The following is a 56580-nucleotide window of genomic DNA, read 5'->3' as shown; positions in this document are numbered from 1 at the left end:
ATGTTTTACAACTTAGTGAAGCAAGTGAAGTTGCATTGATTCCGCCGGTCAGTGGCGGTTAGGAGGAGACCATGAAAAAGTTATATGACCAATATGAACGTTTGCACGACTACGTGCGGATTTCCATTACCGACCGTTGCAACCTGCGTTGTGTCTACTGCATGCCAAAAGAGGGGCTCCCCTTTTTTCCCACCGACCGGGTTTTATCCCAGGATGAAATCGTTCAGTTAATTACTAATTTTGCCCAGTTGGGTGTTCATAAGGTGCGGATTACCGGGGGCGAACCCCTCTTACGGACGGACGTGGTTGACATCGTGCGGCGCATTAAGGAAATTGACGGGATCGAAGACGTTTCCATCACCACGAACGGCCTATTCTTAGCAAAGAAGGCCAAGGCCTTAAAGGAAGCGGGGCTTGACCGGTTAAACATTTCCTTGGATACCTTCAAACCGGAGGTCTATAAGGAAATTACCCGGGGAGGAAACATTAACCAGGTTTTAGACGGGATTGCGACCGCTTCGGCACTACACTTTAAAAAGATTAAGCTTAACATTGTCTTAATTCGCGGCCAAAACGATGATGAGCTGCTTGACTTCATTAACTACACTAAGGACCACGATGTCAACGTCCGCTTTATCGAATTTATGCCAATTGGTAATTCCTTAGAGGACTGGAAGCAAGAATACGTTGCCCTGGATAGTGTTTTTGACCTGTGTAAGCAAGCGGGGCTGGATTACCACCCGATTGACTTAGCGGGCAACGGACCATCGGACAACTACCAAGTTGAGGGTTATACGGGAAGCTTTGGCTTAATTCACCCTATTTCTTCCAAATTTTGCGAGAATTGTAACCGATTGCGAATCACCGCCGATGGCTACATTAAGGCATGCCTCTACTGGAATGAAGAGATCAACGTTCGTAAACTGATCTACGATTTTGATGCCTTCAAGGCCGGCGTACAGCGGGCACTTGATAACAAGCCGCTCAACCACGAGATGGCCATGAAGACCACCGATCGGATCATTGATAAGGCGCCAACTTGGCGTCACATGAGTCAAATTGGAGGATAATGATAATGGAAACTACACAACAGGACGTGGCTCACGGGAGCCGTCTGAACGCTTATACTGCGTTAATTTTAGCCACCCTGGCCATGATCGTCTGCTTTATGTCCTGGTCAAACTTTGCCCCCTTAGCCGCCCAGGTTGGGACCATGTTCCACCTGAGTGTGGCTTCCAGAACCTTGCTGTTGGCGACGCCGGTGCTGTTAGGGTCGATCGCCCGGATTCCGGTGGGGATCTTATCGGATAAGTATGGTGGTAAGAAGGTTTACATCATCTTGATGATCTTCATCTTAATCCCGCTGTTCATGATTCCGCGGGTGCACTCCTTTGGGATGCTCCTTTTTGCGGCCCTCTTAGTCGGGATGGCCGGAACTTCCTTTGCCGTGGGGGTTTCCTACGCCTCAGTTTGGTTCCCCAAGGAACAACAGGGGCTAGCACTGGGGATCGTTTCGATGGGGAACATGGGGAACGCCGTGGCGGCCCTGACCCTGCCGTACATTTCCAAGTCCCACGGCTTTACCGCCGTTTACAATTTTTTGATGATCCTGACCGTTGTGATCGGGGTGATCTTCGCCATCTTCTGTAAGGAAATGCCAACTAACCCGAACAAGACGATGGGTGAGGCCCTGTCAGTGGCTAAGGAAAGTTCCACTTGGTATCTATCCTTGTTCTACTTCCTCACCTTCGGGCTCTTCGTGGCCTTTACTAACCTGACGCCGCTCTTTTTAACCGGGATGTTTAATTACTCTCAGGTGACGGCCGGCCTTTACGCCGCCCTCTTTGCCGGGGTCTGCACCATTATTCGTCCGGTCGGTGGTTTCATGGCCGACAAGATGCGGCCGATGATGCTTTTGCAATGGGTCTTTGTGGCCATTATTGCCTTTGCAATCCTAATTATGGTAAGCTTTAAGTCACAACCACTCTTTATCGCCGGGATTGTCCTAGTTGGGCTCGCCGCTGGGGTTGGTAACGGGGTTGTCTTTAAGATGGTTCCGTACGTTTCCCAGGGTAACACCGGGGCCGTAACGGGCTTCGTTGGTGCAATGGGGGGCCTTGGTGGTTTCTTCCCACCACTGGTCATCGGTTGGATCAAGGAATGGACGGGCTCTTACGAACTCGGGATCGGCTTGTTAGTCTTGACCGGTGTAATTTGTCTGTTCGCATTATGGCACCACTTCATTCGCGGTGATGCACGTATCGTTAAGTAATCTGGAGGGATCATATGTCTGCTGATCAAAATGAGGGCGCCCCATTTTCACCGATCGAAAACAAGGTGATGGCCGCCTTAGAAAACGTAATTGACCCGGAACTCGGGATTGATCTGGTCAACCTAGGGTTAATTTATGACGTTCAAGTCTACGAAGAGGGTAAGTGTCTGATTACGATGACCCTGACGACGATGGGCTGCCCGCTCGGCGACCTGTTAAACAGCGAAATTAACAAGGCCGTTAAGTCAGTGGACGGGATTACTGAATGTGACATTAACCTGGTTTGGGAGCCGGCTTGGGACATGTCCAAGATGAGTCGGTTTGCTAAGATTGCTTTGGGGATTCACGGCTAGAAAGGAGGGCCACCATGGACGTAGAATTATTTATCAAACGGCGTAAACAGCTTGGTTATTCCCAGGTGGCCCTTAGTAAGGGGATCTGTACCCAGTCGACTTTGAGTAAGTTCGAAAAGGACAGCCAGGTACCGTCGCTAGCGATCTTAACCCGGTTATGTAATCGGCTGGGGCTAACGATCGATGACCTGACCAGAAAAGACGCCTCTTCTGCCCGCTACATCCGCGACACTTTGGACCAAGTGGAGGAGGGGTTAATGATCGAGAACTTCCCTCAGGTGTCAGCGGGGCTTAACAAGCTTAAGATTGATCAGATCATGGCTAACAAAGAAAAGATGCGTTACTTCTACTTGGAGGGCTTTAACTACGTTTTAACTAACCAGGAGAGTAGCGAGATCCTATTCTCCTTCACCCAGATTCTCGATGAACTGGACGAACGACACCAAACGATTTATTCGTACTTGGCTTACCTCGGGTTGGGGATTTACTACACCCGTCACGACTCAATGGAACGGGCCAGCTTCTTCTTCACTAAGGTCACCAACTACTTGAAGACCCTAGTGAACCAAATGGAAGATACTGGCCCCCACGAAGATGACTTACGGGTACTGGCGATTACCTACTACCTAGCTGAATATCAAGCCCTGATTGGTAAGCTCAAGGAAAGTAACCACTTGATTCACCAAGGGGTTAGCATCTGCGCACGTAAGCACGTTACGTACTTCTTGCCACGGCTAAAGGTGTTAGAGACTCAAAACGCCCTAGACCAAGGGGGCGACCCCAAAGAGATAGCGAACCTCTTGAATGATGCACTGGCCTTTGCCCGCCTGAACCGGAACAACGTGGTTCAGGTTCAAGTGGCTGCCCTAAAGAAAAACTACCGTAAAGTGTTAGCCAACTAACCAAACAAAGATAGTAAGAGGCTGGGAAAAACAAGATTTTTCCCAGCCTCATTAGCGTATGATGTGATTTACACGGAAAGGATTTACTATGCCACTCACTAATCAGCACCCTGAAGAAGAGGTCAATCAATTATTCTCCCGGGTGGCCGGGAAGTATGATTTAATGAATAACGTTATCAGCTTGGGAACCCAGCGGGCCTGGCGCAAGGTCTTTTTCACCCAGCTTGACGTTGCTGGTGGGGCCGATTGTCTTGACCTGTGCTGTGGAACCGGAGATCTGACGATCGAATTAGCTAAGCGGGCCGGTCGGACGGGGCGCGTAATCGGCCTAGATTTTAATCAAGCGATGTTGGACCTGGCGGAAAAGAAGGTGCGCGACCTGGACCTCCAAAAAGACATTGAACTGGTTCAGGCCGACGCCATGCACCTCCCCTTTGCCGATAATTCCTTTGATGTGGTCACGATCGGCTTTGGCCTTCGCAACGTTCCAGACGCCAATCAGGTATTGGCCGAGGTTACTCGGGTGCTCAAACCGGGTGGCGTCTTTGGCTGTTTGGAAATGTCACAACCCAATAACCCGCTCGTCCGGGTCGGTTGGAAGGGCTACTTCAAGCTGTTCCCACTGATGGCCAAGGCCTTTGGGGGCAACTACCGAGACTACCGTTACCTTCAGCAGACTTCCCGGGCCTTTGTTTCGGCTGAGAAGCTCAAACAAATGATGGAAGAAGCAGGAATGAGTTCTGTCACGGTCACTAAACTCAACTTCGGGGCCGGTGCTATTCACATTGGTCAAAAGAAGCGTTAACTGAGCGGGGAAGAACCTTCTTGACGGGTCGTACGACTAAGCTAGGACGAACGGTTGGTGCGATCCGCACCGTTCTTCGGCCTGCTTAGCCACTAGACTTGCGGTGATTCCCGCGTTTTTGCTCTAACATTTGGAAATATAGGAAGAGCCTGGGAGAAAACACGGTTTTCTCTCAGGCTCTTTGTCGTTTAAAATGATTGCCCGTTAAAAGGGTACTTTTAGTGGGCGTAAACCGGGTGGTAATAAACCGGGACTCCGTCACCATTGACTTGGTGGAGGATCAAAAATTCTTCGAGGGTGTGCTCTTTCATCCAGGAGCGGATGTCTTTTTCGGAAGCGGCGAAGGCCTGCTGGGCACAGTAATCACAAAGGCACCCTAGCTTAATGAGGAAGCCAAAGCGAAACTTTGAGTGGGGGCAGCGGTGGTGACAAAGTGCGCAACAGTGATTCATGGTTAAGACCTCCCGTCAAAAAGTTAGCATTATCACTAAGTTCATTATAACGAGTTTTTACCGCAAAATCAGCATATTTTTATTCCAAATCCCCAATTATCTAATATTCCGATTTTATATCATTGGTCACTTGGGTAATGAACTGACTGAGCCCATCCTTAGCCGGACCCACTGGTAAGACTTGGACGTCGAGCTGGGTTTGGCTGAGTAATTCGCCGGCCATCTCCAGGGCGGGACCACGTCCGTTGTCAATCGTTAGCTGAGCGGCCCGGGCGAAGTCTGCTTCGCTGGGCCGGTGGGGTTGGGCGAAGAACTGATCGAGCCACGTGGCTTCCCTTTCCCGGGTGAACAAGAGGGCTAGCGGGTAGGTCCCGGTCACGATCCGCTCTGTGAAGTAAGTAGGGGTAGTCAACTGATCACACTCATCAATGATGTGGGCGGCCACCGCTAAGGACTGACCAATTTGCCCCGCTAAGCCGATGACCTCTGCTGATTTAGTAACGCTGGTCATGGCGTGGCGGGCAGTTAAGGAAGCTAGTAGCCCAGTCCGCGCCTTCAGATCGGCTAGGTAGTTGGCAACCTTGAAGTGGGCGTTGTAGTTGTACTGTAACCGTTGAAGTTGGGCGATTGCTAGGTCCCCGGCGTCGACTTCAAACTCACTTAGCAGGGCGGCGGGGGTATTAATCAAACGCAATCCCGCTAGGTAGCGATTCATCAGGTAGGGGAAGAGGTAGGTCCGCGCCTTTTGCTGGGCCAAGTCACCGGGGGTGGTTTGGCTTGGGTTAAAGGAGGCGGGATTCATACTCATCCCGAGGGCCAAAAATTCGGGTAAGCAAGCGGCTTGGACCTGGTCCATTGTCAGCTCCCGACCGGTTGTTAAAAGGGCGAAGAGGTGCAGGCGCAAGTCGCGGTCGGTGGCGTCGACACTTGGGTCGAGCAACTCTTTAATCAGCGGCGGTAGTTGGCCAACTAGGGTTCCCAACCCCTCGGTTAGCTCTTCGTGGTGCGGAAATTTCATTTGGTGCCCCCGTTAAACTTGTCCACCTCGGCGGCCAGTTGTTCGGCGACCGGGATGTAAACGTCGGTGAAGTACTTTTCAAAATCGGTGGTTGCATCAACGGCGCTGAGCTCTTTTTGGGCCCGTTCGAAGGCGTCGTTGCGCATGTTGGAAATGAGGGTCGCCTTTTGGTGGCGTAGGTGCTTAGCCAACTTGGCGTTTTCCTGGCCGTAGTGAGTCAAGAAGTAGTAAAGGACCTCGTAAAAGGTGTTATCGAGAACCCAAAAGAAGGTGGAACGGCGGATGTTGTCGTTCATGACTTCTTGGAAGGTATTTTCGCCAACTAACTCCTTTTTAACGAAACCGGCCGCCGAGAAGATCACTGCTTGGACCTCGTGCATGTCGGCCATAAAGCGGGCAAAGTGATCGAGTTCTTCGTCTTTGAGTTCAAAACCAAGCGCCTTTTGTCGTTCACTGGCACTCATCTGGGTAAAGTTAGCTTGGTACTCCCGGTAAACGTCGGCAAAGTCGGCGACCAGGTCCGCTTCAATGGCGTTTAGCAGGGCTTGGTTATCCCGCAAGTAATCGTTAACGGCCGCCCAGATCTTTGGGAAGGCGGTGTTAAAGTCGGCGAAGAGCTCTTGGGTAGTGGTGACGACCGTTTGCTTAACCTCTTCGTCTTTAACGTGGGGGATGTATTTGACCACCAGGGGGATTTCGTCACCGGCCTGAAAGAGCCCCTTAGCCCGGCGTTGTTCTTGTTCGTAATTCTTGAGTTCTTCTAGGTCCAACAACCCCAGGGGCATGACGTTGATTTCGCTGTTGGTCGACATCACTTGCAAGCAAAAGGGCGAGTCCTCGTGTTGGTTCATGGTAAAGGACTTGAGCCCCTCAAAGAGTTTGGCGCGGTTGTCTAAGGCGTCATCGGGGTCGGCGTAAAAGGCCGAGGTGTAAATCGATGAGTTGGTGTACTTACGGTTGAGCTGTTCTTGGGCGTCCATGGGTTCCTCCTATTGGTCCAGTTGGTTGAGTTCCGCCAGCTTATCGACCCCGGCGGCCGTTAAGGTGGCCTCGGTTAGGTCGAGGGTGGCTAGGGATTGGCTTTCACTTTCGTCTAAAGTGGCGTGGGTGACGTAGCCCTCCTCAACGGCGTACTTAGCGGTTAAAAAGAGGTTGGACTGGGGGTTGAGTTGGCGCCGTGATGAGAAACGGTGACGGGTAATGTCACTTAAGATTCCCCGCAGTTCATCATCTCTTGATAAATTAGTGGCCATAATAAATTCCTCCCGAATAAGGTTCTTTATGCTAATTTTAGGCAGTAGTTAGTCCAAAAACCATTGGGGGCTTGCCTAAAAAACGGAAAATTAAAAGGGACGGGGAGAAAACCTACTTTCTCCTAGCCCCTTGACTAGCCTAGATATCAATTAGGTGGTGGTGAATGGCGTAGCGAACTAGGTCAGCTCGGTTTTCGAGCTTAAGCTTACGGACGATATTGGCCTTGTGGGCCTCAACGGTCTTGGTGGAAATGAAGAGCTTAGCGGCAATCTCTTTATTGGTGTAGCCCAGCGCCACTAACGGGAAGACCTCTCGTTCACGTTTGGAAAGGGAATTATAACCGGTCAAATTGACGTCAACACCATCGAAATTAATTTGGGAAAGGTCCTTTTTGGTCAGGGTGATGTTTTCATCAATGTAGTTTTCCCCGTTAGAGACCTGGGTTAGGGCGCGCAAGATTTCGGAATCCGGCGAGCTCTTTAAAACGTATGACATGGCGCCGTTATGAATGGCCTTGTTAATGTACTCTTGTTCCTCGTGCATCGAGAGGATGATCATCCGGACCAGGGGGTAGTGTTCGTGAATCCGTTGGGCGGTGATCAGGCCGCTTTCACCCGGTGGCATGGAGAGGTCCATGATCAAGATGTCGATGTCGCCTTGTTCAACCCGCATGTAGGTGTCAGTCCCGTTAGCGGTTTGGCCAACCACTTGGAAAGTTGGTTGCTTATCGATTAGGTAGGCGATACCAGAGCGCACGATGGCGTGGTCATCAGCGATTAATACATTGTACATACTACGATTCCCCGTTTACTTGGTGGTTGATTTCAATGACCGGGAACTTGACGGTCACCGTTGTCCCCTGGCCGGGTGCCGAGTCAATCATAAAGGACCCGTTTAAAGCCTTGACCCGTTCGCTCATGTTCATTAGGCCCAGGGAGTGACCGTTAAAGCCACGGTGGGCTTGAAAATCAAAGCCACAGCCGTTATCAATCACTTCCAAGCTGATATAGTGGGCGTGGGCGACGAGCATGACCGTAATTTCGGTTGGGTTAGCGTGCTTGAGGGCGTTATTGATCGCCTCTTGAGTGATCCGGTAGAGGACGCTTTGGACGTCGGTAGTCAGGCCACTGGTGTCAGCCTTGCCGATTACGTCGATGATGACCCCCGAGTTCTCGGTCAAGCGCTTGGCTAAGGCGCGGATAGCCGCTACCAAGCCAAAGGAGTCCAGAACGGACGGCCGGATGTCTAGGGCCATTTCTTTAACTTCACGTAGGGTGTCGTCAAGTTGGGTCTCGATCATGGTGCTAACCTGTTGGCGTTCGGGTTCATCAAGTTGCTCGCTTTTTAAACGACGCACCCCCATAATCGCCGAATAGACCCCCTGGGCAATGCTGTCGTGGAGGTCCTGGGAAATTCGTTTACGCTCATCTTCATAGGCCCGGTTGACGTATTGGTTTAACATCCGCTGTTGAGCGACTTGGGTCGCCCGGTCGAGGGTTGCCCGGCTCTTTAATTCCAGAGCGTAGACCTGGTCCGTGGGGGAGAGAACCCGGTAAACCATGGTGTAGCGCAACGGATTAGTGTGATCCGGTGGTAGGTCAACGGGCACGGTCAATTCGGGGAGCTGGTTCATAATTTCACAATCATAGCACCCGTCCGCCTTTGACTGTTGCTGAGCAATAGCGGTGTGGGCGAGTTCTTGTAAGTAGTCGAGGTCCAGGTCAAAGGCGTCGATCAAGTCTTGGCCGGCCTGGTTAGCGACTACCAGTTGATCGGCCTGGAAAATGAAGGTTGCGTCCGATGATAAGTCAAAAAAGGTTTGGATCCAGTTTGCTGTTTCTAACAAAAAAGTCGCCTCCATCCTTGGGTTAGGCCAGGGATTGAGACAACTTGTCGGCATCGGCCTCACAAACCCGGTGGTGGCCGCTACGGTACCCCGCGAGTAGGACCCCACTAACCGTGTGCAACGGCCCGTCATTAATCGGGACCGCCACGACGGCTTGAAGGTTTTCAGCTCGGGCAATGGGGGAATAGAGGCGGTCGCTCAGATCAAGGGCTAAAATATCGTTGTGCCAAAAGGGGGCGCCAGTTCGTAATACGAGGCCGGCAATCCCAATCCCGCGTCGCAAAACAATTCGCCGGAACCGTTCGTTTTGGTTGCCCGCCACAAATAGCCACCGGGTGAGGTGGGGACTAACGGGAGCTTGTAGCGCTACGCCAACAAAGTCATAGTTACTTTGTTGGTACAAGCGGTTAACTAACTCCTGGTATGTTTGCAGTGGTTGCGGTTGTCCTGCGGTCATAATCTTTCCTCCATATTATACCCTGAGGTTTAGAATATGCAAATATTCCAAAAAGAATAATGTTATTTATTTCATTCCCCGGTAGTATTGATCTAGGTCAATTTTAAAGTTGGGATCAACGAAGTCCCGGTAGTGGTGATAGTCGGCCTGGATGGCTTGAATTTGGTTATCCAGGTCCTCTAGTTCGGCGTCCTTTTCTAGGGACCGCATTTCCTGGTTCACTTCTTGTTCCCGGTTTTCTAACAAGGTCCGCCGAATGGTTAAGTCGGCTAAGACTAGGGCAATCAGCTTTTGGAAATCGGCAGGCGCCATTTCTTGCATAGTTTTCATTATACGGAACTCCTTTGGTTATAGTTAGTAAATTCTTTGGGATCGGCATTAATTACCAGTGGTTGACAGTGTAACGCCCCTTTTAAGAAGTCTTGCAAGCGCCGCTGACCGCCAGATAACCAAGCTTGTACCGTTTCTTGATCGGTTTGAAAGTGGGCCAAGGTGTAGTGGTTCTTGCCGGCTACTTGTAAATAGCGCATTGGTTGCCCAGCTAACACCCGCATTGATTGGGTGGTCAGGTTTGGGTAGTCGCAAGGGGAGAGCAAAAGCTCCTTGGCCCCGCTTTGGCAGGCGGCCAGGATCCCGGCCACTGGTCCTTCACCAAGAAACGGTTCCGGGTCCAAAATTACGGTGGCCCGGTCACCCACCAAGGCTTGGATCTGCCTCTGGTTGGCGGGGTTGGCCACCACGATTACTTGTTCACACAGGGGCAAAAGTCGTTTGACGGCGCTCACCACGTTGGCGGGGTGACCGGGCAAGGCGTAGGTCGCCTTGTCAACCCCGAAGCGACGCGATTGACCACCGGCTAAGACCAGGCCGATCATGCTTGGCTCTCCGGGGCTTCCCCAAATTGGAAGTGCCCCGACTTACCGCCGTCTTTTTCGACCAGGTGAACGTTGTCGATGACCATCCCGCGGTCGATCGCCTTACACATGTCGTAGATCGTCAAGAGGGTGGTCTGAACGGCCAAGAGGGCCTCAATTTCGACTCCGGTAACATGCTTGGTTTTGACGGTAGCCGTGGCCGTAATCGTGTCTTGGTTGTTGTCTGTAAAGTGGATATCGACTCCGGTTAAGGGGATCAGGTGACACATCGGGATTAGATTGCTGGTTTGCTTAGCGGCCATGATCCCGGCCACTTGGGACACGGCGAGTACGTCCCCTTTTTTCATCGTCCCGGCGTGAATCCGGTCGAGGGTGGCGGGTTGCATCCGAATCGTGCCGGTGGCCGTGGCGGTGCGGGCGGTCACTTGTTTAGCGGTGACGTCGACCATCTTGGCCCGGTTTTGGTCGTTGAAGTGGGTTAATGGATCAGACATCTGAGTTTCCTCTTTTTGGTAATGGGTAATGACGTAGTTAAAGAGCCAGTCGGTGATGGTTGGGGCCCCAATTAAATCGGCGTCGGCTTGTTGAGCTAAGGCGCCAAAGGCTAAGGCGTTAAAACCCGCCCAATCGCTTCGGCTTTCCCCCGGCGCCAGTAAAATCAACCTGGGGTAATGCGCCGCTTTATGGCCTTCAATTACCACTACGTCGGCCGTTTGCTGGAACTGGTCCACGAGGTCGGCGAGTGGCTGGGGAGTGCGGGAGCGTTGAAAACTCCCTTGGCGTGACTGGAAGACCACCTGGTTGGCCCCGGCTTGGTAAAGGCGATCGCTGTCGGTGCCGGGTTGGTCAATGTTGCCGTCGTGGGCGTCGTGCTTGATGGCTGCAACGGATAAACCGGCCCTGGTCAGACGCTTAATTAAGCCGGCGGTGACCAAGGTCTTACCGGTCTTTTTGTGGCCGACTACTTGAATGGTAAGAGCCATGTTTCAACCTCACTGTGTAAAGCGATTGGTTCCGTTGAGTGCGGGATCGTGCAGAAGCAAGTGGTGGTTTGCAGGTTGGCCAAGGATCCGGAGCGGTCAGTTCCGTTCGGGTAGATGTAGTAGGTGCCGTCTTTTTGTTCGTAGGTCGAACGCAGGATCCGGTCAAAGCCGTTGGTCTTGGTGTAAGGGGCGTTTAAGATCCCAGTAACCTTTTTGACCCGGCTGTCCATTCCTTGGTAGCGGCGAATCAGCGGCTCCATGTAGAGGTAAAAGCCGGTGAAGCAAGCGCCCGGGTTGCCGGAGAGGGCCATCACCAGGGTGCCGTCTTGAACGAAGGCGGTCGTGACGCTACCGGGGCGTTGCTTGACCTTGTTAAAGAGCATTTCATCGGCATTGCGAGCGGCGTCGCCAATGAAGTCGTAGTCACCGACCGAGACCCCGCCGTCGGTGATCACGATTTCGTGGCTAGCGATCGCTTCTTCAAGGGCCACTTGAATTTGGTCATCGTCGTCGGGTAATTGAACCTCTTCGTCAACGACCCCACCGGTTTCTTCGACCAGGCGCTTGAGCATTGGCCCGTTGGAGTTGTAAATCTTTCCCTTTTCAATCGGGGCGTTGGGGGCCAGCAGTTCAGTCCCGGTGGCGATGATGGCGATCCGTGGCTGCTTGTAGACGGTCACCGTTTGGATACCAAAGGCGGTGAGGACGGCAATTCCACCCGGGTTAATTTCTTGGGGAGCCGCCATTACTTCTTGGCCCTTCGCAAAGTCGGTCCCCACTTCGGTGATGTTGCTGTGCTTTTCGGTCGCCATCATGGTAACTTGGTCGTCACCCTTATCACGGGTCTTTTCGATCATAATCACCTTGCTGGCTTCGTCGGGAACGCAGGCCCCGGTCATGATCCGGACAGTTTGGCCCGGTTGAAGTTGCTTGTCAAAGACGGCCCCGGCGGGCACTTCGGCCACCACCTCAAAGTCGCGCGGAAAGTCGTGGTCGTCTTCCGCTAAGATGGCGTACCCATCGACCCCCGAGCGACGGAAGTGGGGGTAGTCATAGGCCGCTTGGGCCGGCTTAGCCAGGATCCGGTGGTTAGCCTCGGTGACCGGAATTTCTTCGGTGGTTAATTTCAGGGGGACGGCGGCTATCTTGGCTTGGGCTTGGGCAATGGAAATGGGGGTTCGTCTAGTGAGCATGGTGGTGAAGATCCCTTCTTTGGTTGCTGCGTTCAAAAATTAAGTGCTGGAGTTCGGGCAAAATCAGCTGATCGAGGGCCGTTTGGCAGGCATTTTTGGAGCCCGGTAGGCAGTAAGTCAACTGGTTGTACAGGTTGAAACCGGCGATGGCGTGGGAGGCCAGGGCCCGGGTGCCAATCTCTTTGAAGGAAAGCGCCCGGAAGGCCTCGCCAAAGCCCGGAATTTGCTGGGTTAAGAGTGGGGTGATGGCGGGGATGGTAACGTCGCGTTGGGCAACCCCGGTTCCGCCGTTGATGATTAACAGGTCGGCGCCCATCAATTCTTGGCTTAAGTAGGCTGCTTGGATTTGAACTTGGTCATCGACAACGATCCGGTGGTCAATAACCGTAACGTCATTTTCTAGCAAGCGGGCCTTGATTAAGGCGCCGCTCCCGTCTTCTGCCAGGTGCCGGCTGTCAGAGACGGTTAAAATGGTGGCTGTTAACATGGTACTACTATCTGCTCCTTTCTACTGGGTCATTAAGTGGTTGGTGACGGCTAAAAAGCGGTCGAATTGATTTTCGGCGTCCGCCAGGTCGGGGGCCCCGTAGAGGATCAAACGGCCGTTTTTAAAGGCGGATAGTTCGTTTTGGTTAAAGGTAAAGTGGATGAACTTGGGGCTTTGTTCGACTTCGATTTGGCGATCCGTTAACCAGTCGGCGAGGTCATTTAAATCAAGACGTTCGGTTAGGTCCATTAGGTAGGTTTGGCTACCGCACAGGACACGGACTTGCGGGCTGACGTCTGGTTCAACCGTTAGCTTGTGATTGGCGCAAACTGGGCAATCCGGTCGCTTTTGGACGCGGAAGTAGTTGAAGTCGCCGTTCCAAGCGTCAATTGTTAACAGGCGGTCATAGTTAACCGTCGCCGGGTCGACTAGGTAGTGGAGGGCCAGGCTGACCTGGTTGGCCGCCACCAGCGGTACCAACGGGGTGGTGACCCCAATTAAGTCGCAATCGGTGGCCTTGAGCGCCTCTAAATCCGGGAAAACGTCGTTTAAACAAGGCCCCTTGCTCGGGTCAATTAACATAACGTTACCGAAGTTGCCGGCGCAGGAGCCAAAGACATAAGAAAACTGATGGACCCAGGCCGCTTGGTTGATCAGGTCGCGGGCCTGGTAGTTATCCAAACAGTCAATGACGAGGTCAAAATCTAACTCGTTGAGTAAGTCGATCGAGAGTGGGGCCGGCAGCGGCGTAATTTCGACCTCGTGGTTAATTTGGTTAAGGTGGTTTTTAGCGGCCATCACTTTGAGACGGTGTTGCTTAACGTCGTCTTCATCAAAGAGGGCCTGGCGTTGTAAGTTGGTTAATGACACCTGATCGGGATCAACTAAAATCAGGTGGGCGACGCCGGCCCGGGTGAGTTGCTCGGCAACGTAAGAACCCAAGGCGCCGCAACCAGCCACTAAGACGGTGGCTTGGCTAATTTTTTCTTGACCGGCTGCTCCGATGGAAGTCACCCGGCGTTGGCGGTCGTAACGGTCGATGGTTTCCGCCTCCTTTATTAAAAATATAGGACTTTCCCTAGTCGTAGTATAGCAATTTGGGTGCTAGTGTTGGTATTAGGGAAATGGCTTACTTTATTAAGCACTAGTGGGCCAAGTACATTTTTAGGAGGGATAACAGTGATTAAGTCACGTTTTTTTCACAAGGTTGAAAAGTTCAACGGTACCTTCACCCAGCTAGAAGAAAACTCACGGCGCTGGGAAAAGCTTTACCGGCAGCGCTGGGCCCACGACAAGGTTGTTCGGACGACCCACGGGGTTAACTGTACCGGTTCTTGTAGCTGGAACGTTTACGTCAAGCAAGGGGTCATTACCTGGGAACACCAGGCCACCGACTACCCATCGTGTGGGCCAAACATCCCGGGTTACGAGCCGCGGGGTTGTCCGCGGGGGGCCAGCTTCTCATGGTATGAGTACAGCCCGGTGCGGATCAAATACCCATACATTCGGGGCCGGCTGTGGAAGATGTGGCAAGACGCCAAGCAAAACCACGAAAGCCCGATTGACGCGTGGGCCTCAATTGTCGAAGATCCACAAAAGGCCAAGGAATACAAGTCGGCCCGGGGGCACGGGGGAATGGTCCGTGTTCACCGTGCCGAGGCCCTCGAATTGATTTCGGCTTCCTTGATCTACACGATTAAAAATTATGGACCCGACCGGATCGCCGGCTTTACCCCGATCCCGGCCATGTCAATGATCTCGTTTGGGGCCGGGGTGCGCTTCTTATCCCTGCTGGGGGGCGAAGTGATGTCCTTTTACGATTGGTATGCCGACCTACCGCCTGCTTCCCCGCAGGTTTGGGGGGAACAAACCGACGTGCCAGAATCAGCCGACTGGTACAACTCTTCTTACATCATTATGTGGGGTTCCAACATTCCGTTAACCCGGACCCCGGATGCCCACTTTATGACCGAAGTTCGCTACAAGGGGACCAAGATCGTCGCCGTCAGCCCGGATTACGCCGAAAACGTTAAGTTTGCCGACGACTGGTTGGCACCGGAACCGGGGAGCGACTCGGCCGTCGCTCAGGGGATGACCTACGTGATCCTAAACGAGTTCTACCAAAAGCGCCACGAGCAGGCCTTCATTAACTACTCCAAGCAGTACTCCGACCTGCCGTTTATGGTTGAATTAATTCCTTCGGCGGCCGGCAATGACCACCTAACTTCGGGACGCTACGTGCGAATCAACGATTTGACAAACGACGCCGTGACCAACGCCGATTGGAAGACGGTGGTTTACGACACCAAATCCAACCGCTACGTTGTGCCGAACGGGACCCTGGGACAGGATTATGATCAAGGCACCCAGTGGAACCTAGAATTAAAGGACGCCGCTGGCAACGCCATTGATCCGGCGTTGTCCGTTGAAGACCAGGTAACGCCAACTAAGGAAGTTGTAATTGACTTCCCGTCCTTTTCTAACGAAGGTAATTCGGTCGTGGCACGTCACATCCCGGTCCAAGAGGTAACCTTTGCCGATGGTTCAACCCACTACCTGACCACGGTTTACGACCTGATGCTCGCCCAATACGGGGTTAAGCGTCGGGCGGGCGACGAACTGGCCGCCCAAGACGAAAACGACGCCAACTCCTTCTTCACGCCGGCCTGGCAAGAACAATATACCGGCGTCAAGCCGGAACTAGTTACCCAGATCGCCCGTGAATTTGCCCAAAACGCCCTTGATACCGGCGGAAAGTCAATGGTTATCATGGGTGGTGGGGTTAACCACTGGTTTAACGCCGACATGAACTACCGGGCGATCATCAACATGCTGATGTTGTGTGGTTGCATCGGGGTGCAAGGTGGCGGCTGGGCGCACTACGTCGGCCAAGAAAAGCTCCGGCCCCAAGAAGGGTGGGCCAACATCACCTTTGCCAACGACTGGCACAAGGGTGGTGCCCGCCAACAACAGGGGACGACTTGGTACTACTTTGCCACCGACCAATGGCGTTACGAGGAAATGGAAAACCAGCAACAGTACTCGCCGGTTTATCAGGGTGACCACCGTTACCTAAACAACGCCGATTACGTTCAAATGGCAATCCGCCTCGGTTGGCTGCCGTCTTACCCGCAATTTGACCGCAACTCCCTGTCCTTTGTCGATGATTACCAAACCAAAGACATTAAGGAAATTCAAAAGCGGGTGGTGGAAGAGCTCAAGGCCGGCACCCTGCACTTCGCCGCCGAGGACCCAGACGCCAAGCAAAACCAGCCGAAAAACTTCTTCTTGTGGCGTTCCAACCTGTTTGCCTCCTCTGGGAAGGGGGCCGAGTACTTCATGAAGCACCTCCTGGGTGCCGAAAATGGGCTCTTGGCCAAGGCCAACACCCGCTTGAAGCCCGAGACAATGGTCTGGCACGACGAGGACACGACTGGGAAGCTTGACCTGGTTGTCGACATGGACTTCCGGATGGTTTCGACGGCTATGTACTCCGACGTGGTCTTACCGGCGGCAACCTGGTACGAAAAAGAGGACCTGTCGTCAACCGACATGCACCCTTACATTCACCCGTTCAACAAGGCGATCAGTCCGATGTGGGAATCACGCTCCGATTGGCAACAGTTTAAGCTCTTGGCTAAGACCTTTACCCAAATGGCCAAAAAGTACCTACCGGAAACTGGTTACGACTTAAAGACCCAGCCACTGGGCCACGGGACGCCGGGTGAAATCAGCCAGCCACTGGGCCAAATCAAGGACTGGAAGAAGGGCGAATGCGAGCCAGTTCCGGGCAAGACAATGCCGTCAATGTCTTTAGTGGAACGTAACTACCACCACATCTACGACCAGTACGTTTCCCTGGGCCCAAGCATGGCCGCTAACTACGGCTATGACGTCACCCCAGAAATTGAAGAGCTTAAGGATGAGCTAGGGACCTACACCGATGGCTACAACGCTGGCTTACCAATGCTAGACGAAGACACCAAGGTCTGTGACGCCGTCTTGCGGATGTCGACGGCCTCCAACGGGCGCTTGGCTGACCTGGGGTGGAAAAAGCGGGAACAGGCCTCTGGTGAAAAGTTAACCGACATTGGCCGTGGCCGCGCCGAAGCCAAGATGACCTTTAAAAACATCACCGCCCAGCCGCGAGAGGCTTATCCAACCCCAATCGGGACCTCTGCTAAGCACAACGGTGACCGTTACTCGGCCTTCTCCTTGAACGTTGAACGCCTCCAACCGTGGGAAACCCTGACTGGGCGTCAACAATTCTACTTGGATCACGAAATCTTCCTCGACTTCGGGGAAGGGTTGGCGACCTTTAAGCCGTCCTTGCCACCACAAGTGATGGGACCTGGTGACGTTGAGGTCACCCCTGCCGACAAGGAAGTCACCCTTCGTTACATGACCCCGCACGGGAAGTGGAACATCCACACCATGTACTACGATAACCTGGAAATGCTGACCCTCTTCCGGGGTGGCCCAACCGTTTGGATGAGCCCGCAAGACGCCGAGGCAATTGACGTCAAGGACAACGACTGGATTGAACTTTATAACCGGAACGGGGTCGTTACCGCCCGGGCGGTGGTTTCCCACCGGATGCCTAAGGGTTCCTTATACATGTACCACGCCCAGGACAATGAAATCTACGAACCGCTGTCAACGATCACCGGGAACCGGGGGGGCTCGCACAACGCCCCAACCCAGATCCACGTTAAGCCTACCCACATGGTCGGCGGCTATGGTCAGTTGTCATACGGTTGGAACTACTATGGCCCAACCGGGAACCAGCGGGACCTGTACGCGAACGTAAGAAAGTTAAAGAAGGTGAACTGGAATGAAGATTAAAGCACAAATCGGGATGGTCTTAAACCTTGATAAGTGTATTGGTTGTCATACCTGTTCGGTAACCTGCAAAAACACCTGGACCAACCGGCCCGGGGCCGAATACATGTGGTTTAACAACGTCGAAACCAAGCCCGGGGTCGGGTACCCTAAGCGCTGGGAAGACGAAGAACAATACCACGGGGGCTGGACCTTAAATTCCAAGGGAAAATTGGAGTTAAAGGCCGGAAACAAGTTGAACAAGATCGCCCTGGGGAAGATCTTTTACAACAACGACATGCCCGAATTAGACAACTACTACGAGCCATGGACCTACGATTACAAGACCCTGTTTGGCCCGGAGAAAAAGCACCAACCAGTGGCCCGGCCAAAGTCGCAAATCACTGGTTTGGATATGGAATTAACCACCGGACCGAACTGGGATGATGACCTGGCTGGTTCAACGGAATACGTTAACCAGGACCCGAACATGCAAAAGATCGAATCGGACATCAAGAAGAACTTCGAGCAGGCCTTCATGGTTTACTTACCGCGGCTGTGTGAACACTGCTTAAACGCACCGTGCGTGGCTTCTTGTCCGTCCGGGGCGATGTACAAGCGTGACGAAGACGGGATCGTCTTGGTCGACCAGGAACGGTGCCGGGGCTGGCGTTTTTGCATGACCGGTTGCCCATATAAGAAGGTGTACTTCAACTGGAAGACCCACAAGGCCGAGAAGTGTACCTTCTGTTACCCACGGATTGAAGAGGGGTTGCCAACCGTTTGTGCCGAAACTTGTGTCGGTCGGATCCGCTACATCGGGGCGATGCTCTACGACGCCGACCGGGTGGAAGAAGCCGCTTCCACGCCGGACCAAACGAAGCTTTACGAAGCCCAATTGGACCTCTTCTTGGACCCCAACGACCCGGAAATTGTCGACCAAGCTTTAAAGGAAGGGATCTCTGAGGAAATGATCGAAGCGGCCCAAAAGTCACCGATCTACCGGATGGCGGTCGAAGAAAAGATTGCCTTCCCGCTGCACCCGGAATACCGGACGATGCCGATGGTTTGGTACATTCCGCCTCTGTCACCAGTGATGTCCTACTTTGAAGGACGGGATTCAATGAAGAACCCGGAAATGATCTTCCCGGGTATTGACCAGATGCGGGTGCCGGTTGAATACCTGGCTAACCTTTTGACCGGGGGTAACGTACCGGTCATCAAGCAGGCCCTTTACAAGCTGGCTATGATGCGGCTTTACATGCGGGCGAAGACGGCCGGTCAAGACTTCGATACCACTAAGCTGGCTAAGGTTGACTTGACCGAAAACTCGGCCACTTCACTGTACCGCCTACTGGCGATCGCTAAGTACGAAGACCGCTTTGTGATTCCGCAATCCAACAAGTCCCAGTTCGAAGACGCACAATCCGAACAGGGGACCCTGGGTTACGATGAATGTGAAGGCTGTGCCTTGGCACCACAACACTCCAGCATGTTTAAGAAGGCCGAAGCTGGTGAATCAACCAACCAAATTTACGCAGAAAGCTTCTACGGGGGGATTTGGCGTGATTAACTTTGCAAAAATTAACCAGCTCCAGGATGTCTTCGTGGCCCTGTCGCGCTTGATTGATTATCCCGACCAGGAGACCTTTAGTCCAGAGATGCGGGCGGCTTTGGTCGAAAATCCAGCGCTATCTAAGGAGCAACAAGTGACCTTTGGTGAGCTCTTCGATGAGTTAAACCAAGGAACCTTGCTGGACCAGGAGAGCCACTTTGCCAGCCTGTTTGAAATGAACCGGCGCTACACCCTTTACATGTCTTATTACAAGATGACCGACTCCCGCGAGCGGGGGACGATCCTTGCTAAACTCAAAATGATGTACGAAATGTTCGGCGTGGCGGAGACGACCAGTGAGCTGGCTGATTACTTGCCGATGCTCTTAGAGTTCTTTGCCTATGGCGACTTCATGGACGACAGCCGCCAAGACGACCTCCAACTCGCCTTAGGGGTGATTGAAGACGGGACCTACTCCCTCTTGCAAAACGCCCTGGCCGACGCCGACGACCCGTACATGAAACTAATCAAAGCGGTGCGGGGCCTGATCCGGTCCTGCGTTGAAACGGAGGCGAACGCACATGCATAACGCTTGGGCCCACCTGCTGTGGGTATATTATCCCTACCTGATGTTGGCGTCCTTTTTCTTCGGGACCTTCATTCGGTTTAAGTACTTTCACGGGTCGATCACGGCCAAGTCGAGTGAAATTTTTGAAAAGAAGAAACTGATGATTGGGAGCATCCTCTTTCACATTGGGATCATCCTGGCCTTCTTTGGTCACATCTTGGGGATGCTCGTTCCCCAAGCCTGGACCGATTACTTCGGCATCACGGAACACATGTACCACATATTTGGTTCTCTGATGATGGGGATTCCGGCCGGTAGCCTGGCTTGGATCGGGATGGCGATCTTAACCTGGCGGCGGATGACCGTGGCCCGGGTTTACAAGACCTCGAGCATCAACGACATTTTAGTTGACTGGGTCCTGTTGATCACGATCACGCTCGGGATGTCGTGCACGATTTACGGTGCCTTCATTGACTTTAACTACCGTCAATCGATCGGGCCGTGGGTGCGGAGCCTCTTCACCCTGAACCCGCAGTGGCAGTTAATGTTAAACGTTCCGTTGATTTACCGGATCCACGTCTTAGTTGGTTTCTTTGTCTTCGGTTACTTCCCGTACACTCGGCTGGTGCACGCCTTAACCTTGCCGTGGCAATACATCTTCCGCCGCTTTATCGTTTACCGCCGGCGGACCAAGTTGGTTTAATTAATATTAGCCGGAAATCCCGTGACTTTAGTCATGGGATGGATAGGCCACTATTGAGCCCCTTTATGGGGCTTTTTGTTTGTTTCTGTATATTTTTGGTCATTGATATATTTCTCGACAACTTCTTTGCTCATATTGCCCAATGTACTCATATAGTAACTCGGCGACCAAAGATGACCGCCCCAATATTGGCTACATCGTATTTCTGGATGATTCTGTAAAAAAATATAGGCACTACGTCCTTTGAGCGCCTTAATGGCACTAGCCGGAGCTTTGCTTGGCGGAAAACTGATCAGCATATGAATGTGATCCGGCATGACTTCCATCTTTTCGATTACGATGTCATTGTCATCTGCAACTTGCTGCAAGATAGCTTTCATTTCGTTAGATAAGACCTCGGTTGTAAAAGTCTGATTGCGATACTTAGTTACCCAGATCAAATGATAATGGAAATTATAGATATAACGACGAGTATAAATGGCATCTTTGATTTTTTCTTTAGTCATAATATGCTCTCCTTTGTTAATGCATTGACATCATGATATAATGTTATCATATCAATAAAGGAGGTGAAATCAAATGAAGTCAATGGCAAAAAATGAAACATCATTATGGCCTAAAAATGCGCTGCTATCCTAGTGACCAACAAAAGCAGTTGATTAAAATCAACAGTGACGCTAGTCGCTTTATCTATAACGAAATGGTTGCGATCAATAAGGAACTGATGCAGCTTCGCAGAGTTAAGCTACCGATTGACATAGTTCAGGATCGTATTAAGCAACTAACTATGCGCCAAAACGCTAAGCAAATGTCTAATCACTATCAATTCTTAGAAGATAAACGAATTGATAGTTTGACGAAAGCTAATGCCATTCAGAACTATCGAAAAGCTTGGAATGCTTTTCGGAAGGTTCACGCCACTGGCGTTCCCAAATTTCATCGAAAGAGTTATCACTGGCGGTATCAAACCAATTGTCAATACCCGGGGCAAAAAACTGCGTTGCTAACTAACGGTACAGTCTGTTTTCTAGATAATAGTCATGTCAAAGTACCTAAAATAGGACTGTTACGTGTTGCCGGTTCCCAAGCACGGCTTTTGAAAAGAATATGCGAGACTAGAATTGGTACCGTGACGTTGACTAAAGATTCAGCGGATCGCTTCTTTTTATCAATGCAGTTAGCTTCAGATGAATCTTTTGTTAAAGTGTCCAAAGCTACTCATGGACATGTTGGAATTGATCTTAATACTGATAACTTCTTAACCGACAGTGAAGGCAACATAGTTCCTAATCCACGATATTACCGCACTATTAAAGGCAAATTAGCCAAAGAACAGCGCATTTTATCTAGACGGCAACAACGTGCAAAAAAAGAACATCGTTCTTTACGAGATAGTAAAAATTATCAAAAACAGCGCTTGTTAGTCGCTAAACTCCATGCCAAGGTAATGAACCAAAGGCATAATTTTCTCCAACAAATTTCTACCGCATTAATCAAGAACCACGATTTAGTAGTAGCCGAGGAGTTGCGTAGCAAGAATTTGCTTAAAAATCATGCTTTAGCACTTAGTATTTCTGACGTTGGCTGGCGAACATTTCTTGGTATGTTGGCTTATAAAGCAAAGCTTTATGGGCGTCAATTTATCACAATCAACCCAAGAAATACTACCCAAACATGTTGCGATTGTGGCTTTGTAATGGGCACTAATGGGACGGACAAACTAACATTAGATGATAAAAACTGGACTTGTCCTAACTGTGGTATTCACCATATTCGTGACTGGAACGCAGCTAAAAACATTCTTGATAAGGGAATAGCTAAACTAGCCTAGCTTATCTGTCCCTATGGCAACCTGGGGACATAAAAGGCGTTGGTAATTAGACGACCGCTGTTTGATTACAATTTCAGTTGGCCAAATAAGTTGTCCCTATCTACGCAAATTGTGGTTCGAAATCCGTGATGATATTCGGCTCACAAGCCACTGACTTTAGTCAGTGGTGGTTGACAAGCGCCCAACGGCGAAGCTTTCCTAGTCGAGTGAGTATTCAATAACCAATTCAATAGCTGAAGATCACACCGTTTCAGGCGTCGGTCTTCGGCTATTTTTAGTTGTTTCCCTAATGGATTGGCGGCAGGGGACTTGGTAAGCTAGTTTAAAAAGGGGGTACACCATGACTGAATTTAATTACCAGCTGAACCCAGTACAAGTCGATCCGAGTGGTCATTACGACTTTCAAAACGTCTTTGACTTTCCAGACTTCATTGAGATGCGGCCGGTCCTACGCGAAGCCGTTCGCCAGGTGGCCAAAGAAGGGGTGAAAGAGCCAACCCTACCGGTGCAAGTGGAACGGATGGCGACCGCCTTAGAGGAGCAACTGGAGCGTTGCACCCGGAAGTACGAGCGCCAAGCTGGTTACTATCCCAACCAAAAAAAGGAGAAAAACGAACTCTCCCGCCTCTTCACCCACGTCTTACAGGCGGTCTCGGCGCGCGATGAAATTGACCAAGACATTGAGGACCTGGTCTACGCCGTCAACCAAACCCGTTTATCAATTATTGGCCTGCCGCTCTTGGAAGGAGAGGGACCCCTTTATTCACCTGACCAAGACCAAGAACTCTTGCCGGGGACCTTTTATTACCTAGTAGCGCTTGAACTGGTACGCCCCTACCTAAAGGATCCTAAGGGGGGGATGGTCCCGGAAAACGTCACTAAAAAGGGGCGCGATTTGGTCTTACACCTGACGACCTACGCCTACCGCGATTGGGATTCCTACTTAACCCACCAATACGATGAGAAACACGCCATCGAAAACCAAAAGGGGCTCACCAACGTCGAGTACTACGACCGCCTGGAGGAGAACGAACGCCACTACGCCGATCGCGCTTACGCCGACGTCTTGGCCGACTTGTTTGGTGACCTCGAACAGATGCTGGTGCCGACTTATTGTGACCACCTGGCGATCATGGGGACCAACCTGGAGCAAGTCTTTCAAAAGGCACCCCTAGTGCGGCTGCAGTTTACCCAAAAGGTCCGCGAGCGTTTCTTGGTTGATGATCAAGGGGAAGAACACGTGATGGACCAACCCCTCCAGTCGATTCACCAAAAGTATGAATTTTACCGAACCAACTTCAGTTAGGAGAATCTGATGCGCTTAAAGGATACCATTACCCCGGAGATGAAACTTGGCCGGCCCGAGTTTGAAAACACGGTCTTTATGCTTAATAACCCGGTCAACGCCCTTAACCTTGATCACTTCGCCTTTCAGGGCAACCTCTTGCCCGAACCGATCGACAAGGTTGCCTACGCCATGCCGGCATACTTAGCCGACGATTACAACCTCTTCTTTGTCTTTGCCCCGAACATGCGGGGACGGTGGTCGATCACCTTTTCTCAGGTGCAGATTGAAAACGGCACCGACGTGGTGGCGATGAGCAACGTGGTGCCAATTGGGACCGGCTTAAACGCCGTTAACCAACTGAGCGCCTCGGCCGCGATTGAACTAATCGCCTACCTAAAGACCCTGGAGGTCAACCACCTCGGCTACTTTGACGAGGAGATTTGGAAGAAAATGTAATCAGGGGGAAACGCCCCCCATTGTTAGTTACCACGTCTTGAGCTAACGTTTGCCAATCAAAATAAGGGGCCCAGGGAAAGAAATGGCTTTCTCCGGGCCCCTTAGCATTGTTTCAAGTCAAAACAATACCAACTGAACGCTGAAGTGGGTTATAATTTGAGGACGATAACGGGAGGTTGATATTGGTGGTACTACTGTATTCAACGGCGCTGTTGATTTTAGCCGTGGTATGTTCAATTGTGATCCAACGGCAGTTTTTCGGTTGATCTTAAAGCCGACCACGACCGACACCGAACTAGAAGGGGAAGTGACCAAGGTCCGCCAGGCGATGGTTAACCAGGCGATTGCCCGTATCAAGCAGATTTACCTGCCCGAAGACCTTCGGCGCCGGGTGCTGTACGACTTGAACGCCCAAATTGCTAACACAACGACCCGCCAGTTCATCCAGGAGGTCCGCCAGGTCGTCGCCAAACAGCCCTCCCCATAGAACAGCGCCAGCTCCTCGAAGAAGCGTACCGGTTGGCTTTTCAAGAGGAGCGCGGCTACCTAGCGATGGTGACTCAACTAGAGGAGAAGTACCGCCCGGCGATGACCAGCCTTTACCGGGAGATTATCATGGCTAAAATGGTGATCTTTAGTAGCAATGATGATTAAAAAATAGGTGAGTGGGAAACGCCCCCGAGGCCTGTTAACAGTGATTCCCCTTGATTACACAGACCAACGAAAAAAGGACACCACAATTCGTTTGCCGAATTGTTGGTGTCCTTTTTAGTTAGCTGTTAGCAACCGTGAAGCATTCGCGGTGGTGGGCTGGGTGGAGGATCTCTGCGACCATTGCCTTGGCCATCGTGCCGGCGGTGGTATAGGATTCCCCGGCGTCGTTTCTAAGCAGGTGGTCGTTGCCGACGAGCATCTGGTCGCTTGCCGGTCCCGGTTTGAAGGTGTAGGACGGCGAGATGCCAACCCAGTCAATCCCGGATACGGTCCGCAGGTAGTCGAGCTCCTTTTTTTGCCCCTCGGGGATGGCGATCCAAGCGTCGGCCCCGGGGGTCTTTTTGATGTCATCAACCACCAGGTGGTCGTCGGCGCCGTCTAACAACGAGCCAGCCCCCAAGATCACCAAGAGCCGCTGATCCCCGCCGAGACGGTGGACGAGGTGTTCAGCTAGCTTTTGGTGGTTGTCGGCTTCGGCGGGGCTAGTTGAAAAGGCGTTGACGACCACGTCGAAGTTGGCGAGTTCGTCCTTAGACAGGGTCAGGGCGTCTTGTTCTAAAACGGTCACGCCGGTACCAAACAGTTCCCGTGCCTTGTCGGCATGGCGGACCTGGGCGGTGACGGCCAGTCCGGCCTTAGTGGCGGCTTGGTAAATTTCTTGACCGGCCATCCCGGTCGCCCCAATTAGTAATACTTTGGTCATCAAGATCATCCTTTTGGTTTAACTTTCTTTTAGTAAGTTTTAGTTCCATTATAGGCACCTACTGAAAGCGCTTCAATTAATTTCCTGGTTAAACCGGCAGCGCCCCGACTAGCTGGTCCTCAGACTTGAACTTGGTCGACTTGATCGGTGTAGTTGACCTGTTCGGGGAAGGCCACCAGCACCGCTTGTTTGGCGCCGTTCGTCAGGTCAAAGGCCTGGTTAGCGGCGTACTGTTCTTGGTGATCGCCCAAAATGAGGGCAAAGGAATTTTGGGTAACCTTGGCCTTGATCCCCAACTCGATGGCCGCCTTGATCAGTTCTTGGGCCGGGGCGGGGTAAGTGGCGATCGTAGGCTGTAAGGGATACGCCATGGACTTGTACCAGTCGTGGTGGCTGTTGGCAATCTTGAGGCCGTAAGAAAGTAGGCCGCCGTCGGGATCGGCCTTGTCGATTAATTGGCCACCAATCGTCAGGCGCGGATCCTCCAGGCGCCGGCGGGCAAAGAGCAGGGCGGCCTGGTATTCCTTTGGCGCCCCGTACTTAGCCACGAAGGCGTCGAGGTCGTCTAACAGGGCCAGTCCGCGTTCTTTGGTCCAGTCGAATTCTTGGTGGGGGTGTTGGAGGGCGACGGCTTGGTTTTTCTCGTCGGCCTCCGTTAGATCAGCCTCCTGGTCGGCAACCAGCCAGTAGGCTAAGAAGACCTCCAAGAAGTTGAGGGTATCGTTTGAGATCCCCGCCCGGGAAAGCGGGTCGAGGTCAAAGGCCCGGAATTCGAGCCGCTCGGTTCCGTGGGCAATCAGGTCGTCCGAGTTAGCGCCGCGGCTCTTGAGGCGGACCGGACCGTAGAATTCGTGCAGGGAGTAGAACTTCCCTTCGGCGACGAAGCGCTTGAGTTGGTCGAGTTGGGCACCCAAAGAACTGTAGGTGATCGTTTCGCTGGAAAAGTTGGTGTAGCCAAAGTCACTACTGCGCAAACTGCGGACCGGGAAGGCGAGGTTATCCGGCATTCCCTTGAGTGGGTTAGCCAGCACCGGGCTGGCCCCAAACAGGTAGGTAAAGAGCCAGCGGTGGGCGACAAAGCCCTGGGCCAAGCGGAAGTATAAGTGGTTTTTAAAGGCCGCTAAATCGCTTTGCCCGCTGGCCGCAAAGAGGGCGGCGATGAGGTCGCGGTGGAGCGAAAAGTTGACGTGGACGCCGGCCATCAGTTCCCGGGCAATCCCGTACTTTGCGCCCAGGTAGTCGTGGTAGTCAGCCATCCACTGACGGGTATTGAAGGTGGTGGCAAAGGCTAGGTCATCGGCGGAGAGGGGCGCCATAATCGACAGGGGCCAGATCCGCTCGTCTGCTGCCAAGTGGTCATTGACAATTTGTTGCAAGTACTTGAGGTATTGGACCGCCGCCGTGGCCCCTTGAACGGGGGGCGCCACTAGTTCAAACATATTATCGCAAAAATCGGTCTTTAAATAGGGGTTGTGGCGCCGGGACGAAAAGGCGGCCGGGTAGGGGTGGCGGCTAAGCTTACCGTTAGTTAAAACCCGGTGTTGCTCGACTTCCAGGCCGAAAAAGCCGCCGAATAACTTACCTGCTAACTGCTGTTGTTGAATGATCGCTTCAATTGATTCCATCAAATCACCCTCTCTTGTGACGTTTGAAAACATTATACAAGTTAGGTCATGATTTCACCATCAACTTTTAAAAATGATTGACCCCGCCCGGCTGGGTCGGTACAATCGAAACGTTATGAAAGGCGGTGGTAGTGTGGTTACGTTTATCCTAGTCCTGGTCGTTTTGTTTATTATTGGCTCCTTGATCGGGATGCAAATTAACCGGCGTAAATAATAAGAAAGGCTAACGATCGGTGTAAAACCTAGTTTATCATGGTTCAACCGGTATAATAAAACCTAATAACTGGAAAGAAGGAAGGACAGATGATGCATCAAAGGTGGTTACCGTTAGCAACCTTACTGCTGATCCTCGGCGCCGTTTACTGGGGGCGCATTGCCGGGCAACGTTACCGGGCGGCCCAGTGGATCACGGTTAGCTCCGGGTTTTGCTACTTAGCGGTTTTAATCTGGCTAACCTTTTACCCGACTGGGATGCCCTTTTTCCCGGGGCTCGATAAGCCGCTCTCTTACTTTGGTACGGTTTCGTACAACCTGCACCCCTTAGCCTACGTCGATGCGGAATTTTACGCCAACATCCTGATGACGGTCCCGCTGGGGGTCTACCTGTACCTAGCGAAACCGAACCTCTCCCCCGTGGCCTTCCTCTTACTCTGTGCGCTACCGGGCTTAGCGATTGAATCCTGCCAACTAGTGGCCGATCTAGCGGTTAACTTAAACCGGGTCGTTGATATTGACGACGTGATCAGCAACACCCTCGGCGTCTTTGGTGGTTACTTGGTGCTTAAAGTGTCTGACCACACCCCACTGACCCACTTAGTCAGGCCCTTTGCCCTGTGAGCCAGGGGAGCCGACTGGGCGGGCTGACTCACAGTTAAAAAGAACCGCCGGGGCCGGGAGAAGCCGTTTTTCTCCCGGTCCCGTTTTTGGCTCCGTGTTAAAATCCCCTCCCGGTTTCTGTGGTAAGATGGTATAATTTGACCATGAAGTGCATTTTTTGTTCGCATTTTGGCAGTTAAACACCAGGAGGATTGATTAATCGTGGAACTTTCAGAACGGATCGCAAACATTCAACCATCGGCCACCCTGGCCTTTTCTAACCGGGCTAAGGAAATGGCCGCCCAGGGGATCGACGTCTTAAACCTGGCGGTCGGCCAACCCGACTTCAAGACCCCGTCCTACATTGGCCAAGCCGCCATCAAGGCGATTGAAGAACACGAGGCCGATTCCTACACGGCAGCCACCGGGATCTTACCGCTGCGCAAGGCGATCGCCAACCACATTAATGAACAGCACGGGACCGACTTTGGCGCCCGTGACGTGGTGGTTACTAACGGGGGCAAGTTTGCCCTGTATGCGGTGACCCAGGCCCTCTTAAACCCCGGCGACGAGGCGTTGATCCCGCTTCCGTACTGGGTTTCTTACGGCGAACAAATTAAATTAGCCGGCGCCAAGCCCGTCTTGGCCCACCCCAGCCAAGGGCTCAAGGTGACGGTGGAAGACCTCGAAGCCGTCTACACCCCGCAGACCAAGCTGCTGGTCTTAAACACCCCGAATAATCCGAGCGGGGAGGTCTTCACCAAAGACGAGCTAACCGCAATCGCCAACTGGGCGGTCGACCACGACCTGGTAATCTTAGCCGACGACATGTACGGCGACCTAGTGTACAACGGCACCGAGTTCACCTCCGTCCTTGATTTGGGTGAAGACGTGGTTAACCACACCGTCTTGGTCAATGGTTTTTCCAAGTCCTACGCCATGACCGGTTGGCGGGTAGGTTACGCGGTGGCGCCAAGCAACGTTGCCGCTGCCTTAGGTACCTACCTAGGCCAAGTGAGTGGGAACATGGCGGCCGTTAGCCAGTACGCCGCCCTGACGGCGCTGACCGACCCGCGGGGGAAAGAAGAAGTTGAAAGGATGCGCCAAGCATACGAAGAGCGGCTCAACACGATTACCTCACTGATCAACGACTTGCCTGGCGTGAGCGTTACTAAGGGGGCGGGGGCCTTTTACCTCTTCCCGGACGTTTCCGAGGCCGTTGAACTGACTGGCTTTCAGTCGACTGACGAATTTGTCAACGGGGTCTTAGAGGAGGCCCACGTCTCGATCGTACCGGGGAAGGCCTTTGGTTTAGACGGCCACGTCCGGCTTTCTTACGCCACCGACTTGGCGACCCTCCAGGAAGCGATCAAGCGGATTGGGGATTTTATCAAACGCCACCAAAAGTAAACTAAAGACAGCTTAATTAGGGCCGTGGGAACGAATCCCGCGGTTCTTTTTTAGCATTAACGGACAAGCAGATATTTACTATAACTAAACCCCAATAAAAAACCGGCAAACAGCCTAAACCATTCACTTGCTAACGTCAATCAAAAAGCGACGGAGAAAAACAAGTCGTTTCTCTCCGCCGCTAATTATATTTTTGAATCCTAGATAGAAGCAGGGACCGAGAATTACAGGTTCTATCCCACTTTCTATCCTTACATTAGAAACTTTTCGTAGTTGATGGTGGCGCCAGCGTTGGCGTCGTTACCGCTAAAGGTAAAGGTTAGTCCGTCAGTGGCTTGGTAATCAACCGTGATTTCGCGGCCGATAAAGAACCACTCGTCTTCAAAGTTGATGTGGAAGTTAATACCGCTGACCTCGTCTTTAGCTACCACGCGGTCGGGGTGGTTATCGATGGCGTACAGTTGGTGCGGCCCATGAATAACCGGGTGGTGGTTATCCGGGTCCGGGTAAAAATTGACTCCGTTTCCGACAACCAGTTTAAGGGTTTCCTTGATCCAGTCGGCGGCAGCGGGAGTCACCGTTAACTTGATCATTTTATCATCTCCTTATAATGATGGGCGGTCAATGGTGGTCACCGGCAGCAGGGTGGTTGGGCTCGTTAAGGTCTTGGTTTGGAGCTGCTTTAACAGGGCGGTGGCAGCCATGTTGCCCATCAATTCCATGTCTTGGCGTAACAAGAAGATCCCGTCGTCGCTGACGTAGCTGGACCACTCCCAGTCATCAAAGGAGACCAGCCCCACGTCCTTAGGGAACTTAAGCCCCAGTTCCTTAAAGACGGCGAGTAGGTCAAACAAGACCGGCCCCATCAGGGAAATGATGACGGTGCGCCCGGTCAAACGGGCTAATTGATGGGAGAGGGTGGCGCGCAGCCAGACTTTGTCGTGACCCTTAGTTTCAATGTTGGAGTAGTTAAAGCCAAAGGTGCGGCTAGCCTTTTGGAAACCGGCGATCCGGGGGATCTGCCCGGATGCCTCGGCAAAGTGGGCCGAGACGGTGATGATGTTTTGGTAGCCGCGCTCCACTAGGGTTGGGCCCAGGTAATAACAGGCGTCCTGGTTGGCGGAGGTCACCCGGCCAACGGTGGCGGGCTGATCCGGTACCTCCCGGTCAACTAAAACCAGGGGGATGTTGGCATCGGTCAAAGTTTGGAACTGACTAAAATGGATGGCGCTGGGCTGGGCGATGACCCCATCGACTTGTTGGGCGACAAAACGCTGCAGGGCCCGGGCTTCGGTCGCCGTTGAGTTGTCGGCGTTCATCAGGAGGATATCGTAGCCGGCCCCCTGTAAAACGTCGTAGATCCCCTTGGAAAGCAGCGAAGAGAAAGGGTTAGAGATTTCACCAACCAATACCCCCACCAGGTGGCTTTCGTTTTGACGGAGCTTTTGGGCCGAGGCGGACGGGGCGTAGTTGAGCCGCTTGATGGTCTTGGCCACCCGCTCCTTGGTTTCTTCCCCCATTTTTTCGAAGTGCCCGTTTAAGTAACGGGAAACGGTGGTGGTGGAAACCCCGGCTTCCCGGGCTACGTCGGTAATTGTTAATCGTCGCACCTTGTAACTCCCCCTTGTAAGACTAATAAACCTAGTTTACCACGATGCAATGCTCCATGGGCGAGTGATTGTCAAAAGCAAAAAGGACCCAAGCACAATGGCTTGAGTCCGGAAAGAAAAAGTGAATTAAGCTAAGAAGAGCGACATGCCGTAAACCGTTGCTAATCCGGCCAGGGATAAGACGGAGGTCAAGGTTGACCAGGAAAGGAAGGTTTCCTTTAAGGAAAGACCGAAGTATTCCTTGATCATCCAGAAGCCGGCGTCGTTAACGTGGTCGCAGAAGACGGACCCGGCACCAACGGCCAACACCATCAAAGCGGACATGGCGGAACCGTGACCGAATTGGTGGGCCATCGGGGCGATTAACCCGGCGGCCGTCATGGCGGAAACCGTTGAGGAACCCAGCGAAACCCGCAGAATGGCGGTGATCAGCCATGCGGCAAAGATTGGCGACAGGCTGGTGTGGGCGAAGAGGGTCGAAACGTAGTTGGAAACCCCACCGTCAACTAAGACCTGCTTGAAGGCCCCACCACCACCGATGATTAAGAGCATCATGGCGATTTGCTTAACCGAGGCCACCATGGATTCGGAAATTTCGTCCATCTTCTTGTTTCGCTTGATCCCCATCGTGTAAACGGCGAACAGCATTGACAAGAGCATGGCGGCGTCTGGCGCCCCGACGAATTGAATTACTTGGTTAACTACGTTGCCCTTTGGCAGGGTGAAAGAGCACAGGGTGGCGATGATGATCAGGATAACCGGCATCATGGAAGTCAAAACGGAAATCCCAAAGCCCGGTGTTTCTTCCAGCTTGAAGGTCTTGTAGTGGCCTAACACGGAAATGTCGATGTCCTTGCGGTAAACCTTCGGGTAAACCCGTTGGAGCACCCAGTTAAAGACCGGTCCGGCGATGATGATGGTTGGGATAGCAGCGATGATCCCGAGCAAGAGGACGTGGCCGATTTCAGAACCGAGGATTTCGGTGATTGCCGTCGGGGCCGGGTGAGGCGGCAAGAAGGCGTGGGTCACGTTCAAGGTAGCGGCCATTGGGACCCCCAGGTACATCAGCGGCATGTCCAATTCGCGGGCAATGATGAAGATGATCGGTAAGACAACGACCAGTCCCACTTCAAAGAACAGTGCCAACCCGATGATAAAGGAGGCCAAAATGACGGCTAATTGAATCCAGCGGCGCCCAAACTTATTGATCAAAGTCGTCGAGATCCGGTAACCACCACCGGAATCGGAAACGAGCTTACCGAGCATCGAACCAAACCCGAAGATGATGGCTAAGTGCCCCAATTGGCCCCCGATCCCGGTTTCAATCGTGGTCGGAATTTTAGCGACCGGGATTTGGAGGAGCAGGGCAATGACAAACGAGGTAACAACTAGGGAAACAAAGGTGTTAAGCTTCAGCTTGACGATCATGAAGACCAACAGGATAACACCAAGTAAAACAATTAATAATGGCATGGAATTAATCCTCCTAAATGATTAATCTTCCTGCAAGTTCGCGATGGTAGAGTAGGCTGGCGACAAAAGTCCTTCCACCTGGCGGAAAACGGGGAGGTACTTTTGGTAGGTGGCCACGCTTGTTAGGTCAGGGTGGTAGGATTTAACTTCCCCCACCAACTTAGTCACGGCGCTCAAGTCGTCAGCCATCCCTAACGACACCATCGCCATCGTAATGGCCCCTAAGCACCCGGATTCAAAGGAGTTCGGGATGTTGACGGGGCAGTTTAAGACGTCGGCGAGCATTTGCCGCCAAACTTCCGAGTTGGCAAAGCCCCCGGTGGCGGTTACTGTGCGCGGCTTGCCAACCAGGTCGGCAACGGCGGTAAAGACGGTCGCAATATTCATGTTGATCCCTTCCATTACCGCCCGGAGCATGTCGGCCCGGGTGTGAAGTTGGGAAAGACCGAAGAAACTACCGCGGGCGTTGGCGTCCCAAAGCGGTGCCCGTTCCCCACCTAAGAAGGGGTGGAACAAGAGCCCGTGAGCCCCGGCCGGAACCGAGGCGATGACGTCGTTGGCCAGTTCGTAGGCGTCGACTTGTTCGTTTTGGACGGCGGAGGCATCGACTAGGTGTTCCACCGCCCATTGGAAGACGTCACCCCCGTTGTTGAGGGGGCCACCGACAACCCAGAGGCCGTTATCAACGGCGTAACAGAAGAGGCGTTGCTTAGGATCAATGACTGGATGATCGGTGACCACCCGGACGGCCGCCGAAGTCCCAATCGTAATGGCGACGGTGTCCTTTTCAATTGCCCCGACCCCTAAGTTAGACAGCGCACCGTCAAAGGCCCCGTAGACAAAGGGGGTTTGGGCGGGAATGCTCATTGCGCTGGCTGCGTCAGGGAGCAGGCCAATTTCCTGGGTGGTTCCGCTAACGACTTCAGGGAGCTGCTCTGGTTGAACCCCGGTTAACGCAAGGGCGCGTTCGTCCCAGTCACCGGTGGTTACGTTCAACATCCCGGTGCAAGAAGCGATCGAGACGTCAAACCTGAAGACCCCAAACAGCTTGTAAAACAGGTAGGACTTAATGTCGGCAAAGTAGCTAGCCCTGGCCATCAAATCAGGGTGGGCCTGCTTAAGCCACAAGAGCTTGGTTAACGGCGACATCGGGTGAATGGGGGTCCCGGTGCTGGCGTAGAGCTGCTTACCAGCCGGCGTCCGCTTGAGCTGGTCAGCCACCGCACAGGCCCGGGTGTCGGCCCAGGTCAGCGCCCGGGTTAGGGGCTGGTGCTTGTCGTCCAGCAAAATCAAGCTCTGGTTGGCCGAAGAAAAAGAAACCGCTAAGAGTTTCCCTTGGTCAAGGTTAGCCGCCTGGGCCGCCTGCTTAATCACGCTTTGGACGGCTTCCACCAGTGTGTCGGGGTTTTGCTCCGCCATCCCACTGGCGTCCCGGTACAGCGAGTAGCCCTGCTTGAAGTCCTGAAGCACGTTTGCTTGTTGATCGTATAAGACGGCCTTGGTCGAGGTCGTACCAACGTCAACACCAATCAAATAATCCATATCTCTTATCCTCCTCGATGAGAGCAGCTGATGAAAGCGCTCTGGTTTATCGATACACCAATACTAACCACTCCTGAAAACGCTGTCAACACCCATTTGGCAATTTTAGGAAAAGGATTTCCCAAAATCCTTACCAGGCTTGCTTTCATTTGGGGACAAAAAAATCCCCGGTCACGGAATCTTCCGTCACTGGGGAGGGGTTAGGAAACGGTGGTGGTGGTCGGTGTCTTCGTCGATGGGGTGCCGCCCCACTTTTCGATCAAAGCGTCGAAGTCATCGTTGTGGAACTGGTTGGCCTTGACGACCAGCTTTATGTGATCGACCAGTCGGTTTACCTGGTGGGTGGACCCGGCCGCCTGAAAGATGTTTAAGGCGTCGTCGATCGCCTTGATTCGGTTGGTATTGGTGATCGTGTAGGTTTCACCGGCGACGAACTTGTACATCGTCCGCTCAAACAAGAACTCTTCTTGGATGTCAAAGTCGCGCAGGTCCATCAAAGATTCAAGGGCTTCTAAGACCTTACCGTGCTCGAGGTAAAACATGGTGATTTTAACCAGGGTCCGGAAGGGTTCGCTCCCGTAAAGGCGCAGGTTATCGTAGCGGGAGATGACCCGGATCAGCCGCTTTTGGATCACGATCACGGTTTCAACGTCGAAGATGAAGATGAAATTGTAAAAGATCATGATCTCGTAGTGGGTCCAAGTTTCGCAATTAATCAGGTACTTGACCAGGTCCTCTCTGGCGGTTGGGTTAAGCGGGTCGCCTTGAACGTGGTTGAGGGCGAGCATCGCCATGTCTAAGAGGTTTTTCATCCGCAAGTTGTCGGGGCTTCTCTGGGCAAAGGCGTTGATCTGGTTAACGAGGACGATCAGGGCCGGGGCGTCATCGGCCTTCAGAGCGGTGGTTAACTTGCGGTAGAGTTGGTCGTAGCGGCTGTTTTGGTAACCGTTATTGATGTAGAGGTATTCATCGAAGGTAACATTGAGGTTTTCAAGGAGTGCGACGAAGTTATTGACCGACGTCTCGGTCTTCCCGTCGACGAAGCGGCTGTAACTGGACGGGGTCATTTGGTCTTGCAGAAGATTCTTCAAGCTGATCTTCTTGGCTTTACGGATATCCAAAATCGTTGGTCCATATTTCACCTTTTTTGGCCTCGTTATCACTTGATTAACCATACTGTACCCGTTTTCTTGGCAAATTGAAAATAATCAACTTTATAGTAATAAAGCTTAATAGGATTGCAAATTACCGTGTTATTATGCTATTTGCCACTAATTAAAACCGGTGGTCGATTCGCTATCTATAAAAACCAGCGGGGTTGACCTAGAAAAGGCCCCGCTGGATCAGGTAATGCAAGATTTGGGGGCTGACGCTAAAACTGGGCTTTCGGCAAGCGAGGCGCAAGCCCGCTTGCAAAAGTACGGCGCCAACGCCCTGGAGGAAAAGGAAGAAAGCTTCACCCACAAGCTGGTCCATGCCTTCATGGGGCCAATTGAGTACATGATTGAAGCCGCCGCCATCATTTCGGCCATCATTGGCCACTGGGACGACTTCATTATCATCATGCTACTGTTGATTTTCAACGTAACCATTGACCTCTGGCAGTCGCAAAAGGCCTCCAGCGCGTTGGTGGCGTTGAAAAAGGGAATAGCCCCCCAAGCCAACGCCTTACGGGACGGTAAGTACCAAACGATCGACGCTGCCACCCTGGTGCCTGGCGACATCATCAAGATCCGGTTGAGGTTAACCCCTGGCTACACAAAAAACGGGTTGGAAGCTTGTTTCTTCCAGCCCGTTTTTGATTGATGAATATTTATCGGCTAAGGTGTAACCAACCGCAGACCTAGTGCCTAAGTAGGGTGAGGAACGGTGCGGTTCATACAACCGTTCGCATAGTCTTACATCCGGTCCGTTGTATCCCACTTCCGATCTTAGTGACGCAGCTTAAATGAGTGGGTTAAGGTTGCAATGATTAAAGCGACAAAGGTGACGATTGCGATTACATTACTCATTGTAGACATCATGATGACCACTCCTTTTTATTTAAACCATTTCTTGTTTCCACGATTATGATAACAAAGATTATCGGGAGCGGTGATAAGATTGTGCTAAGTTTCTCGTTAGAAGCCGCTGAGCAAATCCACACCCAATTTCCATTAAGAAACGCCCATTTTAAAGGCTTGGTGGGCTTGCTTAATTGAAAAAGCAACGCCCTTCTTTTGTAAAATTGGAACGAACCAAAGCGGGGCGCCGGCCGGTCAACTAACTCAAGTTCACAACTAGACCAATTTGATTAACGGCCGAAACGGTTGTCAGCTGACGGGTACACTTGTAAACTGGAGTGGAAAGGGGGAACCCGACGTGAACGAACAAATGGACATCAGCCCGGCGGAATGGCGGGTCATGCGGGTCGCTTGGACCCTGGGCCAGGTAACCAGCGCCCAGGTGATTGACGCTTTAAAGCAGCGGGTCGACTGGAAGCCGGCCACGATCAAGACATTGCTGCGGCGGTTGGTTAAAAAAGGGGCGCTGAAAACCACCCAGGAGGGGCGGGCCTTTATTTACACGCCCCTGATTCCGGAGCAAAACACGATGGACCAGGCCGTCGACCAGCTCTTCGACGCCATGTGCCAGATGCGGGCGGGCAAGACGATTAGGCACTTAGTCGAACGGTCAACGATGTCGGTGGCAGACCTGCAGGAGCTGCAAGCCATCCTAGCTGAAAAAATTAAAACGGCGCCGGATGCGGTCCCGTGCGATTGCGTACCCGGGATGATCGACGCCGAATGTTGTACAGTTCAAGAAAATGGCAGAGCCTGAGGGAAAACGATTCCCGCGGGCTCTTTTTATTTGCCGAGCCCCTTGGCCATTAAGCGGGCGGCGAGGGATTCCAGTTCCGCCTTGGTTAATTCCAGTAACCGCGCCGCCGTGGTGGGGTCGCCGGCGGTAGTGAAGAGCAGGTGATTGACCAGGTCGGTGATCCGTTCTTCGGGTAAGTTGGTGTGACGGAGGTGTTGGACCACCATCGTCATCGCCAGGGTCGCCGTATCGTATGCGGACAGGCTCGCCGGGGCGGTTTCGACGGCGCCCTGGTAGTAGCCACGCAGAAAATCGTCGTTCATTTAACAACCTTCTTTCAATTGGAAGCGTAAACAAGCTATAATAAAAAGAAAAGCGAAGGGAAAGGTCTGTCATGGAACACCGTTATTTTAGCATTGATATTGGAGGAACGGCGACCAAGTACGCCCACTTTGACCGCGGCGGTAAGATGCAAGAACACCGCAGCGTCGCCACCCCGACCAATAAGGAGGACTTTTTGAAGCTACTGGACCAGTTGGTGGGTAAGCTTGAGGACTCGGTGGTCGGCATCGGGGTCAGCGTACCCGGGATTGTTGACCCGATGGAAGGGACCGTGACCTTCACTGGGGCACTCAGCTTCATGGGGACCTTTGACCTGGCCAGTTACATCCGCCTGGCAAGTGGTTGCCCGGTTTTTATTGGTAACGACGCCAACTGTGCGACCCTGGCGGAACTGTGGCAGGGGCGGCTGAAGGGGGTCGAAAACGGCGCCCTGATCACCCTGGGCACCTCAGTTGGTGGGGAACTGGTGCTGAACGGCCACTTGATGAGCGGCCGCCACTTTCAAACCGGCCAGGTGAGCGCAATGGTCACCAATTTTGATGAACCGACGCCCGCGACCACGGTTGGCGCCACGACTTCAGCCGTCAAGATGATCGAAGACGTGGCGGTCGCCTGCAAGATCAAGGATGCCCACGACGGCTGGGCGGTCTTTGAAAAAATTGATGAGGGTGACGACCGGGCCTGGCCAATCTTTTCGGCCTTTTGCCGGCGGGTGGCCCTGCTGTTAATCAACCTTCAAGCCGTCCTTGATTTGGACCGGGTGCTGCTAGGGGGCGGCATTAGCAGTCAACCCAGTCTCCTGGCCGAAATTGACTACCAGTTTGAGGCGCTCCAACGCCAGGACCCGCGCCTGCTGGCCGACGTTACCAAGCCTGACTTGCTGGCCGCCCGCTTCGGCAACCAGGCCAACCTGCGTGGTGCCTTGGATGGCTTGTTGATGCACTTAAACCACGAGTTTACGCAGTATTAAAGCACAAGGAGTGGGGAATGATCTTTTCGACAGACCGTATGACTAAGCTAGGGGGAAGGTTGGTGCCTTGGCACCCGTTCTTCGCCCGTACTTAGGCACTAGGTCTGTGGTCATTTTCCACGTTATCGGAAGTGCGATTCAGCCATAGGGCAGGCCGTGGGCTAAGGATAGAAACTAAAATGAGGCAATCGTTTTTACAGCTCAGATAACACAAAAACCGGCTAATTCGCAAAGAAACGCGGATTAGCCGGTTTTACTTATTGAGAGGGTGGTTGGTCACCACTTGCTGCTAGTACCCGTACAGCTTGTCGACTTCAACGAGGTCTTCATCGACCCCAGCGTTAACAAGGAGGTCATGGTTAGATTCGACGATCGCTGGTGAACCGGACAGGTAGTAACGAACCTCGTTGCCCTTTTGTTCTGCCAGTTCCGTCAGGTGGGCAACGGCGTCCTTACCGTGGTCTAAGAGGGTCAGGGTCAGATTTGGCATGTCGGCGGCCCACTTTTCAAAGTCCTCTTGGTAGAGGTGGAAGCCATCCGCGACGTAGACCACTTCTACCGGGCGGTCTGACTTAGTGTCGTGGAGTTCCTTGACCAGGGCGCGGATAGGGGTGATCCCCACCCCGCTGGCAAAGAGGACGAGGGGCTTGTCTTCGTCCTTTAAGGTAAACTTGCCCAGTGGGCCGAGGATTTGGATTTCTTCGCCCGGCACCAGGGTTTGCACGTTGGCCTTAAACGAAGAAGGTTCGCCGTGCTGGCGGGTCCGGGTACCTAAGAGGATGTGACCGTCCGCCGGTAGGCTCGCAAAGGACAGGGCGCGGACCTTCTTTTGGTCGGTCACTTCCTTGGTGGGTAGGCCTAAGCGCATGTACTGGCCGGCCTCCCAGGTGAAACCAGCCGGGATTTCGAGTAGGATTTCGAGGTAGTCGTCCGTCAGGGGACGCACGCTGATCACTTTACTTGCGTAACTAGGTAATTCTTCTGCCATGATAATTCCTCCTTTTTGATCATTATAGACCAATTTGAAAAGCGGACGCCACCATTTTGCCCTAGCGGTGGAACCGCCGCCAGGTGTTGGCAATCACTAAGCCGAGCAAGATGATGATCGCCAGCAGGTAACCACTGACCCCCAGTTTGTAGATCAGGGGGTGGGTGGTGCCGCCGACCACCAGGATCGACGAGGCGAGGATGATGGCGGCTAAGACGATCACGGTCAAGAGGCGGTTAAGCAGCGCTTCGAGCTTAGCCAGCACCCGGTCTTGCCCCTGGTAGTGCAGGTTTAGGCGTTGTTCGCCGTTAGTGAGTTGCTCCAAGAAGGTCGCCATCCGGATCGGGATACTGGTGGTGGCCCCGGCTGCCCGCAAGAGTTTGAGCGCCTGCCCCTCGGTAAAGTGCTTGGGGTTAAAGTGCTCCTTAAAGTACTGCTTGGCAAAGGGACGGGCAATGTCCATTAAAGAAATCGACGGGTCGAGCTTGGCGACCGTGCCCTCCAGGGTCCCAAAGGCCCGCAGCAGCATCGTCACTTCCGGCTTAACCTGGAGGTGGTTTCTGCGGCAGAGGCTGGTGACCTCAAAGATCATCTGGGAGAAGTTGTAATCCTTAAGGCCGGTGTTGAGGTAGGGGCGTAAGAAGCTGGCCAACTGGTGGTTAAAGGACTGCTCGTCGACCGGGCCGGTTTGGTTGCAAATCCGTAAAATCGCCTGGCTGATTTGGTAGCTATCCTTAGTGGTAATGGCCAAGATCACCTGGGCGATTCCCTGGGCTAGGCTAGCCGGCAGGGTCCCCATCATCCCGAAGTCCAGGTACACCAGCCGGTAAGGCGGTAGGGGCGTTTGATTGTTAATCGTCAGGGTCAAATCGCCAAACTGCTTTTGAAACTGGGTAGTGGTTTGGGTGCTGCCCGCGGGCACCGGCAGGAAAAAGAGGTTGCCGGGGTGGGGGTCGGCGTGAAAGAAGCGGTCGTAAAAGACCTCTTGGATGAAGTTTTCGACGAGTGACCGGGCAACGCCCTTACGAACGTCGGTTAAGGAAAGGCCGTCGGGAAGGGCTAGGGTCGGCGGGTCGGCCAAGAGCCCCTTGATCGAGTCGCCCGGCATGTATTGGGTAACCAACACCCGGCTGGATGATTGGTCGACAAAGGCTTTGGGCGCCAAGAAAATTCCCCGGCCGTTATTGAGTTCGTAAAAGCGTTGGGTGGCCTGGGCTTCGATGGTGAAGTCAATCTCCGAGCGCAGGGACTGGCCCAGTTGTTCGACTACCTGGGGCAGGTCAACCACGCTGCCCTCGGGAACGTACTTAAGCAAGCGGACCGCCCGGGTGAAGAGGGCGAGGTCGACTTCGACCAGCTGGCGAACGGCGGGGTGTTGGACCTTGACCACCACTTCGGTCCCGTCGTGGAGGTGGGCCCGGTGGCACTGACCGATCGAAGCCGAGGCGAAGGGATGTTTTTCAAAGTCGGCAAACAGCTCTGCTAAAGTTTGGCCGGTCGATTCCTCGATGGTGGTCTTAACGGTGTCGAAATCGTCTTCTTGGACCTGATCTTGCAGGGTTTCTAGGGCGGAAATGTAAGACGGTGAAACCAGGTCGGGCCGCGTGGAGAGGAGTTGACCGAGCTTGATGAAGGTGGGGCCCAACTCCTCCAGGGCGGCCACGATCACTTCCGGGTTGGTTTGGTGGTAGAAGTTGGCCAGGAAATGGTTCTTGCTGATGACGTTGACGATTTGGCGCAGGCGCTTGGTCGCCGAAACTTCCAGTTTTGCCATCATGGTGCCCCCTTTCAACTAGTTATTATCTATATTATAGAATGTTTTGGGGGAAATGAAAAACGGCTCCCCGTCCAGCGGGGGGCCGTTTGTTCAAATTTAGTGTAAACCGACGTACTGACTTAGCTCACGGCCTGCCAGTTGGCTGGGTCGCACTTCTTAATAACGTGCTCCCAACCACAGGCCTAGTGGCTAAGTACGGGCAAAGAACGGTGCCAGGGCACCAACCTTCGCCCTAGCTTAGCCCTACGACCTGTCGAGGAGGTTGGTCGCACTTCTACTTCAAGTTCAACTCGTAAACGTTACGCAGGTCGTCCGGCGTCGGGCCCGTGTAGACCTTGCCGCGCTTAACGAAGCCGAAGTTTTGGACCAGGTTGTGGACCCGGTCGTTCTTGTCGTGGGTGGCGATCCGGAAGTTGCGGATCCCTTGTGCGTAAGCCACGGAAATCATCGTCGACATGATGTAGTTGGCGAAGTGACGGCCGCGGTAAGCCGAGTCAATGGCGATCCGGTGAATGGTCGCAAACGGGTGACCAGGCATCGCCCATTCCCCGTCAACGATGTAGTTATAGTGGGTGTCGCCCTGTGGCATCAGGGTAACGGTGCCGGCAATCCGGTCGCCTGCAATCATAAGGTAGCAGTTTCCAAACTCAATATCTTGTTGGAAGGTTAACCGGGTTGGGTAACCGTTTTGCCATTGTTCGCTACCATCAGCCTTCAAAAGAGCGCGGGCGTCTTCAACGATCTCCCAGATCCGGTCTAAATCCTCCAGCGTTGCCTTGCGCATGTAAGTGGCTTCGGTTGCCTTGGCAGTTTGTTTCATGGTTACAACCATTCGTAACACCTCATTTCTCAAAAATCAACGAGATCCATTATAGCGATCTTAAAAGCGCTTGAATAGACCCCAAATTATTTATTTTCATAGACGGCGATCTCGATCAAGTTTTGGTCGGGGTCGCGTAGGTAAACGGACGTCATCGGTCCTTCGGCGCCGTTTTTGGCGACGGGACCCGCCACTAGGTCAATAAAGTAGGACCGCAGGTGGTGGACAATGGCGTCCATGTCGTCACCGGCAACGAGACACAGGTCGGCGGCACCGGGAACAAGCTTAGTGGCGACCAGGTCACTGTCCCGGTCAACCTTCTCCAGGCGAATCAGCTGGTGGCCGCACCGTAAGGTCACCACGTCATCCGTGGATTGCTGGTCGAGCACCGGCATGTCAAACACCTCATGATAGAAACGGCGGGCGACGTTTAAGTCAGCCACCGGTAATACCACATGGTCAATTCTGCGCATCTTCATTGAACCAATTTCCTCTTTTCCAATTTTTCCATTCATAATTATACTTGTCCCCCTAAGCCATTGACAATCAACTTGTTCTTACTTATTATTAGAATTTGATTAGACCAATGGAGGTTAGAATAGATGAAAAACGGGAGCGCCGTGCTAATCGGCGGATTTAGCGGCGGCATTTTGCGGGCGGCACTAGGCCTGGTTGTGGTAACCCCCATCGCCACCTTGTTAGTAAACCTAGTCGGGGCCTTTTTGTTAAGCTTTTGGACGTACTGGGGTATTGAACGGGGCGCCTTTCCCAGCTGGGTCAATCTAGGCGTCGGGACCGGCTTGATCGGCGCCTTTACCACCTTTTCGACTATGAGTACGGTAACGGTGGGGCTATTATCAACTAATGTTGTCCTGGGCCTGGCCTACCTATTGGTGACGGCGGTGGCGGGCCTGGTAATGGCTGGCCTGGGCTTTTGGCTCGCTAAGAAAGTGGGGAAGGCACAATGATCATGATCGGTGTGGGCGCCGGGCTGGGCGCCTGGCTTCGTTGGCAGCTAACGCAACTATGGAAGAAGACAAGAATCGACTGGCCACTGGCTACACTGGTGATCAACCTAGTAGGTTCCTTCGCCCTCGGGCTTTTGAGCCAGTACTTACCGGCCGAAAGTGGCAAGTTTTGGACCACCGGCTTGTTGGGGGGCTTTACCACCTTTTCGACTTTTAACGTCGAATTGATTAGCCTCTTTGACGAAGGGAGAAAGGGCGCTGCGCTGTTATACATCACCAGTTCCTACCTGGGCGGCTTGCTCTTGACTTGGCTGGGAATGCAACTGTAAAAATCACAAGGTTGAAGACAACGCTGGGACTTGATCACTTTTCTTCACGAACCAGTCGGCCTCGAGAAAGGAGATAACTATTGACCGGGGAAGGGATTTCGATTTTCTTCACGAGCGACTTGTGAATTAACAAAGACCATTGGTATAACAACAATTGAGACGAAAAACGGCTTGTGTATTTGCTTTGGACAAAATTGCACAAGCCGTCTTTTTTTGAAAAGTTTTGCGGTTTTTTTGATAATTTTTGTGCTGGCGAATTGTAGAATGAGGTTAGCCAGTCATTGGCAAAATAAAAAACGTCATTGTGACGTATCGTGTATCATTTTAAGTGACCAAACCAAAATGAGGAGATACGTACAATGACGCACTTAAATGATATCACGACAGACACTAATGTTTCTACTAGATCTAAAGGTTCTCACCTGACGATCGATGATCGTGTTAAGATCTCTGTGCTTAAAGAGCTTGAATACTCTAACCGAATGATTGCCCAGTATATAGGTGTTGCTCACGGGACCATTGATCGTGAGATTAAGCGAGGAATGGTCACCAAAATGTCCAAACAGTCGAATAACGGTAAGGTTTACTGCTACTACAAGGAGTACTATGACCCTTATACGGCTCAAGAACGTTATGAAAAAAGCAGGTCTAACTGTGGCAGAACACCAATTTATCAATCATCTCCTGAAATCATTAATTTGCTTGATGATCTTATGTTGGGCGAATTTGACTTTAAGGATCATGACAAGTTTGAATCATTAGATTCGCAAAAATGCTCACCTTACGCTGCGCTCAAGATTGCAGAATCGCTTGTTAATGACGACGTAAAGCTTCCCGCATCGGAAAGGTCCATTTACAACTGGATTGATAAGGGACTCCTAAGAACGAAGATTATTGACCTTCTAGAGAAAACTCGGCGTACTAAGGCCAAACATGGTCGAACTCCAAAGCGTGAACAGCCAGGTAAGAACATTTCCCAACGACCAAAAGAGGTGGAAACTCGCACCACTTTCGGTCATTGGGAAATGGATACCGTTCAAGGTAAAAAGTCAGCTGAAGATCCAGTAATTCTCGTTCTCGCAGAGAGACTTACCAGGTATAACCTTGCTTTTAAGATCACATCAAAAACGCCTAATGCGGTTTCTGGAGTTATTACCAAGCTCAAAGAGCTTACAGTTGACTACTTTGACGAGATCTTTAAAACAATCACTCCAGACAAGGCTATAATCCCCTTAAAGGTAACAAGTATGAAACCCAAGACTTATTATCGCTAGGGGGATTTTTATTTGCCAAGCTATTCGACACTAGATCGGCTATATTTTCTAAGTTGTTATCAGGATTCGGATCTTTCGATCAAGGTTTTCGCTGATTACAACGGGATCCACGATGGTTCATTACGTCGTTGGATTAAAGGATTCCTTCAGGAAGGAGTACTGGGGGTTAGGCGGAGCGCGACCAACCGCCGGTATTCAATTGACCTAAAAGTGGCAGCGGTTGTCGACTATCAAGATAACGGCTTATCACGCCAGGAAGTGCTTCATAAGTACAATATTCGCAGTAATTCTCAACTAACCGACTGGGTTATTCGGTACAATAGTGGCAAACTACTAGCACCGAAAGGCGCAGGAAAGCGGGTTAGGAAAATGGGACGGAAAGTCAGTTACGACGAAAAGATTAAGATTGTCCAGTGGGCACTTGATCATGACAGTGATTACCAAGTAACAGCTAAGGAGTTCGACGTTTCGTATAACCGAGTGTATGACTGGGTTCGAAAATATCAGGCCACCGGTAACTGGGAAGTCTTAAAGGACCGGCGAGGTAAAAAGCCGCGTCCCAAAGGTGACGCTTTAACGCGCGAAGAACAGTTAGAAGAAGAGAACCGACAACTCAAGGCAAAAGTTCGGCGCTTAGAAGTGGAGCGAGCTTTCGCAAAAAAATTGAGAGAAATACGCAATCGGGAGGTGGACGATCCGCAAAATACGAAGCGATTCAGGAACTAGTTAAGGAAGGTTACACAGTGACCGAGTTGGCGGCGGTAGCAAACACGTCGCGTAAGTCATATTACATTTGGCTCAAGAAAAGGCAGATCAAGACCCAGCAAGAAATCGAGAATGCGAAGATTTTGGCGGCGATTCGTCAAATCGAGAAACGCCATTTGAACTGTGCGGGTTACCGGAAGGTCACGGCCATTCTTAATAGCGATACCAGCAAGATTAAAGAGTACACTTTTAGCTTCGACTTCCCGATTAACATTAAACGGGTCCGGCGGATTATGCGTGAGCACGGGATCAAAGCTGACATTCGCCAACCGCGTCGTAACCGGGTTAAAGAACAACAACAGTACCTTGAAGACAATGTATTACATCGCCAATTTGCCCCTGACCAGCCTAATAAGGTCTGGGTGACTGATACTACGGAACTTACTTACGGTCGTGGAAACAAGGTACGACTGCACGCAATCATAGATTTGTATGGGAACTATGCGCTTAGTTACTTCATATCTCCAACCGAAACCGCCAAGGACGTAATTAAAGCTTTTGAATTGGCTAAACAGAAGACCAGTAGGTTGGCTCCGTTAATTCATACAGATCGTGGATCTGCCTACACTTCAAGGGAATTCAGTAATTACCTTATCCAAAACCAATGCGTCCACAGTATGTCAGCGCCGGGGACCCCGGCTGATAATGCGGTAATTGAGCGCTGGTGGTGTGACTTCAAACATCTGTGGCTGGCACACCAGCCAGCGCCTCAAACGTATGACCAACTCTTAAAGTTAGTGGCAGAAGGCGTTAAGTACTTCAACACCGTTGAAATATCCGGTAAAAGAAAGAATCTCACCGCTGTAGATTACTACAGAAGTGAGATTGCATAACTTAATAATTTTAGATTTCTAAAGTGTTACCTTGACAGGGGGCAGTGCCCAATGGTAGTGAGTTCTTTGAGGTCGCTAATGAAGTTGACCAAGTAGACTATGCTGATGCTTACTCGCCATGGCAACGAGGGACCAACGAGAACAACAATCGGCTCCTTCGTAGAAGTATCACTAAAGGTACCAGTTTACAATTGTTCAGTGAATTTGACGTTGAACAAGCAAACCTGAGGCTCAACTCCTACCCAAGAAAGATTCTTGGTGGTAAGTCTTCTCTAGACAGATTTGAAGAGGAAATACTTAAGATAGTTGGCCCTGAAACATTAGCAGTATAAACCTCGGCCACTCCCGTGGCCGGGTGGCTCACTTAATCTTGCAATTTAGGGTTTTAACAAAGTTGACAAGCCATTGGAGTAGCTCTTATACTATACATAGATGATCGTCTATGTAATGGAAGGAGAAAAAATGGATTATCAAAATTACGTTCAAATGCTAAAAGCAATGGCTGACCCGAACCGCCTAAAAATCATTGATCTGCTTTCATGTGGATCACTTTGTGCTTGTGATATCCTCCAGCATTTTGATCTTTCTCAACCCACTTTGTCTCATCATATGAAGGTTTTGCAAAATGCAGGTATTGTGTTTGCGGTAAAGGATGGGAAATGGCAACACTATTCCCTACAAAAAAGGTTTGTCCAAGAGTTTAAACAGAATACCGACCAACTGTTAGCCGCTGATGAGCACTGCCTTTGCCAACGGTCTGATTGTGAAAAAGATGTTGCCAATTAAGTTTTTTTAAGCAATACATAGACGCGTGTCTATGTAAGGAGCTGAAAAATGATGGAAAAGTATTCGCCACAAGAGATTAATTTAACCAAGTACCTATTTTTTACCGGCAAGGGTGGGGTTGGCAAAACCACGGTTGCCAGTGCCACTGCAATTAGCTTAGTTGATGCTGGTCACCGAGTTATGATCGTTTCCACTGATCCAGCTAGTAACTTGCAGGACGTTTTTAAAGTTAGTTTAACCAATCAGCCAAAGCCGATTCCAAACATTTCCGGTTTGTTTGCTGCCAACTTTGATCCGGTCATTGCTGCGAACGAGTATCGCGAGCAGGTTATTCAACCTTATCGAGGCGTGTTGCCCAAAGAAGCCATTCAGAATATGGCTGAACAATTATCAGGCTCGTGTACGGTTGAAATTGCTGCATTTAATGAATTTGCCAACTTTCTAACTAGTTCTAAGATTAATCAGCAATTTGACTATATTATTTTTGATACCGCGCCGACCGGCCATACCTTAAGAATGCTGCAATTGCCTTCTGCTTGGAGTAATTACCTGGATAAGAATGATCGTGGTGCATCCTGTCTCGGCCAACTAGCTGGCTTAAATGATAAGAAAGCTATGTATCAAAAAGCGGTTGAAACTTTAGGCAATCCTCAAGCGACGACTTTGTTTTTAGTTACCCGACCACAAAAAGGCGCCCTTCTGGAGGCACAACGCGCTTCACATGAGTTGGCAGCCTTAAACATTAAGAACCAGCAACTAATCATTAACGGTATCTTAAATCAGCCAACCGACGCAGTTTCTCAGACTATTTTTAAACAACAGCAAGCTGATTTGCAGAATATGCCAGTCACTTTAGACCAGCTACCCAAGTTAGCAATCCCATTGCGAGCATACAACGTATTGGGATTAGCTAATTTACGACTACTATTGAAAGACCAGCAGCCGCAAATCACTGAGGAACCGGTTACTGCTAGTCACTTTCCTGATCTGGATGTTGTCGTGAAGAATTTAGTGCAGTCAAATAAAAAAATTATCTTCACCATGGGCAAAGGTGGCGTTGGTAAAACAACCGTTGCCGTTCAAATTGCCCAAAAGATAGCTGCTCAACACAAAACCGTGCACTTGGCTACCACTGACCCAGCTGATCATTTGAAATACTTCAAAATCACAAGCCCGCTGATCAAGGTGAGCCATATTGATGAGGAAAAGTCTTTAAAAGAATATCAAAACGAAGTTCTCACTACTGCTAAAAAGACCATGAAGTCTAATGATGTTGATTATGTCGCTGAAGATTTGCGTTCACCATGTACTCAAGAAATTGCTGTCTTCCGAGCTTTTGCTGAGTTAGTCGCCCAAAATGATAGTGACGTCGTTGTGGTTGATACGGCTCCGACTGGTCATACACTCTTACTGTTAAACTCGACCCAAAGCTATGCTCAAGAAGTTGCCCATACCTCCGGCAGCGTCCCACAAGCAGTCGTTAATCTGTTACCAAGACTACAAGATCCTAAGCAAACTGAAATTGTTATGGTAACGCTACCAGAAGCCACGCCGGTTTATGAATCAATGCGGTTAGATGACGATTTGAAGCGAGCCAGTCTAGCTCATACTTGGTGGGTGGTCAACCAAAGTATGTTGGCAACTCAAACCACTGATCCATGTTTGCTGGCTCGAGTGCAAAGCGAAGTTAAATGGATTGATCAGGTAAAAGAGCTTTCGAATAATCATTTTGCTGTTATGCAATGGCAACCAAATTACGAAAAAACGCTTTTAACGGTTTAATTAATTAAAGGAAAAAAATAATTAATCAGTTTAGGAGGTATCATGCAAGTCTTTTTTGCCGTTGGAATTTTCTTACTCACATTATTATTCGTTATCTGGCAACCTAGAGGATTATCAATTGGATGGACAGCCGTTGGTGGTGCAATTTTAGCATTATTGTTTGGCGTGGTGAGTTTTAAAGATGTTGGAAAAGTTACCGGAATTGTCTGGAATGCCACCTTATCTTTCGTGGCTATTATTCTGATTTCACTCATTTTAGATCAAATCGGATTTTTTGAATGGGCCGCCTTACACATGGCTCGCTGGGCAAACGGTCACGGTATTCGCATGTTTATTTTGGTGACCACCTTAGGCGCCGTCGTTGCTGCCCTTTTTGCTAATGATGGGGCTGCTCTGATTCTTACCCCCATTGTTTTAGCAATGGTTCGTGCCTTACACTTTGATGAAAAGCAAGTTTTCCCTTTTATTATTGCCAGTGGCTTTATTGCCGATACCACTTCTTTACCAATGATTGTTAGTAACTTGGTAAATATTGTCTCTGCAGACTTTTTTGGAATTTCCTTTTCAGCGTATGCGTTAAGAATGTGGATTCCTGATCTATTTTCGCTGTTAGGTAGTATTGGTATCCTGTATCTTTACTTTCGAAAAGCATTGCCACGAAAATTTGATGCCACTCAGGTTGCGGAACCCAGTTCTGCACTAAAAGATCAGCGACTTTTCAAGTTTTCATGGGTCGTCTTAATCCTCCTATTGATTGGTTACTTTAGTAGCGGTTTCTTAGGAATCCCCGTCTCCTTTATCGCACTGAGTATTGCGGCTATTTTTCTGATAGTTGGTCAAAGAAGTTCCCATGTTAATGCGATGGCAGCGATTAAAGGAGCTCCTTGGAACATTGTCTTTTTCTCAATCGGTATGTATGTCGTAGTCTACGGCCTTCAGAACGTTGGTCTAACAACATTATTATCAGGTGTCATTACCGAAATCGCAAAAGGTGGTCGGTTTGCTGCCACAATGGGCATGGGCTACTTAGCAGCACTTTTATCGTCATTAATGAATAACATGCCGACCGTCATGATTAATGCACTATCAATCAAAGGCGCTGACGTTTCAGGGCTCATCCATCATACGTTAGTGTACGCAAACATAATCGGATCAGATTTGGGACCTAAGATTACCCCAATTGGCTCTTTGGCTACATTAGTCTGGCTACATGTGTTAGCTCAAAAGGGAGTTAAAATTAAATGGGGGACTTATTTTAAAATTGGAATTGTAACCACGATCCCAGTGTTGTTTATTACCCTATGTGGCCTCTGGTTATCATTATCGATTTTTGGTTAGAAAATATAAATCACAATTACTTTGGAGATGAATAGAATGAAAAAATAGAGCTTTTTGAACCAGCAATGTGTTGTTCAACCGGTGTTTGTGGTCCCAGCGTTGATAAGGAATTGATTCAAACAACGGCCATTCAGCGGTATGTCAGTGTGAATGCACAAGGGTAGGCCATGTTCATTCGTCGTAATTTAGCCCAGAATCCCGATGCCTTTGTTCGAAATCCGATTGTTGCCCAAGAACTAAAACGTCAGGGTATAAATGCTTTACCAATTACGTTAGTGGATGGTCAGTTGGTAAAAACCGGTGAATACCCAACCATTAACGAGTTTAGCAGTTACTTAGACATGGATTTAGTAGCTGCTTTGGTTCACTAATAGTTTAGATGGAGGATTAATGATGACACAAATTTATTTTCTATGTACTGGAAATGCTTGTCGAAGTCAAATGGCTGAAGGATTCGCTAAAAAAATTTTAGGCAATGATTGGCGCGTTGCCAGTGCGGGAGTCGAGGTGCATGGCTTGAATCCATTGGCTGTTAAAGTTATGGCTGAAAAAGGAATAGATATTTCCCAGCAAACATCAAAGTTAATTGATCCCGATTATTTGCTTCACAGTGACCTAGTTGTCACCTTATGTGGAGACGCTCGTGATCGCTGTCCAGTCACCCCACCAACGGTCAAGAAAAAGCATTGGCTACTTCCAGACCCGGCTTTAGCAGCTAGATCCGAACAGGATAGAATAGTAGTTTTTCGGAAGGTCAGAGATCAAATTGAGCAGCAGATTATTGACTTAGCAAAAGTCGGTAACCTCTGAGGAATCAGTAGGTCCGTAACCAATACGAATTTTAAAATAGCGGTAGAAAACCGTATATTCAGATAACAAACATTCTGAGTATTCGGCTTCCTACCGCTACTTTTCGTATGGATGTTCCATTAACCCCTACTTCTATTGATAGTCACATTATAGCAAATTTTCCCCAAAAAAGTTGTGTAACGACAAAATGTGTCTACAAGGCGCGCTATGATAAACTTACGGGTCCTTGGTAAAGAGCTGGCGGGCGATGGCAAAGACGCGGCGCCGGAGTTCGTAAACCGAGGGGCGGGAAATGTGTAGTTGCTTGGCGATTTCGGCGTTGGAAAATTGCTGGAGAAATAAGGATAGGTATTCTTGTTGCCGCAGGGAGAGGGCCCGCATCAGGCTGGCCCACTGCTGGCGGTTCTCGATGTTGGTCAGGTAGCCAGCCGCCCAGGGGTCTTGCATGGCTGCCAAGTGATAGGCGGTGGCCGGCGAGGTGTCGGTCGAGACCTGGCGCTCATCTTCTTGGTGCCAACTCTTCTTTAAGAGGTCCAAAATCCGCCAATAAATCAACTTATAAGCAAAGGCATAGAAGCGGTCGCGTTCGGCGTCGACACTGCCTTTGAAGGCGACGTAGGCCCGAGCGTAAGCGATACAGCCCTCCTGGTAAAAATCATCGTAATGGCGGTGAAACTTGCTGACGTGGAGCTTGGCTAAGGCCATTTTGACTAAGCGCTCCTGATCGTGGCGACAAAGGTCGATCAACCCTTCACGCATCGTTCGTTCGGTAATCATGGTATCAAGTCCTTCGTGATTATTTCTCCGGCCGGGATAGGTTAAAGATACCAAAATACCGCCATATAGGGAATTCTCCTAATTTATGAATCATTAGCGAATTTTTATTGACAGGCCTGAAAAATTTAAATATGGTTATATTCGGCGGGGCTGTGAAAGCGGTTCCACAAGGAAAAATTATTTTGAGGAGGATTTTGGGAAAAATGGCACCACTAGTTGATTTTCACGATGCAACGACATTGCTAGGTGATTTTACCATGGTCAAGAGCTACACGATTGATTGGAAAAAGACGGTAGTCGTCTACCGGGGTGGTCACCATCAAACGGTGGTGGTGACTAACGAAGGCGACGCCCTGCTGGTTGATAGTCCGCTACCGACCTTGCTCCAGCACTTCTGCCAAGATCACTGCCTGTCGTGGGCCTGGCACGAACCGGTCAAGCGGATCTTTTATGACCGCTTCACCCATAAGGAACGGCTGTCGGAAGCCTACATCATGGGCTTAAACAAGCTGATCCCTTACAAGGACAAGAACGCGCCGGACGCTGGCTACTTCATGGCCCACCTGCTTTGTGACTACCAAGAACTCGCCAGAGAACAGGTCATGTTGATCTTTGAGGGTGGGGTACGGGTGAAGATTCGCGCTAGTGCCAGCGCCGTGCGTCGCCAGCTCGACCGGGCCAATAAGTTAGCCCAGATTCATTTGGACGTCTTGGACTTTATGAACCGGGAGGCCGGCCTCTACGTCAACGAGCGCTTGAAGAACTACGAACGGATCCGGGTGTCATCTGAAACCGCCCGGACCTTCACCAAGTACGCGATGCTGGAAAGCTTTAAGGTCAGCCACCAGGCAGCCTTTGACCAACAGCCGACCGCCCATGACATCGCCGAAGTGGAACGAAAAATGTTCAAGAAGTCGGGGGCGTTGAAGAAATGAGCAACTGATAAGCAGTGATTATTCGGTATAATGAATAACAGGAAATAACTGTGAACGAAGTATGAAGGATAATGGGAGTAAAGAAATGAAGCTAGACCCGATGATTAAAGAGTACCCTTATAATAACCAAGGCCTAAAGGAGTTGGAAGAGGGCGAGTCTAGAGAAGAAAGCAAGATTATTTCAAGGTACCCAACTGTCTATGTTGTAAACGATAAGAAAAAGAAGAAAATTTATTCAGTTTACGTTGGTGAGACCAATAATATTGCTAAAAGGACTGCTCAACATCTTCATGACGATCCCAAAAGTCGGGAAGATTGGCGGGAGCTATCGGAATCAAAAACGGCCAAGATGTATGTGATCGGCCACCAGCACTTCAATAAGTCGATGACACTCGATATTGAAAATCAGTTGATGCTGTACCTAAGCAGTGTTGAGAACGTAAAGGCGCTCTATAATCGGCGTTCAAATGACCAAGATGAATACTATCCGGTAAACGAAGTCCAAGATATCTTTACTCAAATATGGACGCAACTGCATCAGAAAAATAGTGAATTATTCCCAGCGATGGATGTGCTTAAAGACTTAGCCATCTTTAAGGCTTCACCCTTTCACAAACTGACGCATGAACAGTTAGAAGCCAAAAACCTAATCATGGAACGGGTTAATTCTTCTTTGGATAATGACGAGGAGGGCCAACTCATTATGGTTACGGGTGAGGCCGGGGCTGGTAAGACCGTATTGTTGAGTAACTTATTTTACGATTTGGTGGGTTACAAAAAATACGGCCATCCGCTAAACGTTCACATCATGGTTAATCACGATGAACAGGTTAAGGTTTATAGGGAAATTTCCAAGAAATTGGGGATCGATGTAAATCTGGTGGGTAAGCCAACCAGTTTTATAAATAAGGGTGAAAAGGCCGACGTCATCTTAGTTGATGAGGCCCACTTACTATGGACCCAAGGTAAGCAGTCATATCAGGGGACTAATCAACTAGAAGACCTCCGTAAATTGGGCAAAGTGGTTGTGATCATCTTTGACCAACACCAAGTCTTACGTTCCCAACAGATTGTTGAAGCTGCACAACTTCAAAAGATGGTTGGTGAAGCCTTAAAGTCGGATAACTTGATTGAACTAAAGAATCAATTACGAATTGACGCAAATGAATCAACAATTCAATGGGTTCGCAACCTAGTTGATCACCAAAAAGTTGGGAAACTTCAATCAGATAGCAAGTACGAGATAAAGGTCTTTGATTCGCCAAAGGATTTAGAGAATGCCATTCAAATCAAGAACCGTTCTGACTTGGATAGCCACTACGCAAATGGTATTTCCAGACTAATTGCGACCTTTGATTGGACTTTTTCAACCGGGAGTAAACCTGCGGATGGGAGTCCAACATGGGACGTTAAAATTGGTGACTGGCGAATGCCATGGAACAATCAACTGAAGACAAAGCAAAAGCGAAGCGTTAGTTACCGAAATTTATCCTGGGCCGAGCGAAGTGAAACCATTAATGAAGTTGGCTCAACGTATACAATTCAAGGGTTTGATCTAAATTATGCGGGGGTGATTATCGGTCCCTCCGTTAAATACCGTGATGGTATGATCGTGTTTGATCCTAAAGCGCACGCAAATAAGGATGCAAACCAAAAACGAACCCTGCAAAGTGGTGAGAAGCGTTCCTTTGCCGAAAAACTGATCCGAAATGAATTGAATGTTCTACTAACCCGGGGAGTTCACGGCTTATATATTTATGCGGTCGACCCTGAACTTCGTGAAGCCCTAAAGAAGGCAATGCCACATTAGGGACGTTTTCTGTTCATCGCGGATGATGTTTAAAGAAAAGATTGAATAATTCTTTGCCGGCCTCGGCTAAGGTACAGTACCCTGCTCCTCAGCCTCTATTCTTTTAATCCCTTCCTTCACCACATAATAACGTCCGAACGGAACGTAAGGTGGAATGGTGATGTAATACCGGACCTCAAAAGTTTGTAAAAATTTTGGTGTGTTCGTTTAATCACAACACAAAGTATTTCTTAACTTTTAGGTGCGCCCAGTCGCCCCTGACTACTAGAATTTAGGTTTAATTTCAAAGGGATTTGCACTTTGTTAAGAAGAAAGATAAGTGTTTAAATGAACAAAGTCAAACAGAGGGGTGAAAACTGTTCAATAAATCACGATGATTAGCGCGACTTTAGCTGGTATTGCCGAATTATTGGTGCTAGGATCTGATAAGAGAGACGCCAAAGTGAGCAAATTCGAAATTCAGGCAAAGGGAGAATTGAAATGACAGAAGAAAAGAAACGCTACGGGGCTGACGCGATTGTCGACAGCCTTGCTAATCACGACGTTAAGTACGTCTTTGGGGTGCCGGGGGCTAAGATCGACCGGCTCTTTGAACGGTTGGACCACCCGGTGAACCCGAAGGCGCCTAAGCTAATCGTAACCCATCACGAACAAAACGCTTCGTTTATTGCCGGTGGGATTGGTCGCTTGACCGGCAAGCCGGGGGTGGTCTTGACCACTTCTGGCCCTGGGGTATCCAACTTGGCCACCGGGCTGGTAACCGCCACGGCCGAAGGGGACCCGGTCTTGGCCATTTCAGGGCAAGTTCCGCGCCGCGACTTAAAGCGCCTAACCCACCAAAGCATGGATAACGCCGCCCTCTTGGCACCGGTAACCAAGTACAGCGCCGAAGTCCAAGACCCGAATAACCTTTCCGAAGTCTTGTCCAACGCCTACCAAGAAGCTGTCGCACCAAAGCAGGGGGCGGCCTTTGTTTCGGTACCGCAAGACGTCACCGACGGGGAAGTCACTTCCGCCCCGTTAGCTCCGCGCGAAGACGTCAAGTTGGGGCCAGCCAACTTGAGTGACGTGGAATGGTTAGCCAAGCAGGTTAAAGACGCCAAGTTACCGGTACTCTTAGTCGGAATGCGGGCTTCTGATGAAGAAACCACCGCCGCTATCCGCCAGCTGGTGGCCGAAACCCACCTGCCGGTCGTGGAAACCTTCCAAGGGGCCGGGATCATTTCCCGCGAACTGGAAAGCGACTTCTTCGGCCGGGTCGGCCTGTTCCGTAACCAACCGGGGGACCGGGTCTTAAAGGAAAGCGACCTCGTGATCGCCGTGGGCTACGACCCGATCGAATACGAACCACGCAACTGGGATCCGACCGCAAGCGCTAGGGTCGTCGTGATCGATACCAAGCAAGCCCAACTAGACAACAACTTCCAACCAGAACGTGAACTGATCGGCGACATCGCTTCAACCTTGACCCTCTTGTCACCACAGTTGACTGGTTACAGCGTGCCGAAGAACTCCCGGGCCTTCTTGGACCAGGTTCAAATTGAGGTCACGACCCGCGACGAGCCGAAGCCAGTTAAGGAAGGCCAAGTCCTCAACCACCCGCTCAACATCGTCGCGGCGATGCAAGAACGGATTGACGATGACATGACCGTGACCGCCGATATTGGTTCCTTCTACATCTGGTTAGCCCGTCACTTCCGTAGCTACCAACCACGCCACCTGCTCTTCACCAACGGGATGCAAACCCTAGGGGTGGGCTTACCATGGGGGATTGCGGCCGCCCTGGTTCGGCCAAATTCCAAGGTCGTTTCCGTATCTGGGGACGGGGGCTTCCTCTTCTCCGCACAAGAACTGGAAACGGCGGTCCGCTTGAACTTAAACATCGTGCACCTGGTTTGGAATGACGGGAACTACGACATGGTTAAGTTCCAAGAAGAACTCAAGTATGGCCACGACGCCGGGGTCAAGTTCGGCCCGGTGGACTTTGCCAAGTACGCCGAGAGCTTCGGCGCCACGGGACTGCGGGTCGAAAAGGCCGCTGACCTGGGCAAGGTTCTCGACAAGGCCTTTGCCACCCAAGGGCCTGTTGTGGTCGACATCCCGGTTGACTACTCCGACAACCCAGAATTGGGTAAGCAGTTGATTCAGGATAACATTAACTAGTGGAAGTGCGGAACAGCCTCCTTTCGCTAGCAAAGAAATAGCTGAAGACCAACGTTTGAATAACGCGGTCTCAGCTATTTTTTATGGACATATTTCAGCTCTGAATGGTTTCTTTACTGTTAGACAGATAACGTGCTCCCAACCACAGGCCTAATGTCTAAGTACGGGCAATGAACGATGCGTGCCGCATCAACCCTTGCCCTAGCTTAGCCATACGGCCTGTCGAGGAGGTTGGTCGCACTCACTTCTTGTTACTTTTAGAATTACTCTAGGCGAATATCAGTGTGGTAGGGGAGTTGCTG

57 protein-coding genes and 5 pseudogenes (1 of these 62 running past the window's edge) are annotated in these 56580 nt (G+C 51.0%); 34 read left to right on the top strand and 28 right to left on the bottom strand.

Going from position 1 to position 56580, the window contains the following annotated elements; translation table 11 throughout:
- The 6 genes from FG166_RS05815 to ubiE all read left to right on the top strand — a co-directional run.
- A protein-coding gene (locus FG166_RS05815; protein WP_003683474.1) for a MoaD/ThiS family protein crosses the window boundary here: on the top strand, nt 1-62 show its final stretch. 184 nt of this gene lie to the left of the window's left edge; the window shows 62 of its 246 coding nt (coding positions 185-246); its start codon lies beyond the left edge, outside the window; the stop codon is at nt 60-62.
- Between the two features lie 9 nt (nt 63-71).
- A complete protein-coding gene (gene moaA / locus FG166_RS05810) occupies nt 72-1070 on the top strand; it encodes a GTP 3',8-cyclase MoaA (protein WP_003683477.1) in 999 nt (332 codons plus the stop codon).
- A 5-nt stretch (nt 1071-1075) separates the two neighbouring features.
- Nucleotides 1076-2272, top strand: a complete 1197-nt coding sequence (locus tag FG166_RS05805) for a nitrate/nitrite transporter (RefSeq protein WP_004563146.1) — start codon at nt 1076-1078, stop codon at nt 2270-2272.
- A 14-nt stretch (nt 2273-2286) separates the two neighbouring features.
- Nucleotides 2287-2625, top strand: coding sequence for a metal-sulfur cluster assembly factor (locus FG166_RS05800; RefSeq protein WP_003683482.1), 339 nt, complete (start codon nt 2287-2289; stop codon nt 2623-2625).
- A 14-nt stretch (nt 2626-2639) separates the two neighbouring features.
- Entirely contained in the window at nt 2640-3527 is an 888-nt protein-coding gene (locus tag FG166_RS05795) for a helix-turn-helix domain-containing protein (RefSeq protein WP_003683483.1), read from the top strand.
- A gap of 88 nt (nt 3528-3615) precedes the next feature.
- On the top strand, nt 3616-4332 hold the full coding sequence (ubiE, locus tag FG166_RS05790; RefSeq protein WP_003683485.1) for a bifunctional demethylmenaquinone methyltransferase/2-methoxy-6-polyprenyl-1,4-benzoquinol methylase UbiE: 717 nt from the start codon (nt 3616-3618) through the stop codon (nt 4330-4332).
- Nucleotides 4333-4550: 218 nt separating this feature from the next.
- Here the strand turns inward: ubiE and FG166_RS05785 are convergent, their stop codons facing one another.
- The 14 genes and pseudogenes from FG166_RS05785 to FG166_RS05725 all read right to left on the bottom strand — a co-directional run bounded on the left by FG166_RS05785 (nt 4551) and on the right by FG166_RS05725 (nt 13911).
- Nucleotides 4551-4784, bottom strand: a complete 234-nt coding sequence (locus FG166_RS05785) for a hypothetical protein (RefSeq protein ID WP_003683487.1) — start codon at nt 4782-4784, stop codon at nt 4551-4553.
- Between the two features lie 100 nt (nt 4785-4884).
- Nucleotides 4885-5802, bottom strand: a complete 918-nt coding sequence (locus FG166_RS05780) for a hypothetical protein (RefSeq protein ID WP_003683489.1) — start codon at nt 5800-5802, stop codon at nt 4885-4887.
- Nucleotides 5799-6782: a hypothetical protein gene (locus tag FG166_RS05775; RefSeq protein WP_003683490.1), complete on the bottom strand. Its 984-nt coding sequence runs from the start codon at nt 6780-6782 to the stop codon at nt 5799-5801. Before FG166_RS05775 ends, FG166_RS05780 begins: the two co-directional genes overlap by 4 nt.
- Nucleotides 6783-6791: 9 nt before the next feature.
- Complete coding sequence (locus FG166_RS05770; protein WP_003683492.1) at nt 6792-7055, bottom strand: hypothetical protein; 264 nt, start codon at nt 7053-7055, stop codon at nt 6792-6794.
- 139 nt (nt 7056-7194) lie between these two features.
- Nucleotides 7195-7848, bottom strand: a complete 654-nt coding sequence (locus tag FG166_RS05765; protein ID WP_003683494.1) for a LuxR C-terminal-related transcriptional regulator — start codon at nt 7846-7848, stop codon at nt 7195-7197.
- A 1-nt stretch (nt 7849) separates the two neighbouring features.
- Complete coding sequence (locus FG166_RS05760) at nt 7850-8902, bottom strand: sensor histidine kinase (RefSeq protein ID WP_035431078.1); 1053 nt, start codon at nt 8900-8902, stop codon at nt 7850-7852.
- A gap of 22 nt (nt 8903-8924) precedes the next feature.
- Nucleotides 8925-9359, bottom strand: coding sequence for a GAF domain-containing protein (locus tag FG166_RS05755; RefSeq protein WP_003683497.1), 435 nt, complete (start codon nt 9357-9359; stop codon nt 8925-8927).
- Between the two features lie 66 nt (nt 9360-9425).
- Complete coding sequence (locus FG166_RS05750; RefSeq protein WP_003683499.1) at nt 9426-9689, bottom strand: hypothetical protein; 264 nt, start codon at nt 9687-9689, stop codon at nt 9426-9428.
- A complete protein-coding gene (locus tag FG166_RS05745; RefSeq protein ID WP_003683501.1) occupies nt 9689-10234 on the bottom strand; it encodes a molybdenum cofactor guanylyltransferase in 546 nt (181 codons plus the stop codon). The genes FG166_RS05750 and FG166_RS05745 overlap by 1 nt, the downstream gene beginning before the upstream one ends.
- Nucleotides 10231-10728: a cyclic pyranopterin monophosphate synthase MoaC gene (gene moaC / locus FG166_RS09610; RefSeq protein ID WP_021349479.1), complete on the bottom strand. Its 498-nt coding sequence runs from the start codon at nt 10726-10728 to the stop codon at nt 10231-10233. The genes FG166_RS05745 and moaC overlap by 4 nt, the downstream gene beginning before the upstream one ends.
- A 204-nt stretch (nt 10729-10932) precedes the next feature.
- A pseudogene (gene mobB / locus FG166_RS09605) lies at nt 10933-11217 on the bottom strand (molybdopterin-guanine dinucleotide biosynthesis protein B); the annotation flags it as partial.
- Nucleotides 11196-12410 carry a molybdopterin molybdotransferase MoeA gene (locus FG166_RS05735; protein ID WP_003683507.1) on the bottom strand — a complete coding sequence of 405 codons (1215 nt, stop codon included), beginning with the start codon at nt 12408-12410 and terminating at the stop codon, nt 11196-11198. The gene FG166_RS05735 and the pseudogene mobB, both read right to left, overlap by 22 nt.
- Complete coding sequence (locus FG166_RS05730; protein ID WP_003683508.1) at nt 12400-12897, bottom strand: MogA/MoaB family molybdenum cofactor biosynthesis protein; 498 nt, start codon at nt 12895-12897, stop codon at nt 12400-12402. The genes FG166_RS05735 and FG166_RS05730 overlap by 11 nt, the downstream gene beginning before the upstream one ends.
- Nucleotides 12898-12918: 21 nt before the next feature.
- Entirely contained in the window at nt 12919-13911 is a 993-nt protein-coding gene (locus FG166_RS05725) for a HesA/MoeB/ThiF family protein (protein ID WP_003683510.1), read from the bottom strand.
- A 168-nt stretch (nt 13912-14079) separates the two neighbouring features.
- Here FG166_RS05725 and FG166_RS05720 point away from each other — a divergent pair, with 168 nt between their 5' ends.
- From FG166_RS05720 to narI, 4 genes are read left to right on the top strand one after another with little or no spacing between them, the layout of a single operon-like run.
- Nucleotides 14080-17742 carry a nitrate reductase subunit alpha gene (locus FG166_RS05720; protein WP_035431112.1) on the top strand — a complete coding sequence of 1221 codons (3663 nt, stop codon included), beginning with the start codon at nt 14080-14082 and terminating at the stop codon, nt 17740-17742.
- Nucleotides 17732-19291 (top strand): nitrate reductase subunit beta, encoded by a 1560-nt coding sequence (narH, locus tag FG166_RS05715; protein ID WP_003683514.1) that lies wholly within the window; start codon nt 17732-17734, stop codon nt 19289-19291. The genes FG166_RS05720 and narH overlap by 11 nt, the downstream gene beginning before the upstream one ends.
- The gene (narJ, locus tag FG166_RS05710) at nt 19284-19862 is read left to right on the top strand and encodes a nitrate reductase molybdenum cofactor assembly chaperone (protein ID WP_003683516.1); all 579 of its coding nucleotides are present in this window, start codon (nt 19284-19286) and stop codon (nt 19860-19862) included. Before narH ends, narJ begins: the two co-directional genes overlap by 8 nt.
- On the top strand, nt 19855-20544 hold the full coding sequence (gene narI / locus FG166_RS05705) for a respiratory nitrate reductase subunit gamma (protein WP_041812814.1): 690 nt from the start codon (nt 19855-19857) through the stop codon (nt 20542-20544). Before narJ ends, narI begins: the two co-directional genes overlap by 8 nt.
- 50 nt (nt 20545-20594) lie before the next feature.
- On the opposite strand, the gene tnpA is transcribed toward narI, so the two are convergent.
- Nucleotides 20595-21050 carry an IS200/IS605 family transposase gene (gene tnpA, locus FG166_RS05700; protein WP_015638493.1) on the bottom strand — a complete coding sequence of 152 codons (456 nt, stop codon included), beginning with the start codon at nt 21048-21050 and terminating at the stop codon, nt 20595-20597.
- A 73-nt stretch (nt 21051-21123) separates the two neighbouring features.
- On the opposite strand from tnpA, the pseudogene FG166_RS05695 reads away from it, so the two are divergent.
- The 5 genes and pseudogenes from FG166_RS05695 (at nt 21124) to FG166_RS09595 (ending at nt 24773) form a co-directional block, all read left to right on the top strand.
- A pseudogene (locus tag FG166_RS05695) lies at nt 21124-22375 on the top strand (RNA-guided endonuclease InsQ/TnpB family protein).
- Between the two features lie 340 nt (nt 22376-22715).
- Nucleotides 22716-23681, top strand: coding sequence for a hypothetical protein (locus FG166_RS05690; RefSeq protein ID WP_003683520.1), 966 nt, complete (start codon nt 22716-22718; stop codon nt 23679-23681).
- Nucleotides 23682-23690: 9 nt separating this feature from the next.
- The gene (locus FG166_RS05685) at nt 23691-24119 is read left to right on the top strand and encodes a hypothetical protein (protein ID WP_003683522.1); all 429 of its coding nucleotides are present in this window, start codon (nt 23691-23693) and stop codon (nt 24117-24119) included.
- Between the two features lie 229 nt (nt 24120-24348).
- Nucleotides 24349-24606: a hypothetical protein gene (locus tag FG166_RS09600; RefSeq protein ID WP_003683524.1), complete on the top strand. Its 258-nt coding sequence runs from the start codon at nt 24349-24351 to the stop codon at nt 24604-24606.
- Nucleotides 24607-24638: 32 nt separating this feature from the next.
- Nucleotides 24639-24773, top strand: a complete 135-nt coding sequence (locus tag FG166_RS09595; protein WP_003683525.1) for a hypothetical protein — start codon at nt 24639-24641, stop codon at nt 24771-24773.
- A gap of 118 nt (nt 24774-24891) precedes the next feature.
- Here the strand turns inward: FG166_RS09595 and FG166_RS05675 are convergent, their stop codons facing one another.
- Both FG166_RS05675 and FG166_RS05670 read right to left on the bottom strand, forming a co-directional pair.
- Nucleotides 24892-25536, bottom strand: a complete 645-nt coding sequence (locus FG166_RS05675) for an NAD(P)-dependent oxidoreductase (protein ID WP_035431082.1) — start codon at nt 25534-25536, stop codon at nt 24892-24894.
- 119 nt (nt 25537-25655) lie between these two features.
- On the bottom strand, nt 25656-27161 hold the full coding sequence (locus FG166_RS05670; RefSeq protein WP_035431083.1) for a glutamate--cysteine ligase: 1506 nt from the start codon (nt 27159-27161) through the stop codon (nt 25656-25658).
- 303 nt (nt 27162-27464) lie between these two features.
- Here FG166_RS05670 and FG166_RS05665 point away from each other — a divergent pair, with 303 nt between their 5' ends.
- Nucleotides 27465-27998 (top strand): VanZ family protein, encoded by a 534-nt coding sequence (locus FG166_RS05665; RefSeq protein ID WP_003683533.1) that lies wholly within the window; start codon nt 27465-27467, stop codon nt 27996-27998.
- Nucleotides 27999-28199: 201 nt separating this feature from the next.
- Nucleotides 28200-29387: a pyridoxal phosphate-dependent aminotransferase gene (locus FG166_RS05660; protein ID WP_003683535.1), complete on the top strand. Its 1188-nt coding sequence runs from the start codon at nt 28200-28202 to the stop codon at nt 29385-29387.
- Between the two features lie 251 nt (nt 29388-29638).
- Here FG166_RS05660 and FG166_RS05655 read toward each other — a convergent pair whose 3' ends face one another.
- The 5 genes from FG166_RS05655 to FG166_RS05635 form a co-directional block, all read right to left on the bottom strand.
- A complete protein-coding gene (locus FG166_RS05655; protein ID WP_003683537.1) occupies nt 29639-29980 on the bottom strand; it encodes a hypothetical protein in 342 nt (113 codons plus the stop codon).
- A gap of 12 nt (nt 29981-29992) precedes the next feature.
- Entirely contained in the window at nt 29993-30997 is a 1005-nt protein-coding gene (locus FG166_RS05650; protein WP_003683539.1) for a LacI family DNA-binding transcriptional regulator, read from the bottom strand.
- A 126-nt stretch (nt 30998-31123) separates the two neighbouring features.
- Nucleotides 31124-32470 (bottom strand): gluconate:H+ symporter, encoded by a 1347-nt coding sequence (locus FG166_RS05645; protein WP_003683541.1) that lies wholly within the window; start codon nt 32468-32470, stop codon nt 31124-31126.
- 21 nt (nt 32471-32491) lie between these two features.
- Nucleotides 32492-34012 (bottom strand): gluconokinase, encoded by a 1521-nt coding sequence (locus FG166_RS05640; protein WP_003683542.1) that lies wholly within the window; start codon nt 34010-34012, stop codon nt 32492-32494.
- 200 nt (nt 34013-34212) lie between these two features.
- Nucleotides 34213-35154: an Rgg/GadR/MutR family transcriptional regulator gene (locus tag FG166_RS05635; RefSeq protein ID WP_035431085.1), complete on the bottom strand. Its 942-nt coding sequence runs from the start codon at nt 35152-35154 to the stop codon at nt 34213-34215.
- Nucleotides 35155-35296: 142 nt separating this feature from the next.
- Between FG166_RS05635 and FG166_RS05630 the strand changes: the two genes are divergently transcribed.
- On the top strand, nt 35297-35818 hold the full coding sequence (locus FG166_RS05630; RefSeq protein ID WP_003683545.1) for a cation-transporting P-type ATPase: 522 nt from the start codon (nt 35297-35299) through the stop codon (nt 35816-35818).
- Nucleotides 35819-36373: 555 nt separating this feature from the next.
- The gene (locus tag FG166_RS05625; RefSeq protein ID WP_012391310.1) at nt 36374-36832 is read left to right on the top strand and encodes a CopY/TcrY family copper transport repressor; all 459 of its coding nucleotides are present in this window, start codon (nt 36374-36376) and stop codon (nt 36830-36832) included.
- A gap of 26 nt (nt 36833-36858) precedes the next feature.
- Here FG166_RS05625 and FG166_RS05620 read toward each other — a convergent pair whose 3' ends face one another.
- A complete protein-coding gene (locus FG166_RS05620) occupies nt 36859-37134 on the bottom strand; it encodes a hypothetical protein (RefSeq protein WP_003683553.1) in 276 nt (91 codons plus the stop codon).
- Between the two features lie 71 nt (nt 37135-37205).
- Between FG166_RS05620 and FG166_RS05615 the strand changes: the two genes are divergently transcribed.
- A complete protein-coding gene (locus FG166_RS05615) occupies nt 37206-38123 on the top strand; it encodes an ROK family protein (RefSeq protein WP_003683555.1) in 918 nt (305 codons plus the stop codon).
- 289 nt (nt 38124-38412) lie between these two features.
- Here FG166_RS05615 and FG166_RS05610 read toward each other — a convergent pair whose 3' ends face one another.
- The 4 genes from FG166_RS05610 to FG166_RS05595 all read right to left on the bottom strand — a co-directional run bounded on the left by FG166_RS05610 (nt 38413) and on the right by FG166_RS05595 (nt 42187).
- Nucleotides 38413-39111: an FAD-dependent oxidoreductase gene (locus tag FG166_RS05610; RefSeq protein ID WP_003683557.1), complete on the bottom strand. Its 699-nt coding sequence runs from the start codon at nt 39109-39111 to the stop codon at nt 38413-38415.
- Between the two features lie 61 nt (nt 39112-39172).
- Complete coding sequence (locus FG166_RS05605; protein ID WP_003683559.1) at nt 39173-40888, bottom strand: ABC1 kinase family protein; 1716 nt, start codon at nt 40886-40888, stop codon at nt 39173-39175.
- Between the two features lie 274 nt (nt 40889-41162).
- A complete protein-coding gene (locus FG166_RS05600) occupies nt 41163-41720 on the bottom strand; it encodes a GNAT family N-acetyltransferase (protein WP_003683563.1) in 558 nt (185 codons plus the stop codon).
- A gap of 74 nt (nt 41721-41794) precedes the next feature.
- A complete protein-coding gene (locus FG166_RS05595; protein WP_035431115.1) occupies nt 41795-42187 on the bottom strand; it encodes a VOC family protein in 393 nt (130 codons plus the stop codon).
- Between the two features lie 123 nt (nt 42188-42310).
- On the opposite strand from FG166_RS05595, the gene FG166_RS05590 reads away from it, so the two are divergent.
- From FG166_RS05590 to arsC, 11 genes and pseudogenes are all read left to right on the top strand, one after another.
- Nucleotides 42311-42676, top strand: a complete 366-nt coding sequence (locus FG166_RS05590) for a fluoride efflux transporter FluC (protein WP_003683567.1) — start codon at nt 42311-42313, stop codon at nt 42674-42676.
- A complete protein-coding gene (gene crcB, locus FG166_RS05585) occupies nt 42673-43005 on the top strand; it encodes a fluoride efflux transporter CrcB (protein WP_003683569.1) in 333 nt (110 codons plus the stop codon). The genes FG166_RS05590 and crcB overlap by 4 nt, the downstream gene beginning before the upstream one ends.
- Before the next feature lie 359 nt (nt 43006-43364).
- Nucleotides 43365-44273, top strand: a pseudogene (locus FG166_RS05580) (IS30 family transposase); the annotation flags it as partial.
- Nucleotides 44274-44648: 375 nt separating this feature from the next.
- Nucleotides 44649-45005, top strand: coding sequence for a helix-turn-helix domain-containing protein (locus FG166_RS09715; protein WP_021353571.1), 357 nt, complete (start codon nt 44649-44651; stop codon nt 45003-45005).
- On the top strand, nt 44993-45877 hold the full coding sequence (locus tag FG166_RS05570) for an IS3 family transposase (RefSeq protein ID WP_107760586.1): 885 nt from the start codon (nt 44993-44995) through the stop codon (nt 45875-45877). The genes FG166_RS09715 and FG166_RS05570 overlap by 13 nt, the downstream gene beginning before the upstream one ends.
- Nucleotides 45878-45927: 50 nt before the next feature.
- Nucleotides 45928-46209: pseudogene (locus FG166_RS09765) on the top strand (transposase); the annotation flags it as partial.
- A 130-nt stretch (nt 46210-46339) separates the two neighbouring features.
- Nucleotides 46340-46663 (top strand): ArsR/SmtB family transcription factor, encoded by a 324-nt coding sequence (locus FG166_RS05565; protein ID WP_004563100.1) that lies wholly within the window; start codon nt 46340-46342, stop codon nt 46661-46663.
- Between the two features lie 51 nt (nt 46664-46714).
- Nucleotides 46715-48445: an arsenical pump-driving ATPase gene (gene arsA / locus FG166_RS05560; protein WP_035431023.1), complete on the top strand. Its 1731-nt coding sequence runs from the start codon at nt 46715-46717 to the stop codon at nt 48443-48445.
- Between the two features lie 42 nt (nt 48446-48487).
- Nucleotides 48488-49783 carry an arsenic transporter gene (locus tag FG166_RS05555; RefSeq protein WP_003682896.1) on the top strand — a complete coding sequence of 432 codons (1296 nt, stop codon included), beginning with the start codon at nt 48488-48490 and terminating at the stop codon, nt 49781-49783.
- A 44-nt stretch (nt 49784-49827) separates the two neighbouring features.
- A pseudogene (arsD, locus tag FG166_RS05550) lies at nt 49828-50154 on the top strand (arsenite efflux transporter metallochaperone ArsD).
- Between the two features lie 22 nt (nt 50155-50176).
- Complete coding sequence (arsC, locus tag FG166_RS05545) at nt 50177-50593, top strand: arsenate reductase (thioredoxin) (RefSeq protein WP_035430993.1); 417 nt, start codon at nt 50177-50179, stop codon at nt 50591-50593.
- 216 nt (nt 50594-50809) lie between these two features.
- On the opposite strand, the gene FG166_RS05540 is transcribed toward arsC, so the two are convergent.
- Nucleotides 50810-51370: a sigma-70 family RNA polymerase sigma factor gene (locus tag FG166_RS05540; protein WP_003682901.1), complete on the bottom strand. Its 561-nt coding sequence runs from the start codon at nt 51368-51370 to the stop codon at nt 50810-50812.
- 203 nt (nt 51371-51573) lie between these two features.
- Here FG166_RS05540 and FG166_RS05535 point away from each other — a divergent pair, with 203 nt between their 5' ends.
- From FG166_RS05535 to alsS, 3 genes are all read left to right on the top strand, one after another.
- Nucleotides 51574-52305: a hypothetical protein gene (locus tag FG166_RS05535; protein ID WP_240839883.1), complete on the top strand. Its 732-nt coding sequence runs from the start codon at nt 51574-51576 to the stop codon at nt 52303-52305.
- A gap of 85 nt (nt 52306-52390) precedes the next feature.
- A complete protein-coding gene (locus tag FG166_RS05530; protein ID WP_035431026.1) occupies nt 52391-54115 on the top strand; it encodes a DUF2075 domain-containing protein in 1725 nt (574 codons plus the stop codon).
- Between the two features lie 480 nt (nt 54116-54595).
- Nucleotides 54596-56278, top strand: a complete 1683-nt coding sequence (gene alsS / locus FG166_RS05525) for an acetolactate synthase AlsS (protein ID WP_003682909.1) — start codon at nt 54596-54598, stop codon at nt 56276-56278.
- Nucleotides 56279-56580: the final 302 nt, after the last annotated feature.

The sequence above is a fragment of the Limosilactobacillus fermentum genome, from assembly GCF_013394085.1.
In the GTDB taxonomy this organism is placed as follows: domain Bacteria; phylum Bacillota; class Bacilli; order Lactobacillales; family Lactobacillaceae; genus Limosilactobacillus; species Limosilactobacillus fermentum.
The sequence above is the reverse complement of the archived record's forward strand: the minus strand, read 5'-3'. Positions and strand labels throughout refer to the sequence as shown.

What these genes read in the sequence shown, in the direction of transcription:
- FG166_RS05775 (WP_003683490.1), bottom strand. Translation starts at nt 6,782, where the DNA reads ATGGACGCCCAAGAACAGCTCAACCGTAAGTACACCAACTCATCGATT.
- FG166_RS05600 (WP_003683563.1), bottom strand. Translation starts at nt 41,720, where the DNA reads ATGGTTGTAACCATGAAACAAACTGCCAAGGCAACCGAAGCCACTTAC.
- FG166_RS05735 (WP_003683507.1), bottom strand. Translation starts at nt 12,410, where the DNA reads ATGCTCACTAGACGAACCCCCATTTCCATTGCCCAAGCCCAAGCCAAG.
- FG166_RS05605 (WP_003683559.1), bottom strand. Translation starts at nt 40,888, where the DNA reads ATGATGGCAAAACTGGAAGTTTCGGCGACCAAGCGCCTGCGCCAAATC.
- narH (WP_003683514.1), top strand. Translation starts at nt 17,732, where the DNA reads ATGAAGATTAAAGCACAAATCGGGATGGTCTTAAACCTTGATAAGTGT.
- FG166_RS05535 (WP_240839883.1), top strand. Translation starts at nt 51,574, where the DNA reads ATGGCACCACTAGTTGATTTTCACGATGCAACGACATTGCTAGGTGAT.
- FG166_RS05805 (WP_004563146.1), top strand. Translation starts at nt 1,076, where the DNA reads ATGGAAACTACACAACAGGACGTGGCTCACGGGAGCCGTCTGAACGCT.
- FG166_RS05590 (WP_003683567.1), top strand. Translation starts at nt 42,311, where the DNA reads ATGAAAAACGGGAGCGCCGTGCTAATCGGCGGATTTAGCGGCGGCATT.
- alsS (WP_003682909.1), top strand. Translation starts at nt 54,596, where the DNA reads ATGACAGAAGAAAAGAAACGCTACGGGGCTGACGCGATTGTCGACAGC.
- FG166_RS05800 (WP_003683482.1), top strand. Translation starts at nt 2,287, where the DNA reads ATGTCTGCTGATCAAAATGAGGGCGCCCCATTTTCACCGATCGAAAAC.
- FG166_RS05730 (WP_003683508.1), bottom strand. Translation starts at nt 12,897, where the DNA reads ATGTTAACAGCCACCATTTTAACCGTCTCTGACAGCCGGCACCTGGCA.
- FG166_RS05795 (WP_003683483.1), top strand. Translation starts at nt 2,640, where the DNA reads ATGGACGTAGAATTATTTATCAAACGGCGTAAACAGCTTGGTTATTCC.
- arsC (WP_035430993.1), top strand. Translation starts at nt 50,177, where the DNA reads ATGACACAAATTTATTTTCTATGTACTGGAAATGCTTGTCGAAGTCAA.
- ubiE (WP_003683485.1), top strand. Translation starts at nt 3,616, where the DNA reads ATGCCACTCACTAATCAGCACCCTGAAGAAGAGGTCAATCAATTATTC.
- FG166_RS05555 (WP_003682896.1), top strand. Translation starts at nt 48,488, where the DNA reads ATGCAAGTCTTTTTTGCCGTTGGAATTTTCTTACTCACATTATTATTC.
- FG166_RS05620 (WP_003683553.1), bottom strand. Translation starts at nt 37,134, where the DNA reads ATGAACGACGATTTTCTGCGTGGCTACTACCAGGGCGCCGTCGAAACC.
- tnpA (WP_015638493.1), bottom strand. Translation starts at nt 21,050, where the DNA reads ATGACTAAAGAAAAAATCAAAGATGCCATTTATACTCGTCGTTATATC.
- narI (WP_041812814.1), top strand. Translation starts at nt 19,855, where the DNA reads ATGCATAACGCTTGGGCCCACCTGCTGTGGGTATATTATCCCTACCTG.
- FG166_RS05610 (WP_003683557.1), bottom strand. Translation starts at nt 39,111, where the DNA reads ATGGCAGAAGAATTACCTAGTTACGCAAGTAAAGTGATCAGCGTGCGT.
- FG166_RS05645 (WP_003683541.1), bottom strand. Translation starts at nt 32,470, where the DNA reads ATGCCATTATTAATTGTTTTACTTGGTGTTATCCTGTTGGTCTTCATG.
- FG166_RS05675 (WP_035431082.1), bottom strand. Translation starts at nt 25,536, where the DNA reads ATGACCAAAGTATTACTAATTGGGGCGACCGGGATGGCCGGTCAAGAA.
- FG166_RS09715 (WP_021353571.1), top strand. Translation starts at nt 44,649, where the DNA reads ATGGGACGGAAAGTCAGTTACGACGAAAAGATTAAGATTGTCCAGTGG.
- FG166_RS05785 (WP_003683487.1), bottom strand. Translation starts at nt 4,784, where the DNA reads ATGAATCACTGTTGCGCACTTTGTCACCACCGCTGCCCCCACTCAAAG.
- moaC (WP_021349479.1), bottom strand. Translation starts at nt 10,728, where the DNA reads ATGTCTGATCCATTAACCCACTTCAACGACCAAAACCGGGCCAAGATG.
- FG166_RS05690 (WP_003683520.1), top strand. Translation starts at nt 22,716, where the DNA reads ATGACTGAATTTAATTACCAGCTGAACCCAGTACAAGTCGATCCGAGT.
- FG166_RS05565 (WP_004563100.1), top strand. Translation starts at nt 46,340, where the DNA reads ATGGATTATCAAAATTACGTTCAAATGCTAAAAGCAATGGCTGACCCG.
- FG166_RS09600 (WP_003683524.1), top strand. Translation starts at nt 24,349, where the DNA reads ATGTTCAATTGTGATCCAACGGCAGTTTTTCGGTTGATCTTAAAGCCG.
- FG166_RS05750 (WP_003683499.1), bottom strand. Translation starts at nt 9,689, where the DNA reads ATGAAAACTATGCAAGAAATGGCGCCTGCCGATTTCCAAAAGCTGATT.
- FG166_RS05640 (WP_003683542.1), bottom strand. Translation starts at nt 34,012, where the DNA reads ATGGATTATTTGATTGGTGTTGACGTTGGTACGACCTCGACCAAGGCC.
- FG166_RS05770 (WP_003683492.1), bottom strand. Translation starts at nt 7,055, where the DNA reads ATGGCCACTAATTTATCAAGAGATGATGAACTGCGGGGAATCTTAAGT.
- arsA (WP_035431023.1), top strand. Translation starts at nt 46,715, where the DNA reads ATGGAAAAGTATTCGCCACAAGAGATTAATTTAACCAAGTACCTATTT.
- FG166_RS05745 (WP_003683501.1), bottom strand. Translation starts at nt 10,234, where the DNA reads ATGATCGGCCTGGTCTTAGCCGGTGGTCAATCGCGTCGCTTCGGGGTT.
- FG166_RS05595 (WP_035431115.1), bottom strand. Translation starts at nt 42,187, where the DNA reads ATGAAGATGCGCAGAATTGACCATGTGGTATTACCGGTGGCTGACTTA.
- crcB (WP_003683569.1), top strand. Translation starts at nt 42,673, where the DNA reads ATGATCATGATCGGTGTGGGCGCCGGGCTGGGCGCCTGGCTTCGTTGG.
- FG166_RS05755 (WP_003683497.1), bottom strand. Translation starts at nt 9,359, where the DNA reads ATGACCGCAGGACAACCGCAACCACTGCAAACATACCAGGAGTTAGTT.
- FG166_RS05540 (WP_003682901.1), bottom strand. Translation starts at nt 51,370, where the DNA reads ATGATTACCGAACGAACGATGCGTGAAGGGTTGATCGACCTTTGTCGC.
- moaA (WP_003683477.1), top strand. Translation starts at nt 72, where the DNA reads ATGAAAAAGTTATATGACCAATATGAACGTTTGCACGACTACGTGCGG.
- FG166_RS05615 (WP_003683555.1), top strand. Translation starts at nt 37,206, where the DNA reads ATGGAACACCGTTATTTTAGCATTGATATTGGAGGAACGGCGACCAAG.
- FG166_RS05780 (WP_003683489.1), bottom strand. Translation starts at nt 5,802, where the DNA reads ATGAAATTTCCGCACCACGAAGAGCTAACCGAGGGGTTGGGAACCCTA.
- FG166_RS05655 (WP_003683537.1), bottom strand. Translation starts at nt 29,980, where the DNA reads ATGATCAAGTTAACGGTGACTCCCGCTGCCGCCGACTGGATCAAGGAA.
- FG166_RS05665 (WP_003683533.1), top strand. Translation starts at nt 27,465, where the DNA reads ATGATGCATCAAAGGTGGTTACCGTTAGCAACCTTACTGCTGATCCTC.
- FG166_RS05530 (WP_035431026.1), top strand. Translation starts at nt 52,391, where the DNA reads ATGAAGCTAGACCCGATGATTAAAGAGTACCCTTATAATAACCAAGGC.
- FG166_RS05765 (WP_003683494.1), bottom strand. Translation starts at nt 7,848, where the DNA reads ATGTACAATGTATTAATCGCTGATGACCACGCCATCGTGCGCTCTGGT.
- FG166_RS05670 (WP_035431083.1), bottom strand. Translation starts at nt 27,161, where the DNA reads ATGGAATCAATTGAAGCGATCATTCAACAACAGCAGTTAGCAGGTAAG.
- FG166_RS05685 (WP_003683522.1), top strand. Translation starts at nt 23,691, where the DNA reads ATGCGCTTAAAGGATACCATTACCCCGGAGATGAAACTTGGCCGGCCC.